This window comes from Paenibacillus jilunlii, assembly GCF_900102965.1.
Lineage (GTDB): Bacteria > Bacillota > Bacilli > Paenibacillales > Paenibacillaceae > Paenibacillus_AQ > Paenibacillus_AQ jilunlii.
Genome location: NZ_FNGM01000011.1, coordinates 1 through 46,704, shown reverse-complemented (window position 1 = coordinate 46,704; position 46,704 = coordinate 1). Strand labels below are relative to the sequence as shown.

41 protein-coding genes, 1 rRNA gene and 1 other annotated feature are annotated in these 46,704 nt (G+C 52.9%); of the genes, 40 read left to right on the top strand and 2 right to left on the bottom strand.

What is annotated here, in order from left to right:
* Positions 1–89: 89 nt before the first annotated feature.
* The 5 genes from hemC (at position 90) to BLQ82_RS18620 (ending at position 6,208) form a co-directional block, all read left to right on the top strand.
* Positions 90–1,040 carry a hydroxymethylbilane synthase gene (hemC, locus tag BLQ82_RS18640; protein WP_062521335.1) on the top strand — a complete coding sequence of 317 codons (951 nt, stop codon included), beginning with the start codon at positions 90–92 and terminating at the stop codon, positions 1,038–1,040.
* A 5-nt stretch (positions 1,041–1,045) separates the two neighbouring features.
* Positions 1,046–2,593 (top strand): uroporphyrinogen-III C-methyltransferase, encoded by a 1,548-nt coding sequence (cobA, locus tag BLQ82_RS18635; RefSeq protein ID WP_062521333.1) that lies wholly within the window; start codon positions 1,046–1,048, stop codon positions 2,591–2,593.
* A 92-nt stretch (positions 2,594–2,685) separates the two neighbouring features.
* Complete coding sequence (gene hemB / locus BLQ82_RS18630; protein WP_062521331.1) at positions 2,686–3,684, top strand: porphobilinogen synthase; 999 nt, start codon at positions 2,686–2,688, stop codon at positions 3,682–3,684.
* A gap of 146 nt (positions 3,685–3,830) precedes the next feature.
* Positions 3,831–5,132 carry a glutamate-1-semialdehyde 2,1-aminomutase gene (gene hemL / locus BLQ82_RS18625; protein ID WP_062521407.1) on the top strand — a complete coding sequence of 434 codons (1,302 nt, stop codon included), beginning with the start codon at positions 3,831–3,833 and terminating at the stop codon, positions 5,130–5,132.
* A gap of 71 nt (positions 5,133–5,203) precedes the next feature.
* Positions 5,204–6,208 (top strand): RluA family pseudouridine synthase, encoded by a 1,005-nt coding sequence (locus BLQ82_RS18620; protein WP_062521412.1) that lies wholly within the window; start codon positions 5,204–5,206, stop codon positions 6,206–6,208.
* Positions 6,209–6,383: 175 nt separating this feature from the next.
* Here BLQ82_RS18620 and BLQ82_RS18615 read toward each other — a convergent pair whose 3' ends face one another.
* The gene (locus BLQ82_RS18615) at positions 6,384–6,617 is read right to left on the bottom strand and encodes a hypothetical protein (RefSeq protein ID WP_062521329.1); all 234 of its coding nucleotides are present in this window, start codon (positions 6,615–6,617) and stop codon (positions 6,384–6,386) included.
* A 519-nt stretch (positions 6,618–7,136) separates the two neighbouring features.
* Here BLQ82_RS18615 and ypfJ point away from each other — a divergent pair.
* Positions 7,137–7,985 (top strand): KPN_02809 family neutral zinc metallopeptidase, encoded by an 849-nt coding sequence (gene ypfJ, locus BLQ82_RS18610; protein ID WP_062521328.1) that lies wholly within the window; start codon positions 7,137–7,139, stop codon positions 7,983–7,985.
* Between the two features lie 645 nt (positions 7,986–8,630).
* Here ypfJ and BLQ82_RS18605 read toward each other — a convergent pair.
* A complete protein-coding gene (locus tag BLQ82_RS18605) occupies positions 8,631–9,872 on the bottom strand; it encodes a GGDEF domain-containing protein (protein ID WP_062521326.1) in 1,242 nt (413 codons plus the stop codon).
* Between the two features lie 163 nt (positions 9,873–10,035).
* On the opposite strand from BLQ82_RS18605, the gene BLQ82_RS18600 reads away from it, so the two are divergent.
* The 34 genes from BLQ82_RS18600 to BLQ82_RS18435 form a co-directional block, all read left to right on the top strand.
* Positions 10,036–11,451, top strand: a complete 1,416-nt coding sequence (locus tag BLQ82_RS18600) for a glycosyltransferase family 4 protein (RefSeq protein ID WP_062521324.1) — start codon at positions 10,036–10,038, stop codon at positions 11,449–11,451.
* Between the two features lie 142 nt (positions 11,452–11,593).
* Positions 11,594–12,973 (top strand): LysM peptidoglycan-binding domain-containing protein, encoded by a 1,380-nt coding sequence (locus BLQ82_RS18595; RefSeq protein WP_062521322.1) that lies wholly within the window; start codon positions 11,594–11,596, stop codon positions 12,971–12,973.
* A 546-nt stretch (positions 12,974–13,519) separates the two neighbouring features.
* Positions 13,520–16,204: a valine--tRNA ligase gene (locus BLQ82_RS18590; protein ID WP_062521406.1), complete on the top strand. Its 2,685-nt coding sequence runs from the start codon at positions 13,520–13,522 to the stop codon at positions 16,202–16,204.
* A gap of 6 nt (positions 16,205–16,210) precedes the next feature.
* Positions 16,211–17,587, top strand: coding sequence for a bifunctional folylpolyglutamate synthase/dihydrofolate synthase (locus tag BLQ82_RS18585; protein ID WP_062521320.1), 1,377 nt, complete (start codon positions 16,211–16,213; stop codon positions 17,585–17,587).
* Positions 17,588–17,594: 7 nt separating this feature from the next.
* Positions 17,595–18,971 carry a UDP-N-acetylmuramate--L-alanine ligase gene (gene murC, locus BLQ82_RS18580; RefSeq protein ID WP_062521318.1) on the top strand — a complete coding sequence of 459 codons (1,377 nt, stop codon included), beginning with the start codon at positions 17,595–17,597 and terminating at the stop codon, positions 18,969–18,971.
* Positions 18,972–19,234: 263 nt separating this feature from the next.
* A complete protein-coding gene (locus BLQ82_RS18575; RefSeq protein WP_062521316.1) occupies positions 19,235–20,416 on the top strand; it encodes a glycosyltransferase family 4 protein in 1,182 nt (393 codons plus the stop codon).
* 191 nt (positions 20,417–20,607) lie between these two features.
* Positions 20,608–21,783: a glycosyltransferase gene (locus BLQ82_RS18570; protein WP_062521314.1), complete on the top strand. Its 1,176-nt coding sequence runs from the start codon at positions 20,608–20,610 to the stop codon at positions 21,781–21,783.
* A 77-nt stretch (positions 21,784–21,860) separates the two neighbouring features.
* On the top strand, positions 21,861–23,156 hold the full coding sequence (locus tag BLQ82_RS18565; RefSeq protein WP_074648382.1) for an SPOR domain-containing protein: 1,296 nt from the start codon (positions 21,861–21,863) through the stop codon (positions 23,154–23,156).
* A 288-nt stretch (positions 23,157–23,444) separates the two neighbouring features.
* Complete coding sequence (locus BLQ82_RS18560) at positions 23,445–23,690, top strand: DUF4321 domain-containing protein (RefSeq protein ID WP_020429308.1); 246 nt, start codon at positions 23,445–23,447, stop codon at positions 23,688–23,690.
* A gap of 54 nt (positions 23,691–23,744) precedes the next feature.
* Positions 23,745–24,338: a Maf family protein gene (locus BLQ82_RS18555; RefSeq protein ID WP_062521310.1), complete on the top strand. Its 594-nt coding sequence runs from the start codon at positions 23,745–23,747 to the stop codon at positions 24,336–24,338.
* A gap of 15 nt (positions 24,339–24,353) precedes the next feature.
* A complete protein-coding gene (gene radC / locus BLQ82_RS18550; RefSeq protein ID WP_020429304.1) occupies positions 24,354–25,043 on the top strand; it encodes a RadC family protein in 690 nt (229 codons plus the stop codon).
* 40 nt (positions 25,044–25,083) lie between these two features.
* Complete coding sequence (locus BLQ82_RS18545; protein ID WP_042267339.1) at positions 25,084–26,118, top strand: rod shape-determining protein; 1,035 nt, start codon at positions 25,084–25,086, stop codon at positions 26,116–26,118.
* Between the two features lie 58 nt (positions 26,119–26,176).
* Positions 26,177–27,055 carry a rod shape-determining protein MreC gene (gene mreC, locus BLQ82_RS18540; protein ID WP_062521307.1) on the top strand — a complete coding sequence of 293 codons (879 nt, stop codon included), beginning with the start codon at positions 26,177–26,179 and terminating at the stop codon, positions 27,053–27,055.
* Entirely contained in the window at positions 27,055–27,585 is a 531-nt protein-coding gene (mreD, locus tag BLQ82_RS18535; protein WP_074648380.1) for a rod shape-determining protein MreD, read from the top strand. Before mreC ends, mreD begins: the two co-directional genes overlap by 1 nt.
* An 81-nt stretch (positions 27,586–27,666) precedes the next feature.
* On the top strand, positions 27,667–28,326 hold the full coding sequence (gene minC, locus BLQ82_RS18530; protein ID WP_062521305.1) for a septum site-determining protein MinC: 660 nt from the start codon (positions 27,667–27,669) through the stop codon (positions 28,324–28,326).
* A 5-nt stretch (positions 28,327–28,331) separates the two neighbouring features.
* On the top strand, positions 28,332–29,126 hold the full coding sequence (gene minD / locus BLQ82_RS18525) for a septum site-determining protein MinD (RefSeq protein ID WP_062521302.1): 795 nt from the start codon (positions 28,332–28,334) through the stop codon (positions 29,124–29,126).
* 673 nt (positions 29,127–29,799) lie between these two features.
* A complete protein-coding gene (locus tag BLQ82_RS18520) occupies positions 29,800–30,663 on the top strand; it encodes a M23 family metallopeptidase (RefSeq protein ID WP_062521301.1) in 864 nt (287 codons plus the stop codon).
* A complete protein-coding gene (locus BLQ82_RS18515) occupies positions 30,656–31,498 on the top strand; it encodes a M50 family metallopeptidase (RefSeq protein ID WP_062521299.1) in 843 nt (280 codons plus the stop codon). Before BLQ82_RS18520 ends, BLQ82_RS18515 begins: the two co-directional genes overlap by 8 nt.
* A gap of 68 nt (positions 31,499–31,566) precedes the next feature.
* Positions 31,567–32,808 (top strand): Rne/Rng family ribonuclease, encoded by a 1,242-nt coding sequence (locus BLQ82_RS18510; protein WP_062521297.1) that lies wholly within the window; start codon positions 31,567–31,569, stop codon positions 32,806–32,808.
* A 104-nt stretch (positions 32,809–32,912) separates the two neighbouring features.
* Positions 32,913–32,998 (top strand) — a sequence feature (ribosomal protein L21 leader region).
* Positions 32,999–33,012: 14 nt separating this feature from the next.
* Positions 33,013–33,324 carry a 50S ribosomal protein L21 gene (rplU, locus tag BLQ82_RS18505; RefSeq protein WP_020429286.1) on the top strand — a complete coding sequence of 104 codons (312 nt, stop codon included), beginning with the start codon at positions 33,013–33,015 and terminating at the stop codon, positions 33,322–33,324.
* 12 nt (positions 33,325–33,336) lie between these two features.
* Entirely contained in the window at positions 33,337–33,672 is a 336-nt protein-coding gene (locus BLQ82_RS18500; RefSeq protein ID WP_062521295.1) for a ribosomal-processing cysteine protease Prp, read from the top strand.
* A gap of 18 nt (positions 33,673–33,690) precedes the next feature.
* On the top strand, positions 33,691–34,002 hold the full coding sequence (gene rpmA / locus BLQ82_RS18495) for a 50S ribosomal protein L27 (protein ID WP_020429282.1): 312 nt from the start codon (positions 33,691–33,693) through the stop codon (positions 34,000–34,002).
* Positions 34,003–34,255: 253 nt separating this feature from the next.
* Positions 34,256–34,996 (top strand): Spo0B domain-containing protein, encoded by a 741-nt coding sequence (locus BLQ82_RS18490; protein WP_062521293.1) that lies wholly within the window; start codon positions 34,256–34,258, stop codon positions 34,994–34,996.
* 15 nt (positions 34,997–35,011) lie between these two features.
* Entirely contained in the window at positions 35,012–36,322 is a 1,311-nt protein-coding gene (gene obgE / locus BLQ82_RS18485) for a GTPase ObgE (RefSeq protein WP_062521291.1), read from the top strand.
* A gap of 186 nt (positions 36,323–36,508) precedes the next feature.
* A complete protein-coding gene (locus tag BLQ82_RS18480) occupies positions 36,509–37,684 on the top strand; it encodes an SPFH domain-containing protein (protein ID WP_062521289.1) in 1,176 nt (391 codons plus the stop codon).
* A gap of 12 nt (positions 37,685–37,696) precedes the next feature.
* Complete coding sequence (locus BLQ82_RS18475) at positions 37,697–38,443, top strand: hypothetical protein (RefSeq protein WP_062521288.1); 747 nt, start codon at positions 37,697–37,699, stop codon at positions 38,441–38,443.
* A gap of 14 nt (positions 38,444–38,457) precedes the next feature.
* Positions 38,458–39,207, top strand: coding sequence for a zinc ribbon domain-containing protein (locus BLQ82_RS18470; protein ID WP_062521286.1), 750 nt, complete (start codon positions 38,458–38,460; stop codon positions 39,205–39,207).
* Between the two features lie 152 nt (positions 39,208–39,359).
* On the top strand, positions 39,360–39,797 hold the full coding sequence (locus tag BLQ82_RS18465) for an ACT domain-containing protein (protein ID WP_020429271.1): 438 nt from the start codon (positions 39,360–39,362) through the stop codon (positions 39,795–39,797).
* A 161-nt stretch (positions 39,798–39,958) separates the two neighbouring features.
* Positions 39,959–41,245: a homoserine dehydrogenase gene (locus BLQ82_RS18460; RefSeq protein ID WP_062521284.1), complete on the top strand. Its 1,287-nt coding sequence runs from the start codon at positions 39,959–39,961 to the stop codon at positions 41,243–41,245.
* Positions 41,246–41,302: 57 nt separating this feature from the next.
* Positions 41,303–42,283 carry a homoserine kinase gene (thrB, locus tag BLQ82_RS18455; RefSeq protein WP_062521282.1) on the top strand — a complete coding sequence of 327 codons (981 nt, stop codon included), beginning with the start codon at positions 41,303–41,305 and terminating at the stop codon, positions 42,281–42,283.
* Complete coding sequence (gene pheA, locus BLQ82_RS18450; RefSeq protein WP_062521281.1) at positions 42,280–43,167, top strand: prephenate dehydratase; 888 nt, start codon at positions 42,280–42,282, stop codon at positions 43,165–43,167. Before thrB ends, pheA begins: the two co-directional genes overlap by 4 nt.
* 4 nt (positions 43,168–43,171) lie before the next feature.
* A complete protein-coding gene (ilvE, locus tag BLQ82_RS18445; protein WP_062521278.1) occupies positions 43,172–44,053 on the top strand; it encodes a branched-chain-amino-acid transaminase in 882 nt (293 codons plus the stop codon).
* Between the two features lie 358 nt (positions 44,054–44,411).
* Positions 44,412–46,013 (top strand): LysM peptidoglycan-binding domain-containing protein, encoded by a 1,602-nt coding sequence (locus tag BLQ82_RS18440; RefSeq protein WP_143013490.1) that lies wholly within the window; start codon positions 44,412–44,414, stop codon positions 46,011–46,013.
* 519 nt (positions 46,014–46,532) lie between these two features.
* Positions 46,533–46,704: ribosomal RNA gene (locus tag BLQ82_RS18435) — 16S ribosomal RNA — on the top strand; the annotation flags it as partial.

Genomic DNA, 46,704 nt, shown 5'->3' with positions numbered 1-46,704 from the left:
GCAAACGGCCAGCGCGCGTGAAACAACGGCAGAACTGCCGTTATTTCAGCTGCAGGGGGCCAGGGAAGGTTACCAAGGAGGGGTGAAGGATGAGGAAGATTATTGTAGGCAGCAGACAAAGTGCGTTGGCGCTCACGCAGACGGGGCAGGTGATTGCGGATCTGGAGCGGCTGAGTGGGGAGCATGGGTTTGGGTTTACTTTTGAGGTGCACAAGATTGTTACCAAGGGTGACCGGATTCTCGATGTAACGCTGTCCAAGGTGGGCGGCAAGGGATTGTTTGTGAAGGAAATCGAGCAGGCGATGCTGGCCCATGAAATTGACATGGCTGTACATAGTATGAAGGATATGCCCTCCGAATTGCCGGAGGGCTTGATGAACGGTGCGGTTCCAAAACGAGTGGACCCCCGGGATTGTCTGATTTCGGGCGGCGGACTTCCGCTCGAAGAGCTGCCGCAAGGGGCGCGCGTTGGCACAAGCAGCCTGCGCCGCTCGAGTCAGCTTGCTGCGCTGCGGCCTGATCTGAAGATCGAGCCGGTGCGCGGCAATATCGACTCGCGGCTGCGCAAGCTGGAGAGCGGTGAATTCGACGCGATCCTCCTGGCGGCAGCAGGATTATCGCGGATGGGCTGGGAGGACCGGGTGACGGCATATTTGCCGCCGGAGGTCTGTCTGCCCGCTGTTGGGCAAGGGGCACTCGGGATTGAGTGCCGGGCCGATGACGACGAGCTGCGAAAGCTGCTGGCGTTATATAATGACGAACAGACGGCGCTGACGGTGGCGGCGGAGCGGACTTTTCTCGGGGCGCTGAACGGGGGCTGCCAGGTGCCGATTGGTGCTTTTGCGGTATTGGATGCGGAAGCTGCGGAATCTGCCTCCCCCAAGCGGATTACCTTGACAGGAATGGTAGGAACTCCGGACGGCTCGGTCGTACTGAAGGAAACCTGCAGCGGGCATGATCCGGTGCGGCTGGGTGAAGAGGTTGCGCGGAAGCTTATTGCCAGAGGTGCAGAACAGATTTTGGCGGATGCAAGGGGATGAGGGAAATGACGGGGAAGGTTTATCTGGTAGGTGCCGGGCCTGGGGATGCGAAGCTGATTACGGTCAAAGGGCAGGAATGTGTCCAAAAAGCGGATGTGCTGGTCTACGACCGGCTGGCCAGTCCGCGGCTGCTGAAATGGATGAAGCCCGGCGGGCAAAAAATATACGTGGGCAAGCTTCCGGACCGCCACACGATGAAGCAGGAGGAAATCAACCAGCTGCTTGTAGATTTAGCGCTGGAGGGAAAGACGGTAGTGCGGCTGAAGGGCGGGGACCCGACGATTTTTGGCCGTGTGGGTGAAGAAGCAGAGCTGCTGCGCAGACATGGCATTTTATATGAGATTGTGCCGGGTGTTACCTCGGCGATCAGTGTCCCGGCGTATGCCGGTATTCCGGTGACGCACCGGGATATGGCCTCGTCGCTATCAATCATTACAGGACATGAAAGTCCTGATAAGCTCGATCATTCCATTCACTGGGATAAAGTGACGAATGCAACCGGGACGCTGATATTCCTTATGGGCGTCGCCAAGATCGGCTACATCAGCGCCCAGTTGATCAAGCATGGGCGTCCGCCGGAGACGCCGGTGGCACTGGTCCGCTGGGGGACCCGCGCGGATCAGGAGACGCTGACGGGCACGCTGGCCGACATTGAGGCGAAGGTGAAAGCGGCGGATTTCCAGTCGCCGGCGGTCATCGTCGTCGGCGAGGTCGTGCTGCAGCGCGAGCAGCTCATGTGGGCAGAGGCGCTGCCGCTGTTCGGCAAGCGCATTGTGGTTACACGGGCCCGCAGCCAGGCGAGCGAGCTGGTGAACCGGATTGAGGAGCTCGGCGGCGAGCCTTACGAGTTCCCGGTCATTGAGACGAGGATGCCCGAAGGCGCCGGGCAGAGGGCAGGCATTTCCGCCGCACTGGCGGCGCTGGAAGAATACGATTACGTATTCTTCACGAGCGTGAACGGCGTGGAGTTTTTTTGGCGCCACCTGGCGGAGCTGAAGGTGGACATCCGGGGGCTGCACCGCGCCTGTATCGGCGCGGTAGGTCCGGCCACAGCCGCGGCGCTGGCGCAGCGCGGGCTGATGGCCGAGGAGCTGCCTGGACACTTCCAGGCAGAAGGGTTGCTTGAAGCCTTCGGGCCAAGGCTGCAGCCGGGGCAGAAGGTGCTGCTCCCGCGCGGCGACCTGGCGCGCGAGTGGCTGGCGGACAAGCTGCGGGAGCTTGGCCTTGAAGTGACTGAGGTCGATACCTATGAGACTGTGGTGACCGGTGAGGACGATATAGAGCTGCTGAAGCTGCTGGAAGAGAAGCGGATTCATGCGGTGACTTTTACCAGTTCTTCGACGGTGCGCAATTTCATCAGCATTCTGCAGCGCATGGGGCTGGAAGATCCGCTTCCGCTGCTGGCGGGCGTCAAGATTGCCTGTATCGGTCCGGTGACCGAACAAACCGCTGTAGAGGCGGGGCTGACACCGGGTCTTCTTCCCGGGGAAGCAACGATAGAAGGGTTGGTACAGGAACTGTGCCGCTGGAACGAAAGCACGAGGCTGAAATAGATTGGGTTTTGTCATGACGGATTGAGATAGATTGTTATTTTGTGCATCACCCGGTTTGTGTTTATATATTTACTGTACAGGAGGAAGAATTGATGGGTTTTCCAATTACAAGACACCGCCGCCTGCGCGGGACAGCCGGAATCCGCGGTATGGTGCGGGAGACAATTCTGAATACGCTGGATTTCATCCAGCCGATATTTGTGACCTATGGAGCAGGGGTGAAAAATGAGATCAGCTCGATGCCGGGCGTGTACCATTTTTCGCTGGATACGCTGAAGGCGGAAGTGGACGAGATCGCAGCGCTGGGCATTCCGGCCGTGCTGTTGTTCGGAATTCCCGAAACCAAGGATGCGGTCGGCTCCTCTGCATTCGCTGAGGATGGCATCGTGCAGGAAGCCACACGGTTGATCAAAAAATGGTACCCCGAGCTGCTCGTCGTTGCGGATACCTGTCTGTGTGAATTTACGGATCACGGCCATTGCGGCATGGTTCATACCCATACGGTGGACGGTGTAGTGCACGGCGATGTGATCAATGATGCTTCGCTTGACCTCTTGACTCGTACGGCGGTATCGCAGGCCCGGGCGGGAGCCGATATTATCGCCCCATCGAATATGATGGACGGATTCGTGCATGCGATCCGCGCCGGATTGGATGAGAACGGATTTGAGCATGTGCCGATCATGTCGTATTCGGTAAAATATGCATCGGCCTTCTACGGCCCGTTCCGTGAAGCCGCCGACTCCGCACCACAGTTCGGAAACCGCAAAACCTACCAGATGGACCCGGCCAACCTGCGCGAAGCCATCCGTGAAGCGGATTCCGATGTGCTGGAAGGTGCGGATATGCTGATGGTAAAACCGGCGCTGGCCTATCTGGATGTCATCCGTACGATCCGTGACCAATTTGATCTGCCGCTGGTTGCCTATAATGTGAGCGGCGAATATTCGATGGTCAAAGCGGCAGCGCTGCAGGGCTGGATCGACGAAAAGGCTGTCGTGCTGGAGATGCTGACCGGGATGAAGCGCGCCGGAGCGGACATTATTATTACCTATTTTGCCAAGGATGCAGCCCGCTGGCTGCGCGGATAAACGGCTGAATGCCGACAAGGCAGAAGTTGGAGCATGTTTCTGAACTGGTGAGCATCAGCTATGATAGAGCCGGAGAAGGCTTTGCCAGCTCCGGTTTAACATTGCAGGCACAAGCCGACCATACGAATAGAACAGGAGTGTTGACCATGAGCAATTTGCCTTTGGCACGGCGGGAAGAGGCTTCCCGGAAGGCTTTTGAAGAAGCAAAGCAGTATATCCCCGGCGGGGTGAACAGTCCGGTCCGGGCGTTCAAATCCGTGGGTTTGACACCAGTCTACGTGGATCATGGCGCGGGTTCGCGCATTTACGATATTGACGGCAACAGCTTTATCGACTATGTCTGCTCGTGGGGTCCGCTGATTATGGGCCATGCCCACCCCGAGGTGGTTAAGGCACTGCAGGAGACGGCCGTCAAAGGGACAAGCTTCGGCGCACCGACACTGCTGGAATCCGAAATGGCCAAAACCGTCGTCGGCCGCGTTCATTCGGTGGATATCGTGCGCATGGTTAATTCCGGTACAGAAGCTACGATGAGTGCAATCCGCCTGGCCCGGGGGTATACCGGACGCAGCAGAATCCTCAAGTTCGAAGGCTCCTACCACGGCCATGCCGACAGTCTGCTGATCAAAGCGGGGTCGGGCGTGGCAACTCTCGGACTGCCGGATAGTCCCGGCGTGCCTGAGGGTGTGGCCGTAAATACGATTACTGTGCCTTACAATGATCTGGAAGGGGTTAAAATCGCCTTCGAACGCTACGGCAACGAGATCGCCGCTGTGATTGTTGAGCCGATTGCCGGGAATATGGGCGTTGTACCGCCGCTGCCGGGATTTCTGGAGGGTCTGCGCAAGGTGACTACAGGCTATGGCGCACTGCTCATTTTTGACGAGGTGATGACCGGGTTCCGGGTGAACCGGGGCTGTGCCCAAGGGCTATTCGGCATGGAGCCGGACCTGACCTGCTTCGGCAAAGTGATCGGCGGCGGTCTTCCGGTAGGTGCCTATGGCGGCAAAAGAGAGATTATGGAGCAGATTGCCCCAACTGGGCCGATCTATCAGGCCGGAACACTCAGCGGCAATCCGCTGGCGATGGCCGCGGGGCTGACCACGCTGAATCTCCTGACCCCTGAAGTGTACGACCGTCTGGAAACCCTCGGGGCGCGCCTGGAGGCAGGACTTCAGCGCAATGCGGCTGATACGGGTATTCCGCTGACCATCAACCGGGTGGGCTCTATGGTCTGCCCATTCTTCACCGAAGGTCCGGTGACCAATTACGATACGGCCAAAGCCAGCAACCTGAACCACTTCCGCGCGTACTTCGGTAAAATGCTTGACCAAGGCATCAGCGTCCCGCCTTCCCAGTTTGAAGGCATGTTCGTTTCTGCCGCACACAGCGAGCAGGATATAGATGATACGCTGGAGGCCCATTACCAGGCGTTGAAATCCCTGTGACGGCTGCGAAGGAGCCGTTGTCCGCGACAGGAGGCGGGGCCTGGACCCGCCGTGGGGAGTGGCTGGAGGTTATGCCCGGCCGGGTGATTACCTCCGCCGCAGAGCCGGAAGCGGCCATTGACAAGTGGCTGTTGGACACCGCAGGCATGCCTGCTAAGCTCCATGCGCGTCTGCGCCGGGAGGGCGGTATCCAGTGGAAGGGAGACCGGCTGCGGCTGGCGCTGTTTCCTTACCGTGAGGCTGGCATCGAGCCGGCATGGCAGGAGCTTGAAGTGCTGTTCGAGGATGATTTCTGTCTCGTTGTCCATAAGCCTGCGGGCATGGCGGTGCATCCGGATGGCAGCGGGACGGAGGTTACGCTGGATCATGTAGTTGCTGCCCATTTTGCAGCATCCGGCGGTGGAATCGCTGTTCGCCATATCCACCGCCTGGACAAGGATACGACAGGTCCGGTACTGTACGCGAAGAATGAGTATGCCCAGCTCGCACTCGACGAGGATATGCGAGCCAAAGCCGTCTCACGGCTGTATGCCGCGGTCGTGGAAGGCATTGTGCCGCCCGAGCTGAAGGTGATCGATGCGCCCATTGGCCGCGACCGCCATCATGCGGCACGCCGGCGGGTCTCGCCGGGCGGGCAGGCTGCGGTAACGCGGATTATGGGCCGCGAGGTTCTGCGAGGCGGCACCGTGCTGAAGGTGCAGCTGGAGACCGGGCGGACGCACCAGATCCGCGTCCATCTCAGCCATCTGGGCCATCCGTTGTACGGGGACGCCCTATACGGCGGTCCGCCGTGGAGTGCTGCGTTCCAGCGTTCTCTTTCCAGCGGCCCTACGATTAGTGAGTCCGCCTGGAGTACGGGCTTAGGACGCTTGGATCAGGAGAGCCCCGGCGGGATCAGGTCCTTACCTGCCAGGTCCGGTTCGGCCGGTTCCAGTGGTCCGGACCGCCAGGCATTGCATGGCGTGCTGCTGGCGTTCAGCCATCCATGGACCAGGGAACCGCTTGAAGTGGCAGACCCGTGGCCGGAGGATCTGCTGCGTTTGCGTAAGCAACTGGGAGGAGAGCCGCAGGCGTGATGAGTTTTATATGTAAATAAGGGCCCCGCAAGGCTGTGCCGCAGCGCATCCTTGTGGGGCTCTTGTTGTTATGGAATGTGCAAGGACAGTAAACAAAGGAAACGTGCGTTGAAGCCCAGCCCCTGCTTAAAAAAAGCTGTCGCCAGGAGTTATTGAATCCTCCTTAGGCGCCGGATTATGCCAGATCCCGCCGGGTCACGCGCGGAGTGGGCCGAAGCCTGCGTTCATAGGCTTGGATATACTCTTGGCCCGCTGGGGTCAGCCCGCTAGCGTCCGCATAACCTGCCTCATGAATATGCTTAAGCACCGTCCTGAAATCTCTGGGGTCCATACCTATTTGCCGGAACTCTGGTTTTTGCTCTTGTTCCATCATTTTCAGAGTGTGGTACACCGGATCATTGCTGGTCATGTTATCGCATCCTTTCTCATAGGGAGTTCAATTCCTTCAATAACGCAATGAAACAGTATATTCCCGCCAGCTCGTAAAGGTGACACTATAAAGTATAGGAACACATAGGCAGTTGTGCCGGACGGCAGGCTTAACCAAGAGCTTGTAAGAAACTGGATGCTGTGGTGACAAGCAAGCTGAGGAATTTTGGGTATAAGACTAATAGATTGTTTAAATTGTTTTGCTGCGGATCACCTGAGTCATTGCGCTTTGTGCAATAGATTGCTCATTGCAAGCGGTAGACGGCATTTGCTCCCTTTGGTGTACTTGATCATTGGTATTTAGCTCCAAATAAGCTGTTCCACGGGTTCTGCTGTCCTAAGTACACCAGATTGTTTTTCGGCTAATTTGGGACAATCTGCTGGCGGCAATGGCAGTAATAGAATAGGGCTGCGGTTGCCTGGAATGATAATTGGCGGCTTGGGATTATTAGCATTAGTACATGATAATTAAGTTGTAAATATGACTGGGGGGTTGCACATGAAGTGGCAGGGAAGAAGAGGCAGCTCGAATGTGGAGGACCGCCGGGGCATGGGCGGCGGCGGGAAGCTAATCGGCGGCGGAATAAGCGGAATTATTATTGTGGTAATTGTCACGCTGCTGAGCGGCGGGAATATTGGAGATGTTCTTGGAGGCATCACGTCCGGCGGCACCAATTCCTCGGCGCCTTACGAGCAGACAGCACAGGAGAAGGAACTGGCCGACTTTGTATCCGTTGTGCTTGCGGATACGGAGGAGGTGTGGTCTGAGGTTTTTCAGGAAGAAGGGATGACCTATCAAGACCCGGCGCTTGTGCTCTACACCGGCAGTGTGGATTCGGCCTGCGGGACGGCAACGTCGGCGGTGGGACCGTTTTATTGTCCGGGTGATGCCAAGCTGTACATCGATCTCAGCTTTTATGACGAGCTGCAGCAGCGGTTCCAGGCTCCGGGTGATTTCGCCATGGCCTATGTCGTTGCCCACGAGGTGGGGCATCACGTGCAGACACTGCTCGGCACCACTAAGAAACTGGATTCGCTCCGCCAGAGCCTGAGCGAAACTGAATACAACAAATACCAGGTACGCTTTGAGCTTCAGGCCGATTATCTGGCCGGTGTCTGGGCCAAACACGCCCAGGGGATGAATCTGCTGGAGGAGGGCGATCTGGAAGAGGCACTGACGGCCGCAAGTGCGGTCGGCGATGATACGATCCAGAAGCAGGCGCAAGGATATGCGGTGCCGGACAGCTTCACCCACGGCACTTCGGAGCAGCGCAAGCGCTGGTTCTACAAAGGCTTCAATTCCGGCACTATTGAAGGCGGAGATACCTTTAACGCAGCTGAGCTTTAGACGTAGGAGCGGATACAAAGGCGGCAATGTCAAACGGCGACGACGATAACAACGACCGCAACGGCTACAGCCTTGGGGGCTCAGCGAACGCTCATTCTACACGGCGCATAGCCGTCGCTACTGCTGGCATTCCGGAACACGGCGCAAAGCTGTCGCTTATACTGGGCATTCCGAGACATCGGCGCAAAGCTGTCGCTCATTCAGGTACGCCTCGCCGCTTATGCTCCTTTCTTCTACTCTATGTAGGAAGTGAAGTGGAAATAGCGGGAATTAGGACACTTAATTTAAGCGAATCCCGCTGTAAGCGGGCGAATCGGCCAGATTAGTTATATTTTTTCAACTAGCACCTATCGGAGTGCGGGAGTGGTACAATTTAAGTTTACTTTTTCCACTTGGACACTTGTGCTACGCTGTCCCGCCGTAATTTCACCGCACTCCCAACGTAATCCGCCGCACACCCCACTCCCCCCGCACTCCCGCTTCATACGCATTCGACCGACCCAAAAGGACGGGGGAAGCACGGGATCACACCGGCGGGCGGAACTACAGTATTCCTGCCCCCCCTCTTAAACTTCAAAACGGCTGCGCTGCCCAGTGAAGGACAGCGCAGCCGTTTCTGCTTGGCCGCAGATACACCCCTGCCCGCTATACCTCCAGCTCATTTGTATACGTAAGCCGGTTGCGGCCAAGCTTTTTGGATTCCAGCAGCAGCTGGTCGGCGTAGACATATGCTTTTTCCATAGAGGTCTTCTGTCCGGGGGCTGCTTGGTAATAATAGAGTCCAAAAGAAGCCGTATACACAACATCGATCCACTGATCCTCATACTCGGCGGTGATGCTGTGGCCGGCAATGGCGGGCAGAATTCCCTGAATCTGCGTGCAGCAGTCTTCGAAGGATTTATGTCTCAGGAACATGGTGAATTCCTCGCCGCCGCTGCGGAACAGAATATCCTCATCCTGCATGTGGGCCTGCAGCGTATGGGCAAAGTGGGTGATCACCCGGTCGCCGACGGCGTGGTTATAGGTATCGTTGATTTTTTTGAAGCGGTCGATGTCTGCCACGACGATGCCGATATGTTCCCCGCTGTGGTTCAGCTCCTTCATCATTTTGTCCATGTGGGCGCGGTTGAAGGTGCCGGTCAAAAAGTCACGGTAGGCCATCTGCTCGAACTTGTCCCGTTCAAATTTATGCCGGGCACTTTGCGATTTGGAATAAAAAGAGATACTGACGATGTAGTTCAGCAGGAAGAGCGCGATTAGCATTTCCCATTTCCCCATCTGCAGCAGGCGCAGGAGCAGGGCATTAGACAGGGCCACCTTACTGAAATCCAGCAGATTTCTGCTGCGCAGCATCAGGTTCATGGCCTCCTTGCGGGTGGTAATATCACCGGACAGGGCACAGGTAATCGCCAGGAAACCCGACGACAGGAGCGTCGTCACACAGACTACAAGGAGAAACAGCAGCCAGTAGCCCAGCGGAAGTTGTGCGGCATAAGGATAGAGCAGAGTGTACAGGTAATACCCGGCAGAACCGCCTAGCGTAAAGGAACCGATATTGTAAAAGGTATCCAGGAATTCTCCGGGGTCTGCGGTTTTCGCTTTCTTTTTATAGAAAAACACAGTGAACCGGTAGAGCACCTCGAACAAAAAAGTGCCCAGAGGTCCTGCGAATATACCAAAAGATGAAGTGTAGCTGATCGCATAATCTATAGTGGAGTTGCCGCTTCGGGTGACAATGCGCAATTGAAAATAAAAACTGGAGAAAGCCCAGTAGAGAATCAGAGCTTTGAGGTAAGCGGGGTCCAGCACCACAGCGTGCCTCGCGCCGAAGGCTATGCCCAGGGAGGCAGCAAACAGAAAAAGGTCAAATAACCTTGCTTTGGACATCACAGGTGACTTCCTTTCAGGAGTTATACCGATTATACCTGAAAAATTCGGGTCGTGATAAAAAGATATTTTGGAAAGTTTATCATTTATCCATGTCTGGACACGGCTTCTGTTCATATAATACTTTGTTCACTTTATTTTTCAGAGCCGGGGTGAGAGGTTGATGAAGATACTGCTGGTCACCTACTGGGGACTTACGAATATGGGCGGGATCTGGACGTATATGAAGCAGTTGGCTGACAAGCTGAGTGAGCAAGGTCATGAAGTGACGCTGATGGGTTCCCGGGCGGAAGATCATACGCTTTACCTGCTGGATCAGGGAATTTCCTTTGATAAAAAAGTCCTATACAACTCGCTGCTGCCTCAGTTCGATATGAGCCGGTTTCCTCATTTGTACCTGGAGCATGGGATTTTCAGCTTTGAGCTTGGCCGTTATGTCTTTGAAGGTGGGGCCGCAGTTCTCGGCCTGGAGAAGTATGATGTGATCCATGCGCAGGATCCGGTCTCGGCCTACGCCATCCGGCGGATTATGAAGGTGCGGAAGCCGCTGGTGGCAAGCTTTCACGGGGCGTTGGCATACGAATCCTACTTTGAATATAAGGGGATTGAACCGGAGCTTACCCGAAAAGAATATGAGAAACGGGCCATCTGGCAGTATTTCCGCCGCCTGGAGGGGCTGGGCGTTCAAGCCTCCGACCTGATTCTGGTCTCTTCGAACTGGATTGGGCAGCTGGTGAACCGGGAGGATGCAGGCAGAGCGGAGATTCGTACACTGCCGTATGGAATGGATGTGAAGCAGTACGATGCCAAGGCGGCCATGCCTGCCCCGCTGAAGTTCGGAGACGGGCTCAAAGTGATTATGTACGCCGGACGTCTTGAATATATCAAAGGGGTGCATGTGCTGATAGGCGCTCTGGGGATTCTGCAGCACAGCCGCAGCGACTGGGTATGTGCGATTGCCGGAATTGGCAGTCTTACGGAAGAATTGCAGGAGCAGGCGCGGGTGCTGGGCATTGAGGATCGGGTATTTTTTACCGGCAAAATAGACAATATTCCGGCGGCGCTTACCGCTGCCGACATTTATGTGCAGCCCAGCCTGCAGGATACACAGCCTTTTTCGGTGACGGAGGCCCAGCTTGCCGGAATCGCGCCGATTGTGGCCGGAACGGCAGGAATGCCGGAAATGGTGGAGCAGGGTGTGACGGGATTTGTCGTTCCGCCGGAGGATTGCGCAGCTTTGGCGAAGCAGCTTGAACAGCTGCTCGGAGACGATGAGCTGCGCGTGCGCACCGGGAAGCAGGCGCGAAGCTGGGCTGTGCAGAACCGTTCGCTGGATGGAATGGCAGCGGGTACACTGATGGCGTATCACGAAGCGGTTACTATGCATCAGGGATGGCGCAGCTATATCTCAGACAGAAGCTGCCGCAAGAGCGCAGTGTTTCCAAGGCTGCCTGATGCCTTTCATCCTGCCGATGTGCTTGAGCACATGATACCGGGAAATCCGCTGGCCCTTGCCTTGCGGGAGGGACTTCCACAGAATTACAGCATTCCCGACGCCCAGATGGTTATTGGTGAATAAGCGCCCAATCCCCTCATTTAAGCTGCGTCCAAAGTTGTCATGCCTTAGGGATTCAAGCATATACATGAGGGGAGTAACATTTTGGGCTTATGCTCTGGGCTTGTCTCAGGGTTAGATTATGCCAAGAAGGAGGACATTTCCCGTGTTTGACCAGTCCCACGGCTTGCGGTTTGATATTTATGAACGCATTCATCTGCCTGCAGAACTTCCGGGAATCGCTGAGCTGGAAGAGGTTGAGCTGATCCCGGACATTCAGGTAATCCAGCGGGAGGATCGTGCCGAGCTGTACGGCCAACTGCTGCTTACCGGGCTCTACCGCGGAGAAGATGACCGGACCCAGCGTCTGGAGCATGCGATTCCCGTTGAAATCACAGTTCCGCTGACACGGGTCAGCTCGCTTGATGACATAGGGGTGGAGATCGAGAATTTCGATATTGACCTGCTTACGATGCGCACTGTCAATATCACCGGCGTGCTTTCGCTGCGCGGAATCGGCAGCGGTGAAACCCAGCCGGCCTGGCAGCAGGAGGAATACACGGTAGCTTATTCTGCTGAAGAGGCAGAGCAGAGACAGGAAGCTCCGGCTGCCAAGCATGAGCATGAGAATGAGGCGCTCTATGAGAATTCACTGTGGACCTACGGTGAAGGAGCAACAGATATCACTGCCCATGAGCAGGCGGATGCCCATTCTGAGGAAACTACGGCTTCTGCAGTGAATCCGCTGTTTCCGGATGAAGCGGTTTACACCGGGCCTGCTGCAGTTGCCCAGCCGCCGCAAAAGGACAAGGAACCCAAGGTGCGGACCCACAGTCTCGATTCTCCATTTGGCTACGCTCCTGCTGAATCAACCGCACACTCGCAGAAGGCGGATAAGGCGGTCCAGGAACCGGTGGCCAGCCACTTTCTCACAGCAAACGACTTGAATCCTGCGGAAACCGCCCGGATTTCAGGCAGCGCGGAAGCGCTGGGGGCGGAGTCCAGTGAGCCCGAAGCGGAAATTCATGCCGTGCATAAGGAAGAGCCGCAAGCTATTGAGGAGGCTGTGGAGAACGCGGCAAATCCGCCTGTTGAAGCAGCTGCGGAAACCCTGCCAGCCAGTGAGAATGAGCTTTTTGCGGCGCCTGATGTCCAGCCGCCGCCCGAAGAGAAGCCCGATCTGAAGATTGCGCTCGGCAGCAAAAAAGAAGAGAAGGCTGAGGAACGGGAGCCCCTCACTTACTCTACTCTGCTCAGCTCCAGCAGGGCCCACAGGGAACAAGAGAATCAGCATGCCCATGAGCAGGAGCCTGCGGTCCCGGCGGCAGCGCCGGATGCCGGCAATGATACGGAATGGAAAAGCCGGTTCATCGGAGGCCGTGGCGGTGCGGAGATGTTCCGCAAAGTCCGGCTCTGCATTGTCCAACGCGAAGAAACGCTGGATACGATTGCTGAGAAATACCAGCTAAGCGCAAGAGAATTAGTCATGTACAACCGCCTCTCCGGACAGAACGTGGAGGAAGGCCAGGTCCTGTACATTCCCTGACTGATGGTATAAGAAGTCCGGCCGGATGCGGCCGGTCTTTTTTTTTGTTTTGTACCGGAATAAAGCATGGAGAAGCAGTGTCCGCTTGAAGGATGGTATAAATACGGCTCCTTGTGCGTATGCTGGTTGACTAGCAATAGTACTAAATGTATTATGGGAATAAGTAAAAGCAAAAGACTGGGAACGGGAAGAGTAGGCGGTGAGCCCTTCAGAGAGCGGAATTTGTAATTGCTGTGAACTTCCGCAGGATGCAGCCCCCGAAGTCGCCCCGGAGTCGCCCCTCTAAGCCTGTATTCATCATATGAAAACCAGGGTAGGATGTGGCCGGACGCAGCCGTTATCTGCATGAGTGTCGCGCTAAGCTTTTGGAACCGTATGGATCTGAGGCGGAGGTTTATTTTGTATAGCGCGAAACAAAGGTGGTACCGCGAAAGAATGACCTTTCGTCCTTTGAGACGAAGGGTCTTTTTGTGTTTATAACATGCTATTCAATTGGAGGGTTCAACAATGGCTGATCACAAGAACAAAACGGCTGAACTGCCTGATATGCAGGATAAGGTACAGGCTGATACGCCGGGCAGCAAACAGAACGACATGCCGACCACCTATGATCCGAAGGCGGCAGAACAGAAATGGTACGCTTACTGGATGGAGCATGGATTCTTTGAAGCCGGCAAACGTCCGGAAGCAGAACCTTATAGTATTGTCATCCCCCCGCCGAATGTAACGGGGATGCTGCACATTGGGCATGCGCTCGATTTCACGCTGCAGGATATTCTGATCCGCACAAAGCGGATGCAGGGTTTCGATACCCTTTGGCTGCCGGGAACCGACCACGCGGGCATTGCCACCCAGACGAAGGTGGAGCAGAAGCTGCGCCAGCAGGGGATTTCCCGGCATGATCTGGGGCGCGAGAAATTCCTGGAGCAGGTATGGGCCTGGAAGGACCAGTATGCCGAGACTATTCATGAGCAGTGGGCCAAGATGGGCCTGTCCCTTGACTATTCACGCGAGCGGTTTACCTTTGATGAGGGGATGGCAGCGGCAGTACGCAAGGTATTTGTGGAATTGTACCAGAAGGGCCTGATCTACCGCGGCAAGCGGATCATCAACTGGGACCCGGCTGCGCGTACAGCTTTGTCGGACATTGAGGTTGAATACAAAGAGGTTAACGGCCATCTGTATCATCTGCGCTATCCGCTGAAGGACGGCAGCGGCTTCCTTACGGTAGCCACGACGCGTCCGGAAACGATGCTGGGGGATACGGCGGTTGCGGTGCATCCTGAGGACGAGCGTTATCAGGATCTGATCGGCAAAACCCTGATCCTGCCGATCATCGGCCGCGAGATTCCGGTTATTGCCGATGAATATGTCGAGAAGGATTTCGGCAGCGGTGCGGTTAAGATCACCCCGGCCCATGATCCGAACGACTTTGAAGTAGGCCTGCGCCACAATCTTCCGCAGATTAATGTCATGGACGAGAGCGGAACCATGAACGGGGAGGCCGGTCCGTATCAGGGCCAGGACCGCAGTGAATGCCGCAAGAATATCATCGCCGATCTTCAGGAACAGGGTGTTCTGATCTCAATTGAAGACCATGTGCACCAGGTGGGACACAGCGAGCGTTCCGGCGCTGTAGTCGAGCCTTATCTGTCCACCCAATGGTTCGTAAAGATGCAGCCTCTGGCGGAGAAGGCAATTGCCGCCCAAAAAGACGGCAGCGGCGTCAACTTCGTCCCGGAACGCTTTGAGAAAACCTATCTGAACTGGATTGAGAACATCCGTGACTGGTGTATCTCCCGCCAGCTGTGGTGGGGCCACCGCATTCCGGCCTGGTACTCCGAATCTACAGGGGAAGTATTTGTTGCAGACAGTGAAGAGGAAGCGCGCAGAATCAGCGGCCTTGACGACCTGAGACAGGATGAGGACGTACTGGACACCTGGTTCAGCTCCAACCTGTGGCCGTTTGCAACGTTGGGCTGGCCGGATGAGAACAGCAGCGATTATCAGCGGTATTACCCGAACAATGTTCTGGTTACCGGATACGATATTATCTACTTCTGGGTAGCGCGGATGATCTTCAGCGCACTTGAATTTACGGAGAAGAAGCCGTTCTCCGATGTGCTGATCCATGGTCTGGTCCGCGACGCCGAAGGACGCAAAATGTCCAAGTCGCTCGGCAACGGGATTGATCCGCTGGATGTTATCGAGCAGTATGGCGCGGATGCTATGCGCTATATGATTTCAACAGGTATCACGGCCGGGCAGGACCTGCGGTTCCGCATCGAGAAGGTAGAGCAGGCGCGTAATTTTGCCAACAAAATATGGAATGCCTCACGCTTTGCCCTGATGAATCTGGAGGATGTAAGCTTTGCAGATATTGACATTACCGGTGAGCTTTCGACAGCAGACCGCTGGATTTTACACCGCCTGAACGAAACTTCTCGCGATATTACGCGTCTAATTGACGCGTACGAGTATGGTGAGACAGGCCGCCTCCTGTACAACTTCATTTGGGATGATCTGTGCGACTGGTACATCGAGTTCTCCAAGCTTACACTGTATGGAGAGGACGCTGCTGCCAAAGCCAAGACGCAATCGGTGCTGGCCTATGTGCTTGACCGTACGCTGCGCCTGATTCATCCGTTCATGCCGTTTATAACGGAGGAAATCTGGCAGCATCTGCCGCATGAGGGAGACACCATTACGCTGGCCGAGTGGCCGAAGTATGAAGCCGCGCTGGAGCAGCCGCAGGCTGTGGCGGAAATGAATCTGCTGATGGATGTGATCCGTGCGGTCCGCAATGTCCGCGCTGAAGTCAATGTTCCAATGAGCAAAAAGGTGGAGCTGATTATCAAAGCCGCCAGTGAAGAAACCCTGAACATCATTGCCAAGAACGATAATTATATCGGGCGCTTCTGCAACACCTCCTCCTTCGAAGCCGGACTTGAGCCGAACACGCCGGATAAGGTGATGTCCGCTGTGATTACCGGAGCAGAGCTGCTGCTGCCGCTGGCAGGGCTGATTGATATCGAGCAGGAAATTATCCGTCTGGAAAAAGAAGTGCAGACACTGAATAGCGAAGTAGAGCGTGTTGAAAAGAAGCTTGGCAATCAGGGCTTTGTTGCCAAAGCGCCGGCTAAAGTCATCGAAGAGGAACGGGCGAAGCAGGCGGATTATTCCGCCAAACGTGAAAAAGTGCTGGCCCGCATCGCAGAGCTGAGGGGATAAGGGACTATGGACGAGTGGACCGGGAGCGGCGGAACCGCTCCCTTAACTTCTTATACAGAAGCAGTAGATTGGATTAACGGCCTCATTCCTTTTGGTATCCGCCCGGGGCTAGAACGGATTGAACGGCTGATGGAGAAGCTGGGCCAGCCCCAGCGCAAGCTCAAGTTCATTCATGTGGCGGGTACGAACGGCAAAGGCTCGACCTGCGCTTTTTTGACCAGTGTGCTGATCAGAAGCGGGTACAGCGTGGGGACTTTTACGTCTCCTTACATCACCAAATTCACGAACCGTTTTCAGTACAATGGAGAGGACATCCCTGAGAATGTCCTCACTGAACTTGCGAACAAGCTGCATCCGCGGGTTGAAGAGATGGCACAAACTGAGCTTGGCTCCCCTACAATGTTCGAGGTTGCTACTGCTCTGGCTATTCTCTATTATGCGGAAGTCTGCTATCCCGATGTTGTCGTATGGGAGACTGGTCTTGGGGGAAGGCTGGATGTAACCAACATTGTAACCCCGATTGTGTCTATCATTACAAATGTCGGCCACGATCATACTGATGTTCTGGGCGATACGCTGGAGAAGATTGCAGGGGAGAAGGCCGGGATCATCAAGCCCGGTGTTCCGGCGGTCAGCTGTGTAAGCCAGCCGGAGGCCATAGCGGTGCTTAAGGCTAAAGCGGCTGCCAGCAAATCCACACTCTATCTTGCCGGAGAAGATTTCAGCTACAGCAGCGCAGTGGTACGCGATGGTCTTCAGACCTTCACCTTCAAGGGCCCTTTCCGTTCCCTTGAGCTTGGCATTGCCATGAAAGGCGAACATCAGCTCAGTAATAGCGCCGCGGCGATGATGGCGCTGGAGGTCCTGCGCCAGTATATGGCTTTTATACTGGAGGACGAGGATGTGCTGGAAGGCTTCCGCAGCACTTTTTGGGCGGGACGTCTGGAGGAAGTGAGCACATCTCCGCGGATTGTGCTGGACGGGGCGCATAATCCCGAAGGTGCCGAGAGTCTGGCCAAAAGCCTGCCTCAGTTTTACAAGTACGATAAATTAAATTTGCTCATGGGGATGCTGGCAAATAAGCATCATGAGTCATACTTCAAGCATATACTGCCTATAGTGGATACGCTCATCCTGACCGAACCGGATTTCCGGAAGAAAATGGACGCGGAAGATCTGCAGGCCATCGCAGAACGTCTGCGGGAGAAATATGCCAAAGAGAATTTGGTAATCAAAGTAGAACATGATTGGGGCCAAGCGCTGCAGCTTCTGCAGTCGATCACAGCGGAGCAGGACCTTGCGGTCGTCTCCGGAACGCTGTATCTGATTTCTGATGTGCGCAGTACGCTTTTGCGGCAACCCAATTCTGAAAAAGGCTGGTGACGAACTGTTGGATACTACTGAACGTGTGCATTTTATAGGGATCGGCGGCTATGGCATGAGCGCGATTGCCCGGGTAATGCTGGAAATGGGATATACGGTAACGGGCTCCGATGTGGCGGCTCAGGAATTGACCGAGAAATTAATAGCCAAAGGAGCCAAGGTGTATATCGGACATACGGCTGAGCAGGTCAAAGGCGCAGACCTTGTCGTATACTCTACGGCTCTGGCAAGTGATAATGTGGAATGGGTAGAAGCGGAGCGGCTCAACATCCCGGTCTTGCACCGCTCTCAGATGCTTGCCCGGCTGCTCAATGAGCGCAAAGGTGTAGCGATTGCAGGTGCTCACGGCAAAACCACTACCTCCTCCATGATTGCGCTGATTATGGAGGATTGCGGAGTTGACCCCACGTATATTATCGGCGGGGAAATTATGAATGTCGGCACGAATGCCAAGGCGGGACAAGGGGAGTTCGTTGTGGCCGAAGCGGATGAAAGCGACGGCTCCTTCCTGCAGTACCATCCTTGGCTGGGGATTGTGACGAATATAGAAGCGGATCACCTGGAGAATTACGGAGGCGATTTTGGACGCCTGAAGGCCGCCTACGTGCAGTTCATGAATCAGATGCGTGAGGACGGCACCGCAATTGTATGTGCGGATGATGAGACGGCAGCCTCGCTTCTGCCTGAAGTCAAAGGCAACGTAATCACCTACGGCATTCATTCGCCTTCTGCGGATTACACAGCAACTGATATTGTGCTTGGCGACCGGCAGGTTGCCTACACCATGAACTTCGGCAGTGCAGTATTGGGACGTATCGAGCTGTCCATCCCTGGCAAATACAATCTCTATAACTCAATGGCGGCAGTCATTGCCTGTCTGAAGGCCGGCATTCCCTTCCAGGCGATTGCGGAGTCCATCGTGAAATTCCACGGTGCAAAACGGCGGTTTCAAGTGCTTGGGGAGGCTAATGATATTCTGGTCATTGATGATTATGCACATCATCCTACAGAAATCCAGGCTACGATCAGCGCAGCCAAGGCCACAGGCAAACGGATTATTGCCGTGTTCCAGCCGCAGCGCTATACGCGGACCTTTTTCCTGCTGGATGCCTTCAGCCGTGCTTTCAGTGAAGCCGATGAGGTGATTCTGACTGACATTTATTCCCCTGCCGGCGAGAAGCAGATTGAGGGTGTCAGCTCTGCCAAGCTGGTGGAATTAATCGTGCAGAACAGCAATGCCAACGCAAGGCATCTGCCCACCAAAGAGGCCGTACTAGCTGATTTGCAGGGCCGGATTGCTCCGGGTGATCTTGTGATTACAATGGGCGCGGGAGACATTTGGAAGGTTGGGTATGCACTGGCAGAGGGACTGAAGAAGCACTGAGCCGGGGCCTGCAAACTAACAGTATTCACATAGTAATGGCACAGCACTCTTTGCATTAAAGAGTACTGTGCCATTTCTTCTTTTTATGTGATATGCGTTCTATTATTTTAGAACAAGAACACGGTGTAGAATTACATTTTATGAAAATTATTTTTGGAAAATACATGAAACGACAAAACCTTAATGAAGTTTGGGGTAATATATGCTATGCACTTTACGATGCAGCATAGATATAGACCATTTGAGATTAGGAGACGAAGACAATGAGGGAGAAATTGCTATTCATATCTGCGGAGAATCCTTTTCCACAGGATAGCGGAGGCAAGCTGAGAACTGGCAATATCCTGAATATTTTGCTGGACAAATATGATGTGGATTTGCTTACTTACCGTAATTCAAGACCTGGAGATGACAAAAGTGAGGTGCAGGGACTTGCAGTGCATGAGGTCGAGCGAACGGTGAATTACCGCAAAGCCATGCTCCGCTCCTTATATAAAAGGCGCAACAGCTCCTACATGAGCCATGCGGATGTAGATATGCGCGGCAAGATCGGGGAGCTGTGCCGCCAGAACAGCTACGGCCATGTTTTTATTTCTCATAGCCTGCTGGGAAGCTGCATTGACATTGTGCGCGGGGTATTGCCGGATACCATGATCATCACGGATGCCCACAATTTCGAGAGCGGCTTGTCCGCACAGCTGGCAGCCAAGAAAAAGGGACTTGCCAAGCTGTTCTATTCCCTCAATGCGGGTTGGACGAAGAGGGACGAGCTCAAGCTGATGGACAAGACGAATCTGCTGCTGACCACCTCGGAGCAGGACGGCCTGGCGTTCAAATCGCTATCCAGCCAAAATTCGCATAAAGTCCATGTGATCCCCAACTTTATCCGTATCGAAGATTATCCGGCAAATACGGGCATCTCCAAAGAGAATTGGATCATTTTACCGGGTAATATGAACTACTTTCCGAATATTAACGCAGCCTCCTACTTCAACCGCGAGATCTATCCGCTCATTAAGGCCAAGGTGCCGGAGATCAAGTGGTATATTGTGGGCCGGGATGTACACCCGGAGGTCGCCGCGCTGGCAGAAAAGGACCCCTCGATAGTGATCACCGGTTATGTGGACAGTGTTGCAGATTATGTGCGCAAAGCGAAGGTTGTCATTGCTCCCTTGCGGGAAGGAAGCGGAACCCGGCTGAAAATCCTGGAGGCCTGGGCGCTGAAAACACCTGTAGTCTCAAGCACGAAAGGAGCGGAGGGCCTGCTCTATGAGCATTCGCGGAACATACTGATCGCTGATGATCCTCTAACCTTTGCGGACAGTGTGATTCAGCTTCTTCATGATCACGAACGCGGAATAGTACTGGCGGACCGTGCTTATGAGACGCTGCTGGACAATTATGAGGCAGGAAGTGTGCGGGAGAAGCTGCTTAGTTTGGTCTAAATGGTTGCATATTTCAAAAAAAGATTTTTTTCTTCCACAAATCGACAATCTTTTGGATAGGAATAAGGTACTATTGATCTACATCTAAAGTTTCATAAAAAGCGGCGGGATGTGATCCGCTTGCTTTTTTTCTGCGCATATGTCTGGACATCCCGTTTGATTTTTTCATAGATAACCAAGGAGACAGAGCCATGAGAGAAAGAATGCTGTTCCTATCAGCCCGGAAAGAATGCAGTAAGGAAGAAGAACACCGGACAGAAAGTTTTCTTGACATCCTATTGGAGAGATTTGATATCGACCTCATCGAGTTTTGTGAGTGTGAGCGGGAGCGGGTTGCGGATTCCGGTCACGCGCTTACCGTCCACCGGGTGGAGCAGGCAGCGGCTCCCCGCAGTGCGTTGCTGCGGCCGCTGGACAAGCTGCGCTCCATAGCTGCCTTTGAAGACATTAGTAAAGATCTGCGGACGGAGATCAGGCAGCTCTGCAGCCGGGATACCTACAGTCATGTATTCATTTCCCGCAGATTTCTCAACAACTGTATTGACATGATCTCTTCCCTGCTTCCTGAGGCGGTCATTATTACGGATGCCCACCGGACCTGGAGAAAGGCCGCGGAGAAGGGCGGAACTGTCCGGCGTAAGATCAAGTATCCCTACCACAAACTGAATGAGATCAAGGCCAGGCGGGATGAGCGGAAGCTGATGAATAAGACCGGCTTGCTGCTGACGGCTAACGAGCGGGATGCCCTGTCATTTAAAGCGCTCTCCTTTGCCGATGCAAGCAAGGTACATGTCGTCCCGCCTTTTGTGGATCTTCAGCAATATCAGCACTACGAGCCGGTCTGCAAAGAGAACGGGATCATGCTCCACTGGGATATGCATAAGGTACAGGGCCGGAATGCCGCCTTATTATTCCATGAGAAGGTTTACCCGCTGATCCGGGCTGAGGTCCCCGATGTTCAATGCTACATTGTGGGCAGCGCTGTTGATTCTACAATTATGGCCCTCTCCAAGACGGACTCCTCCGTGAAGATTATTGAGGATACCAGCCTTGCCGGGGAATACATACGCCGGGCAAAAGCGGTGATTGCGTGTCCGGATGAAGGCTGCGGAGGCCAGAAAAAGATTCTGGAAGCGTGGGCGCTCCGGACTCCAGTGGTAACCAGCCCGCGGGGCGCAGAGGCATTAATCTGCGAGAACGGAAGGAATATATTGCTGGCCGGGACCGCCAGGGGTATTGCCGAGCAGACAGTCATGCTGCTGCAGACCCCTGAGCTTGCCTCCCTTATCTCTGACCGTGCTTACCGTACGCTGCTTAATCATTATGAGGTGAAGAACGTGAAAGCCAAAGTGCTTAGTCTCGTGTAATTATATTAAAATAGCATATCTTTCTCTCGTCTATCATATATTGCTTGTAGAATAGACGACAGTGAGGTGTGAAAGCGTTGAGTAACGGAAGAATGACGTTCAAGTTTGACGCGGATACCGGGAATACAAGGACTGAGCCATTTAACCGCAGGTCAGGGTCCGGGCTGGGCACTGCCAGGGACTACGCGGAAGCAGGGCAGCGGCGGGAGGTGGAGCTGCTTCAGCAGCGCTACCCGGGTGACACCGGCATAGAGAGCCCGCGCAAAGAGGTCTCTAAGGAACCGGAGGAGTATGATCCCGCTCTGCTATACCGGGAGGATCAGGAGGACCGGATCAGTACACGCGAGGATACAAGACCATTTTTCTTTCACTCTGATCATCCGCCTGATCTATGGGACCAGCCCCCGCGTTATCCTCATGCTCCGGCAGAGGACTATAAAGATTGGCCAGAAGAACGCAGCCATGGTCCGGAGTGGTCCACTGAGTACGGGCAGTATGAAGATAATCCGCTTCGTGGAGGCAGTTATGGCGGCTCCTACCATGCCCGGCGTCCTTCCTATTGGTGGAAGCTCGCACTTTCCATCGCCGGCGCTCTCGGAACCGGCATCCTGCTTGGATATGCGGCGCTGTCCTTGTTTGGTGGTGGAAGCCTCACGGGAGGCAATAACACTCCAAGTGTGACTTCGCCAGCCGTACAGAGCGGGACGGATACTGGTGCTGTCCTGCCCCCGGACGCAGGCGGGAATGCGGGGATGAACCGTATTCCAGTGAAGGTTGCAGCACAGACCTACTACCTGCTGCAGTACGGTGTGTTCAGCACTCCTGCGGGAGCGGAGCAGGCCAGGCAGGAACTGCTTGCCGCCGGACTTGCCGCCGGACTGGATCCGGCGGACGGCAACCGGGTGTACGCCGGCATGTCGCCTGACCGCGAACAGGCCAAGCTGCTCAGCAGCGGTCTCAAGAATCAGGGGATTGAGCTGTACGTCAGGGAGGTCTCGCTCCCTGCTGTGGAGCAGACCGCCTTTGCAGGATCGGCAGAGACTGTAGACAGCTACTTCGCCGCCAGCGGGAAGCTGCTTAGCGGGCTCAGCAGCCTGTCCGCTTCGCAGTTAAGCGGGCAAGGAGGAACGGCGGACAGCGCTGCGGTCAGCGATCTTCATATGCAGTGGACTGAAGCTGTCCGGGCACTGGAGCCTGGCCTACCGGCAGCGGCGCAGAAGCTCTGCGCCGGGCTGGAGAAATCTGTGAGCCGGGGGATCTCCGCGCTGAATGAATATAATAAGAACCAGGCCCAGGCCTTGCTGTGGGAGGTACAGGAAGCGATGATGAGTTTTCTCACCACCCAGAAAAGCCTGCTTTCCGCCTTGTCCTGAACGCCTCTATTCATATAAAGACTAGACACAGCAATCCCACGTTTTGGCTGTCTGCCGGGCAGGGGATTGCTGTTATTTTTGAGAGGTGAAATATTCATAAATGATCTGTTTCCAATGCCTCCAGGCTCAGATGGTGTAAAGGGTCTGCAATTGCAGCCGGCTGGCTTTACATCAGTCTATGCTTGCCGGAGAGTGGTAATCATTTCCGTACCCGATTTTGCGTTTGTGTTGAACCCCGTTTCACCGTATAATAATTAGGGTGTCAAAAAATGGCGAGGGAAGACTTAGATGAAGAAGAAAAATGTGGGAATACTGCTGTTATTTCTTATTCTGGGCTGGCTGGCCGGGGCGTGGATCGCCAAACTGCTGGAACCTGTAAAAGGTCTGTCTTTTCTTACAGCCTCGACTGTACTCAAATGGTCGCCGCAAGCCGATTTGGACATCATAACCTATGACATCACTATTCATTTGAAACTGTGCTTGCTCAGTCTTGCCGGGATTATAACGGCCCTTTGGCTCTACCGGAGGCTGTAGCTTCGATGTTTACTGAGAAGGGACGTTTATTCAGTGGAGCATGACAACTCACGAATGATTATTCTTGCATCGGGTTCACCGCGCCGCCGGGAGCTGTTAACTCTGCTGGGCTTGCCCTTTGAAGTCATCTCAAGCGATGCTGACGAGAGCACGCCGCCAGGCTTAACGCCCGCAGAAATTGTGCGCAGCCTTGCGCTCCGCAAAGCGGAGGCTGTACTGCCTTCTGCCGGAGAACGTGCTGCCGTTATCGTCGGCAGCGATACGATCGTGGTGCTGGGGAACCAAGTGCTCGGCAAGCCGGCGGACAAGCAGGACAGCAGAGACATGCTGCAGCTGCTGCAGGGCCGGACACATCAGGTATACACCGGAGTAGCTTGCATAGGGCTGCCAGAAGGGAAGACCGTGGTAGAGCACCGGGTAACCTCTGTAACCATGAGAGCGATGAGCATGGATGAAATCTCCGCTTACATAGCGACCGGAGAACCTGCCGACAAGGCTGGTTCCTATGCGATCCAAGGGCTGGGCGCCACCCTGGTGGAACGGATTGAGGGCTGTTATTTCAACGTGGTCGGATTGCCGTTGTCGCTGCTTGGGGAGATGCTGTCGGGTTTTGGCATCTCGGTGCTGGGCCGGCAGCGGAGCTATTAGGAAAGAGGGATAGGGATGGAGTCGCAAACATTTATGCTGCGGGACCTCCCCCATGAAGAACGACCACGAGAGCGCATGATGCATTATGGGGCGGAATCATTAAGCCAAGCGGAGCTGCTGGCCATTCTGCTGCGTACAGGTACGCGGGCGGAATCGGCTATTCATATTGCCCAGCGGATGCTGGGGGTAGCAGGCAGTCTTCGCGGGCTGGCGGACCTAAGCATTGAAGAACTGACGAATATCAAAGGCATCGGCCCTGCCAAGGCCGTGCAACTCAAAGCTGGCATAGAGCTGGGAAGACGAATGGCAAACTCCCGGCTGACCGAGCCGGTCATCATCCGCAGTCCCCAGGACGCGGCGGAGATATTGACTGAGCAGCTGCGTTACTTGCAGAAAGAGCATTTTGTCTGCCTTTTTCTGAATACGAAGAATCATGTTATTGCGCAGGAGACATTATCCATGGGCAGCCTCAACGCCTCCATCGTGCATCCCCGCGAGGTGTTCAGGGCAGCTATGAAATGCAGCAGCGCAGCAATCATATGCGCACATAATCATCCGAGCGGCGATCCTACGCCCAGTCCGGAAGACATCTCCTTAACCTCAAGACTGCTTCAGGCCGGGGAGATTGTCGGAATCGATGTGCTGGATCACCTGATCATTGGAGACAGCAGATTTATAAGTTTGAAGGAAAAAGGATTCATGTAATACAATTGGGTAGATATACAAGGAAAAGGAGAATACAAGCATGTTAGGTGGTTTTACGAAAGATTTAGGAATTGACCTGGGGACAGCGAATACGCTCGTCTATGTACGCGGCAAGGGGATCGTTGTCAGAGAACCTTCCGTTGTGGCCATTAATACAGATACCAAGACGATTGAAGCGGTAGGCGAATCTGCCAAAAAAATGATCGGCCGCACGCCGGGAAATATCCGTGCCATTCGTCCAATGAAGGACGGGGTTATTGCCGATTTTGATACAACGGCAACTATGATTAAATATTTCATCCGCCAGGCGCAGAAACAGCGTTCGATGTTCCAGCGCCATCCGAATGTGATGGTGTGTGTGCCATCCGGCATCACTGCTGTGGAACAGCGTGCTGTGGAGGATGCTACCAAGCAGGCCGGCGCACGTGAGGCTTATATAATCGAGGAGCCTTTTGCGGCTGCCATTGGTGCGGACCTGCCGGTATGGGAACCGACTGGCAGTATGGTCGTCGATATCGGCGGCGGTACGACTGAAGTAGCTGTTATCTCTCTTGGCGGTATCGTAACCAGCCGTTCGGTGCGGGTTGCCGGAGACGAGGCGGATGAGTCCATCATCCAGTACATCAAACGGCAGTATAATCTCATGATCGGGGAACGCACCTCGGAGCAGCTCAAGATGGATGTGGGTTCCGCCCTGCCGCTTGAGAAGACAGAAACGATGGAGATCCGCGGACGTGATCTCGTGACCGGACTGCCCAAGACCCTGACTATTACCTCTGATGAGATTTGTGAAGCGTTATCGGATACTGTTAATGCTATTGTGGAAGCTGTGAAGGTCACGCTGGAGAAATGCCCTCCGGAGCTGGCAGCCGACATTATGGACCGGGGCATTGTTCTTACCGGCGGCGGCGCCCTTCTGCGCAATTTGGATAAGCTGCTGGCCCGCGAGACCGGGATGCCTGTGATCGTCGCTGAGAATCCGCTGGATTGTGTTGCCATTGGAACAGGCAAAGCGCTGGAGAATATTCATCTCTTCAAAAGCCGCACCGGCTCCAGTCTTCGCTCCAAGCGTTAGAACCTGGCTTGTCTGTGAACGTCAACCCCTGATATGGGAGAAATACGTTTGTTAGAGGGTGTTGAAACTGTTTAAGCTGTTTAATAATAAACGTTTGTTCATATTATTGATTGCCTTGGTCATGTTTATCGTTGTCATGGGTTTCAGCCTGGGGACCAGAAAATCCTTGTCCTGGCCGGAGAATTTCCTGAGAGATACGACCGGTTTCGTGCAGAACCTGTTCTACAAGCCCGCTGGATATGTAGCGGGCTTGTTCCAAGATATCGGGAATTTGCATGAGCTGGCCGAGGAGAATGAGGAGCTCAAAATCCTCGCTGCCCAGTTTGCGCGCGAAAAAGCTCAGTATAATTTCATCAAGGCGGAGAATGAATGGTACAAAAAAGAACTAAAATTTACTACGGCGCAGAAAAATCTGTACAATTATGATTACCGAATCGCTAACGTCGTCAGCTTGACGACCGAGCCGAGCAACAACACACTGGTTATTGACCTTGGAGCCAAGGACGGAATTAAACTGAATATGTCCGTGACCTCCGTAGAGGGATTGGTTGGGGTAATCAGCCAGGTAAGCAATTTCACCTCCACCGTGAAGCTGATGACCATGATGGATGTGAATGATCCGAACTCCCAGCCGCCCATTGCAGCGACCGTCTTCAATAAGGAAGGGAAGACCTTCGGAATGATTGAATCCTATGACCAGCAATCCGGTATGCTGATGATGAACAAAATACCGGTAGGAGATCCGATAGCCGTGAAGGATAAGATTATATCCTCGGGTATTGGGGGAGTCTACCCGCGCGGGATGATCATCGGAACGGTTGAAAGTGTTAAGGTAGGGGAATACGGGTTGACCTCAACGGCAATCATCAAACCGGCGGCGGGTTTTCAGGACTGGAAGGAACTGTTCGTTGTCTTTACGCAGGAGCGTGCCGAATAGTGAAGATGCGCAGATCCGTCCTAATTCTATTGTTAATTGTCTTGTTTATGCTAGAAGGCACGATTATGCCCTGGTTGCTCCCGAATGCCTGGGAGATGCGGATTATTCCGAATCTAGTTTTTATTGTGATTCTGTTTGTAACGATATACCATCACCGCCATACCGCACTTATCCTGGGCTTATCCTTTGGGATGCTGCATGATGTGGTGTTTTATGGCCGGATTCTTGGTGCCCATTCCTTTGCAATGGGAGTGTCAGCTTATTTGATCGGCTTGATATTCCAGCTGCCGCGTGCGCCGCTGCCGCTGATGATGACGGTGGTGCTGCTGGGCAGTCTGCTTGAAGACAGTGTGCTTTTTGCCATTTACAGCGTATTTAATTTAAGCCAGGTTCCTTATAACTGGGCATTGCTGCATCACATGCTGCCTACCATGTTATTTCATTTTGCTGTTGCCCTGCTCCTCTACGTGCCTCTCCGCAAGCAGATTGAACGGCTGAAGAAAGAGACACACAAGGAAGAGGCTGTGTAAAGCCGGACTGCATTTTCTTACATGGGAAAGAAGGAATTTGCCTGGCCCGGCACGAATGAATGAGAATGGGGGGACAGGCAAATGACAGTACAATCCAAGCATGTAAGGATCAAGGGCATCAAGGATGGCCTGGTATTCCTGCTAGACGACAAGTGCCCCTTTGAAGATCTCTTAAGCGAGCTTCGGTATAAGCTGGAGCACAGCCATCAGAATATATTGACCGGACCTATTGTGCATGTGGACATTAAGCTGGGCAGCCGTTCGGTGTCCGAAGAAGAGAAGGAAGCTGTGCTGGACATTCTGAAGAGCCAGGGCAATCTGCTGATCCGTTCCGTTGAAGCTTTGGAAGAACCAGGCGACAAGGACACTGATGCCCTGTTTATGGTCAGCGGAATGATTCGTTCCGGACAGGTCCTGCACCATGAAGGGAATCTTTTGTTCCTGGGTGATGTGAATCCCGGAGGGTCGATTACCTGTACGGGTGATATTTATATTCTTGGAGCACTGCGCGGAATGGCTCATGCCGGGGTGGGCGGCAATGAGGAATCCATTATTGCCGCATCCTTGCTGTCGCCTACACAATTGCGGATTGCTGACGTTATCAGCCGCCCACCGGATGAATGGGGAACCCGGGAAAGCAGCATGGAATTTGCCTATCTATCGAGCGGTGCTATGCAAATTGACAAAATTCATAATATAGTCAAATTACGTCAGGGTTTAAATGTTTTTAAAGGGGTGTAGCCTCCATGGGAGAAGCGATTGTCGTAACCTCGGGCAAAGGCGGAGTGGGCAAAACAACCACAACGGCCAATATTGGCACCGCGCTTGCATTGCAGGGCAAAAAAGTATGTCTGGTCGATACCGACATTGGACTGCGGAATCTGGATGTGGTTATGGGGCTGGAGAACCGCATCATCTATGATCTGGTCGATGTTGCGGAAGGACGCTGCCGTCTGAATCAGGCGCTGGTCAAGGACAAGCGTTTTGATGAGCTGTACATGCTCCCTGCGGCCCAGACCAAAGACAAGACCTCCGTTACACCGGAGCAGGTGAAGGATATTATTCTTGAACTCAAAAAGGAGTATGAATACATCCTGATCGATTGTCCGGCCGGGATCGAGCATGGCTTCCGCAATGCTATTGCCGGAGCAGACAAGGCGATTGTTGTGACTACGCCGGAGCATGCTGCCGTGCGGGATGCGGACCGGATTATTGGCCTTTTGGAGCAGTCGCATGTAGAATCGCCGAAGCTGGTTGTTAACCGGATCCGGCCCGGGCTTATCAAAACAGGTGATATGCTGGATATTGAGGATATCCTGCAGGTGCTGAATATTGATTTGATTGGTATTGTTCCGGATGACGAACTGGTGATCAAGGCAGCTAACAGCGGGGAGCCTACCGTCATGAATCCCGACTCGGCAGCGGCAATCGCTTACCGCAATATCGCCCGGCGGATACTGGGGGATGCGGTGCCATTGATGCAGCTGGACAAGAAACCGGGGGCCTTCAAGAAGTTGAAGAAGTTCTTCGGTATGGGTTGAACGGACTCAAGGTTCCGGCCAGCCTAGCAAGCTTCAGAGAAAGAGCCTGCCTGCAGATAGTCTGCAGCGGGCTCTTTGTGCTTATATTAGGATCACTTGAATGTTGCCGGAGGTGCGTGCAGGAGCAATCGGGTCCATCTGCAGCATGAAGCGGACAGAGAAGACGCTATTTTGCAAAAAGCTCACCTTTTCCAGACGATCCGGACTCAGGAGCCGGTGAACAAGCGATAGCTGGAAAAAAGGAACTTATTTTTCCCGAAAATCAACAATCGTGAGATTTAAGTGGAAAAAAGGAACTTATTTGGGTTATTATACCTCGCCATGGGCGAAATGAGCTGAATTAGTGTACCTTTTCCACTTCATCTGCGGGGAACAGAACGCTGGGGCAGATTAGTTAACCTTTTTCCACTTAGAGTTGCCGCAGGATTCATGGAGAGCGTTGATTTAAGTATATTCACCTGTAGGAGCGCCAGTTGCTAGATAGCGGAAGAGGAATTTATGTTCACTGCTCCACCTGAGTTTGTTACGATTCAAGCAGGAAGTTCCTCACAAAGTGTATCTGAACCGTTCAGTTTTGTTTTTTGTTTCTGTTCCCGTCCCGGCGGGGCTTGTTCTAAATCAGCCCAGGTCTTTCATAAAATAAAAGTAAAACAAGCCCGCCGGAGGGATCAATATGGAACAGAAATCAGGTATTAAAGGCCGCCGCAAGGAACGCATCCGCAGCCTGCTGGAGGTGGACGATTCTCCGCAAACGACAACTGTGCCGCCGCTGTATGCGCTCCCTGACCAGACAACAACCTTCAAGGAATGGGGAGAGGGCGCTGCCCATGATTTTAACACAGACCGCGAGCCTGACCCTGAGGTCCTATGGAAGCAGCGGCGCGGGGGCTGGGTGGATGAAGGGGGAGGGGACAAGCCGCGTTTTGCTTCGGGTTTTATGCGGAGAACCATCGCGAGCATTGTTGTTTTTGGTGCGGTGTGGGGAATCTTTGCCATCCAGCAGCCCTGGGCGCTCAAAGCACAGTCATTCATTACCGATGCGCTCAGCAGGGATATGGATTTTGCCGCTGCGCAGGTCTGGTATGAGGAGCATTTCAGCGGAGCGCCGGCATTCATTCCGATCTTCGGCGGCGAAGATCAGCCTGCAGAGAAGGTAACCGCCGCCCATGATCTGAGCACCCCGCTTGCAGGCAGTATTGTCCGGCCTTTTGCTGCTACTATGAATGGTGTGGAGATTATGCCTGCAGAAGATTCAAACGATACGCTGACAGTGAAAAGTGTAGATACGGGAAGGGTACTGTCCGTTGCCAAAGAAGCGGAGGGCGGGATTCGGGTCACGGTACGCCATACCGGGGATATAACGGCGGAATACGGGCATCTGAGCGGGACAAAACTGGCAGCGGATGACTGGGTGCAAAGCGGGGATGCTGTGGGCTGGCTGGAGGAAACGGAGAATGCTTCAGTGCCGCTGCTTTTTTTTGCAATTATGAAAGACAAGACTTATATTGATCCCGCTGAAGTGGTATCGTTTGATTAGGATCAGGGGAATCCAGCTGTCGCTGCACCCGCTGTTTGTTCTGATCATGCTGCTCTCTGTGGTCACAGGCCAGTTTCTGGAACTGCTGACGTTGTTCACAATTGTGTTCATTCATGAAATGGGACATGTCTGTGCAGCGCTGCTCTGCGGGGTTCAGGTGAAATCGGTGCAGCTGCTGCCATTCGGGGGGGTAGCCGTGATGGAGGATCATGGGCGTCTGACCGCTATCCGGGAGATGGGCATCGCTATAGCCGGGCCGCTGCAGAATGTGCTGCTGATCGTCATGGCCTACGGACTCCAGCAGACCGGATATGGCACTAGTAGGTTCCTGGATTATTTTATACAGGCCAATGCGATTATTGCGTTATTTAATCTTCTGCCTGTCCTCCCTCTGGATGGCGGCAAAATCTTTCAGGCGATGCTTAGTCTGCTGCTTCCCTACTATGCCACTTTGCTATGGTGCGGCAGAGTGAGCATCGCGGCGAGTGTGCTGGTGGTCGGGTATGCAATGCTGCCGCTTGGCACTGGTGGAGGGCTCCGGCTGAACCTGCTGATGATCGGGGCTTTTTTGCTCTATTCGAACCTTACGGACCAGCGTAATCTGCCTTACCGCTTCGTTTCCTTTTTAATGAACAGAGAAGCTGTATATGAACGGTACCAGCAATCGGGAAGTGCCGCCCGTCCAATTGTTGCCTTTTCCGCGAAACCTTTAGATGATATATTGCGTCTATTTAAACGGAACCAATATCATTTTATCTATGTGATGAATGAGGAGAAGAGCATCGTGGCCGTTGTGCCGGAGCAGAAGCTGATCTCTTCTTATTTTGGAATGTAAAATATGGATTTGAACCATCCCGCTGTTAAGATGTCAGAGAAAGATCGATTGAAACCAGAGGTGAAGCCATGAAGCAAATGATCGTTCATTGCACGCAGCATGTTACCCGGATGGCTCTTCTGGACAACGGGAGTCTGGTCGAATATGCAGCCGAACGTGATCAGCAGCAAGGGCTGGTCGGCAGTTATTACAAGGGACGGGTCATGAATGTGTTGCCAGGCATGCAGGCCGCTTTTGTTGATATCGGACAGAAGAAGAATGCTTTTTTATATGTAGATGATGTGCTGCATCCCCATCTGGAAAGGCAGCCGGAGGTGAAGCCCTCCATTGAAACGCTGCTGCAGCCCGGCCAGGAAATAGTGGTCCAGGTGAGAAAAGAGCCGCGGGGCGGCAAGGGTGCGCGTGTAACAACCCACTATACGCTTCCGGGACGCTGGATGGTGTACATGCCCTATGCGGATTATGTCGGTGTATCCAAAAAAATCAGCCGGGAATCCGAACGTGCCCGGCTGAAGGCCATCGGTGAGCGGCTGCGGCGGCAGGAAGAAGGAATTATTATGCGGACCGTCTCGGAGGATGAACCGGCGGAGGCCGTGGAAGGCGACCTTTCCTTTCTCCGGTCCCAATGGGAGATGATTACCCGCCGGGCGCAGGAGAGTGCGGCACCGGCTCTGCTTCATTCGGATCTCAGCATTGTCCAGCGGTTCATCAGGGATGCCTTCAATCCGCAGCAGGATGAGCTGATGATTGACTCGGCGAAGGCGGTCCGGGAAGCGGAGGCTTTTCTGAACGATATGGCTCCGGGGAAGCACAAGCCCGTCCGCTTCTACCATGGACAGGAGTCGATCTTTACCGCATACGGGGTGCAGGAGCAGCTTCATCGAAGCTTCGGACGTAAAATCACCCTGGAAGGCGGGGCAACACTGATCTGGGATGAGACGGAGGCACTCACCGTCATTGATGTCAACACTGCGCAATACACGGGCGGAACTTCACTGGAGGAGACGGTAACGCGCACGAATCTGCTGGCGGCGGAGGAAATCGGACGTCTGATCCGCTTGCGGGATACGGGAGGCATTATTATCATTGATTTTATTGATATGCAGCGTGAAGAGCACCGGAAGATGGTTACGGAACGTCTGGAGCGGGTCATCAGCCGTGACCGCACACAGACGCATATTCTTGGCTGGACCCATCTGGGACTGCTGGAGATGACCCGCAAGAAGGCGAGACATGACTCTGCGGGCTTTGCCCCGGTGATTTGCCAATGCTGCGGAGGCACAGGCAAAGTTGGCGCGTGGCTGGAATAGCTCCCAGTTTTACAGTAGCCTGGGTTATAGTTTTTTTCTGCCATTGACTGAACGAAATATGTGTGATATTATCTTCAAGTATGTGTTTGGTTGTTCTAATCCTGCACATGCTGCAACCGCTCCGATCGGGTACTTAAGCGCGGTTCCTCCGGGAATTTGCCACCTAGACTAGGCGAGTCTGAGACATGAGGAGGTGCAAGTACAATGTATGCAATTATCGAAACTGGCGGTAAACAATACAAAGTCCAAGAAGGCGACGTATTGTTCATTGAGAAGCTGGATGCTGAAGACGGCGCAAGCGTAACGTTTGACCGTGTATTGGCTGTTTCCAACGACGGCGGTCTGACTGCAGGAACTCCGCTGGTAAGCGGCGCGTCTGTAACAGCTAAAGTCGAGAAGCATGGTAAAGGTCAGAAGGTTGTAGTTTTCAAATACAAACCGAAGAAGAACTACCACAAGAAACAAGGTCATCGTCAACCGTACACCAAAGTAACAATCGAGAAGATTCAAGCGTAAGAAGGTGCGTTAATGATTAACGTGCGGATTACACGGGCTTCTGCTCAAGGTGCGATTGTCGGTTTTGCTGTTAAAGGGCATGCGGAATACGCGAAGAACGGCAGGGATATCGTCTGCGCCGGTGTTTCTACCGTCACGGTTGGAACGGTGAATTCGATTGAAAGTCTGACAGGCGTTGTTCTGGATACTTCGATGAAGGATGGCTTTCTAAGCGGAACCCTGGTTCCGGTGGACGATCCTGAAGTTTCCGCCAAGGTTCAGCTATTGCTGGAATCCATGGTGCTTATGCTCGGTGATATCGCAGATTCATACGGGAAGTATATTAAGATACAGGAAGTTATTATTTAAAGAAGGAGGTTGACCAACATGTTGAAATTGGATCTTCAATTGTTCGCATCGAAAAAGGGTGTAGGTTCCACTAAGAACGGACGTGATTCCCACTCCAAACGTCTTGGCGTGAAACGTGCTGACGGTCAAGCAGTTACCGGCGGCAACATCCTGGTTCGTCAACGCGGAACCAAAATCCACCCGGGCACAAACGTAGGCATCGGTAAAGATGATACCTTGTTTGCTCTGGTTGATGGCGTAGTGAAGTTCGAACGTTGGGGACGCGATCGCAAAAAAGTGAGCGTGTACCCGGTTGATGTCGCTCCGGTAGCAGCGGCACTGGAAGCGTAAGCTTTCAAAATCAAATTGCAAGCAGAAGCCTCCGGCATGAGTGCCGGGGGCTTTTTTTCAAGATATAAGGATTTATATGTTCACGCCACAAATCATTCTTATATTTCCCGTTTCTGCTTGAGAGTAGAGACCTGGATTTGAAATGCTGGTGATTGCCGAGAAAGCCTGTGTTATACTGGGAAATGGTAAATATCAGTGGAGAGTAACAGTTAAATTGGCATGAATTTTGCGAACTGAGGGACGGGGAGAAAGAATGAAATCCTGGAAATGGTTGATCTGGGCAGTCATGTTATCCGTAATGCTTCCTTTAGGCCTCGTGTATTGGCACACTTCCCTTTTGACATGCCTGCTGCTTGCCGTATGGGTAGCTGCGGTGCTTGCTTACAGCTTTTTTTACAACCGGCGTCATTTTGAAGAGGAGCTGCGCCTACAGGAGAAGACTTTACAGCTGGCGGCGAACCGGACACTTAATCATCACCGGCATGACTGGATGAATGATCTGCAGGTGCTTTACGGATATATCCAGCTCGGCAAGCCTGATAAATCCTTGGAGTGTGTGGGAAGAATAAAGGAGCGGATTGCCTTGGACAGCCGTATCGCTAAGCTCGGCATTCCTTCGCTTGTGTTCTATTTGCAGTCTTTCCGCACCTTCAGAAGCAGCCTGGAGCTGGAAGTGCAGGTAGAAGAAGGACTGCAGCTGGAGAACAAGCTCAGCCCGGATACGGGAGAAGAGCTGACACAGGTGATCATGCAGACGGTGAGGGCTTACCAGTACAGTGGACTCGCCCCGGAAGGCGATACACGGAAGCTTCTGCTCGGTTTTGCACAGGATGGAGGAGACATTCTGGTCTCTTTCGAAAGCGAGGGGGATCATGGCGATCCCGAGCTGCTGCAGGGGCAAATTTATAATATAGTACAAGGAAAAATTATCAAAGCAGAGCAGCCTAAACGGGGTAATTCCAATGTAAAGCTTCGGCTGCCTCTGGGAATGTAAGGAAGGTGAACATGAATGTTCGTAGATAAGGCTAAGATTTATGTAAAAGGCGGCGATGGCGGCGATGGTCTGGTGGCCTTTCGCCGGGAGAAATATGTGCCGGAAGGCGGGCCGGCCGGTGGTGACGGCGGACGCGGGGGAGATGTCATCTTCCGGGTAGATGAAGGCTTGCGCACATTGATGGATTTCCGTTATCAACGCCATTTCAAGGCGGACCGCGGAGTAAAAGGGCGTAACAAAAGCCAGCACGGAGCGAACGCCGAGCATATGATCGTACGCATTCCTCCGGGAACGGTATTGATCGACGATGATACCCAGGAAGTCATTGCCGACATGACCCGCCACGGCCAGCAGGTAGTGGTTGCGCGCGGCGGCCGTGGCGGCCGGGGGAATATCCGGTTCGCCACAGCGGCCAATCCAGCTCCTGAATTAGCGGAGAATGGGGAAGAAGGCCAGGAACGCTATATCGTGATGGAACTGAAGGTGATGGCGGATGTAGGGCTTGTGGGCTTTCCAAGCGTGGGCAAATCCACCCTGCTCTCCGTCGTTTCCGCTGCACAGCCGAAGATCGGTGCGTATCACTTCACAACCATTACTCCGAATTTAGGTGTGGTGGATGTAGGAGACGGCCGCAGCTTTGTTATGGCCGATCTGCCGGGACTTATTGAAGGAGCAAGCGAAGGGGTAGGTCTCGGACATGAATTCCTGAGGCATGTGGAACGCACCCGGATCATCATCCATGTTGTGGATATGTCCGGCTCCGAAGGGCGCGATCCCTTTGAGGATTGGGTGAAGATTAATGACGAGCTAAGGCAATACAATGCCGGTCTTATTGAACGTCCGCAGATCGTAGCCGCCAACAAGATGGATATGCCTGAATCGGAGGCGAATCTGGCTGCTTTCCGCGAGAAGGTATCGGAGCTTCGGCCGGATCTGGAGATTATGCCGATTTCTTCACTTACCCGTCAGGGGGTGCAGGAGTTGCTCTACCGGGCAACAGATCTTCTCGACAGCATCCCGGTGGCTCCGGTTGTGGAAGAAGTAGCAGAGACCAAAGAACGCAAGGTATACAAGCTCGAGGCGGAAGAGGACAATTCCTTCACCATTACGCGGGATAACGATGCCTTTGTGGTCAGCAGCCCGCGGATTGAGCGGATGCTGAAGCGGATGCAGCTCAGCACACATGATGCTATACTTAAGCTCGCGCGCACACTGCGCCACATGGGTGTGGATGCCGAACTGCGCAAACGTGGTGCTGTGGAAGGGACTATTGTCCGAATCGCTGATTTTGAGTTCGAGTTCGTGGAGAACAGCAGTTATTATTAAGAGGCTGCCGATTTAATGTGAAACCAAACGCTGACTGTGCTTTCCCGGATAGGGGGCATGGCCGGCGTTTTTTTGCAAAAGGAACCCAAATTATACCTAAGTCGTATACAATTAAGTAGGGAAATTTACAAGTCAACAACCGATATATATACTACATACCTATGGTCAGGAAAGAAGGACAGGCAGATGGCAATCATCGAAGTTGTAAAATATGACGGGCCTCCGGGCGTATTTGCCTGGAAGTATCCGAACCAGGAACTGGGAACGTGGACGCAGCTGATCGTCAATGAATCCCAAGAAGCGATTTTGTTTAAAGGCGGTCAGGCATTGGACTCCTTTACCGCAGGGAGACACACGCTAAGTACAGCGAACATTCCGCTTCTCTCTAATCTGGTGAACCTTCCCTTCGGCGGCAAATCGCCGTTTACTGCGGAAGTTTGGTACGTGAACAAGCTGAACTCTATGAACGTGAAGTGGGGGACCAGCGCACCGCTGCAGCTTCAGGACCCGAAATATAAAATAATGATTGCTGTCCGCGCCTTTGGGCAGTTCGGTGTCAGAATCGAAGAACCTCGCAAGTTCCTGCTAAAGCTGGTGGGAACGTTGCCACAGTTTGATCAGGGTACGCTGGTCAGTTATTTCCGCGGGCTGCTGATGTCCAATATCAACGAGCTGATCTCTACCTATCTGGTCCACAAAAAAATCAGCATACTGGAGATTAATGCCTACGTAGCGGAAATTTCCAAGCACATTCAAGGCCGGCTGGCTGCAACCTTTCTGGAGAGCGGAATTGAGCTGAATAACTTTTATATTGATTCCATTAGTATTCCCGATGATGATCCGGCAACGGTCAGACTGAAGGAAGCTTTGGCCAAAAAAGCGGAAATGGACATTATCGGCTTCACCTACCAGCAGGAGCGCAGCTTCAATACTATGGAGGAGGCTGCCGGGAATCCGGGGAGTATTGGTGCCGGTATGATGAATACAGGCCTGGGTCTTGGGATGGGGCTTGGTTTTGCCGGCCCGGCCTCCGAGATGATGAACCGGATGACCAGAGGCATCATCATGGAAGGCGGGACTTCCGCAGCGGGCAACACAGTCAAGACATGTCCAAGCTGCGGTACTGGCAATTTTGCTGAGGCCCGTTTCTGCAGCGGCTGCGGCCGCAGCTTTCAGCAACCGGAGGCAGAAGGCACTCCCGGTGACAGCACGTCTTGCCGGAGCTGCGGGGAGCAGGTCGTGCCCGGTGCCAAGTTCTGTCCGCACTGCGGAACCAGCGTGGTTATATCATGTGCTGGTTGTGGACATGTGCTGCAGCCGGGTCAGAAGTTTTGTCCGGAGTGTGGAACAAGGGCCGGATAAAAGGAGAGTCTCATGAAGAGAAATAGAAAATATGTTAGTTGGTTTACAGGGATTTACGCCGCAGTTGTCATTCTCACGTTAGGGTCTCTGGTTATGCTGGGTTTTGCGGATTCTGTATTCCGTACAGTGGTATCCATGATTGCCCTGCTTACTGCAGAAACTGCAGTTTATGCCTACAGCCTGTTCTGGCTGCGGACTGTCGGGAACGCCAAGCGGACTCCTCCAGTCCTCTTGAGCGGGGCTTTAATTATGGCTGTGTACACGGCGGTAGTTTTCTTTTCGGCAATTGTGCTGGACTGGATGCTGGCGCTTCAGCCTTACTGGTATGCCGGAGAGCAGTTGACCGTGCTGATCCTGAGTACCATAGCGCTGGGGGCGATTGGGCTATATGGGTGGAATGCCGGGGTCCAGGAGCAGAGAACGGCTGATGCCGGCCGAAATCTTCGTCTTCATCTGATGGAGATAACGGAAATTGGGACTATTGCCCGAACCTGGAATAATCCGGGAGCGGAAGAATTGAAACAGCTGCTCATGAATCTGGAAGAACAATTCAAGTACAGCGATCCCATATCAGACCCGGCGATATATGAGACGGAGGATATCATCCGCCAGCAGATTTCTCTGCTGCATGATCATGTAGTATTGCTGCTTGTATTGCAGGAACCCCCGGCAGATTGGAGGCAGCAGACAGAAAGCTTGGCCGAGAGTATTGCCAGCACGCTTCGGCGGCGTAACCGGGAGCTTGCGGCACTGAAATAGGAGGATTGCACTACATGAATATGTTGACTGGGCAAGAGGGGCAGAACATGCTCCGCTTGCCAAAATATGACCGGACGATATTTGATTATGCAATTATCATCATAGGTTATCTTTTCATGCCGCTTGGTCTGGTACTTGCCTTGATACGCTTTATGGGCAGCCACTTCAAAAATTACCGTAAACCCGCCAACATCAGTCTGCTGTACCACGTTTTTGTGGGCGGTTTTGTGCAGATGATGGTGCTTGTGATCTATATGACGTCTTCGGATGCCGTCGATACAGCTACCTTGATTACAATGCTGATATTGTTTACGGTGCTTCTGCTGCTGCCTGCTTCCGGCTTCGCTGCCAGTGCAGCAAAGGCCAGATTCAAATTTTCACAGCTGGCCCAAGCCTATGTGCAGCTGATCAACGCTAACGGCGTACGCTACCTCGGGAATCTGTCCGAACAGACCGGACAAAGTGAAAGCGATGTGCGGCGGGATATCTTGTATCTCCAGAGTCACGGGGTTTTGGCTGCGGAACTGGTAATTAATGAAGGGCGTACCACAGCAGCACCCCAGGAGCATTTTCGGGAAGGCTTATCTTCGCTTCCGGGTTCAGCCGGCGGACAGGCACAGCCTGTTCCGCAGCCGGCAGCAGCACCGGTACCGCCGCAATTGCCTAAATCTGTCCGCTGCCCGGGCTGCGGAGCGCAAAATACCGTTTCGCCTGGCCAGTCAAAGAATTGTGATTACTGCGGAACGACAATCGCCTATAGCTGAGAAGGCAATAATGCATTAAAAGGATTGCCCCTGGATATCCGGGGGTTTTGCTGCATTTAGACTCAGTAAGTGAAAAGTTATTGCAATATACAGCGGTCATCCCGTATAATGTCCACTATGTAAACACAAAAGTCTTTGGGGTGAGGACGTTCGTGAAAGAACGCTATTATTTGGTCCGCGAGGACATATTGCCTGATGCTGTGCTGAAGACCATGCAGGTCAAACAGCTGCTTGAGGCAGGTGATGCCAAGACGGTACATGAGGGTGTGGAACAGGTTGGGCTTAGCCGCAGTGCATTTTATAAATATAAGGATGGCATTCATTTAATCCATCAGCTGGAACGGGAGCGTATTGTCACGATCTCCATTGATCTGGAGCATGAATCGGGTATGCTGTCCAAGGTGTTGGGATCAGTTGCTGTTCATGGCGCCAATGTGCTGACAATTCATCAGAGTATTCCTTTACAGGGGCGGGCCAATGTGGTTATCTCCGTGGAAATTTCGCATTTGAACGAAGAGCTGGGCGACATGCTGGACAGCCTGAAGGCGATACCCGGAGTGAAGCGGGCCCTGATTATCGGGCAAGGGTAATGCCGCTTCACGAAACTTAGGTAAATGCTCACGAAGCAAGTTTTATTACGTAGAATGTTTAAGTAGTATAGCTTCATAAATTTAAGCTTATGCTTTCGATGTAGTTTTGTTCAAAGCAAATTCAGGGAAATCATGCTCACCAAACTTTTAGGAGGATTCAAATGAAGCCGGTCAAAGTGGGGTTGCTGGGTCTGGGAACAGTAGGTACGGGTGTAGTCCGTATCGTGGAAGGAAATCAGGAGGATCTGAGCAGCCAGGTGGGCTCTCCGATTCTCATTGAACGCATTGCCGTTAAGAATACTGAGAAACCCCGGGATATCGAAGTGGATGCGGCTGCAATCACCGATGATCCCTGGGACGTTATCCGCGACCCGGAGATTGACGTCATCGTAGAAGTGATGGGTGGAATCGCGGGAACGAAGGAATACATTCTGGAGGCGCTGGAACGCGGCAAGCATATCGTGACGGCGAACAAGGATTTGATGGCACTGCATGGCTCGGAGATCCTTGCGAAGGCGCAGGAGAAGCAATGCGATGTGTTTTATGAGGCCAGTGTGGCCGGAGGCATTCCGATTATCCGCACGCTTATCGAAGGCTTTTCCTCTGACAAAATCGTGAAGATTATGGGCATCGTAAACGGGACCACCAATTACATATTGAGCAAAATGAGCCAGGAAGGCGCATCCTATCATGATGTCCTGAAGGAAGCACAAGAACTCGGATATGCCGAATCTGACCCGACCTCCGACGTCGAAGGCCTGGATGCAGCACGCAAAATGGCTATTCTCGGCACACTTGGCTTCCGGACCAATGTGGAGCTTAGTGATGTCAGTGTCAGCGGCATTTCCGGAGTGAGCAAGGAGGATATTGCTTTTGCCAAAAGACTGGGGTACGAAATGAAGCTGCTGGGCATTGCCGAAAGTCATGAGGATGAATTCAGCATCAGCGTGCAGCCGACAATGATCCGGACCGGTCACCCGATCGCTTCCGTCAACGGTGTGTATAATGCGGTATATGTGTACGGTCAGGCTGTAGGAGAAACGATGTTCTATGGTGCAGGAGCAGGTGCTATGCCCACAGCTACATCGATCGTAGCGGATCTGGTCGCCGTTATTAAGAACCTGAAGCTGGGCGTTAACGGGCTGAAGCAGATTGTGCCTTACAAACAGAAGAAGCTCAAGAGTGACGAAGACATCTTCTATAAGAACTTTCTGCTGCTGCATGTAGATGATAAGGCCGGTGTACTGGCCAAAATTACGCAGGTATTCGCGGAGTATGATGTCAGCCTTGATTCCGTGGTGCAGCAAGCCAATCCGAATAATCCGGATGCGGAGATTATTATCGTGACGCACAATGCCAGCAAGGCGAGTATGAATAAAGTAATGCGGCATCTGGAGCAGCTTAAAGTCATTCACCGGATTAAGAGCCACTATCGGGTAGAAGGCTAAACCTTGAATTCCTGCTGACAGCTCCACGCAAAAATAATGAAGGAGATTTTACCAGCTATGAGTATGTACGGAAGGTCTAGAGTAAAAGTACCCGCCAGCACCGCTAATCTGGGACCGGGATTTGATACGCTGGGCATGGCGCTTTCACTATATGCCTGGATTGAAATGGAGGAGGCTGCGGAGACCGAATTTCATCTTTACGGAGATGAGATGGCAGGTGTGGCTAAGGATAAAAGCAATTTGCTTTACCAGGTAGCGCAAATGGTTTTTTCGGAGGCCGGTGTAGCCATTCCGGAGCTTTCCATCACCATGTACTCCGATATCCCGCTTACCCGCGGACTGGGGAGCAGCGCTTCTGCAATAGTCGGCGGAATGGCGGCGGCCAATGCCATGATTGGTTCTCCCCTGAGTAATGCACAGTTGTTCAGTATGGCCACAGCTTTGGAAAAGCATCCCGATAATGTGGGGGCCTCGCTTTTCGGCGGCATCATCACAGCCGTTTGGGACGGTGAGCATGCGGATTACATCCGGATTGAGCCTCCTGAGGAGCTTGAGATTCTTGTAGTCATTCCTGAATTCGAGCTGTCGACTACCAAAGCGCGCGGGGTGCTTCCATCTCAGATTACGGTAAGTGATGCTGTTCATAATATCAGCCGGACCTCGCTGTTAACGGCTGCCCTGGCCGCAGGCCGGCTCGATCTCATCGGCCGCGCCATGCAGGACCGCTTGCATCAGCCTTACCGGGCGCCACTGGTGCCCGGAATGGAGAAGCTGCTGGCCGAGGCGGCAGGGCATGGGGCACTGGGAATTGCGCTGAGCGGTGCAGGGCCCACACTGCTATGCATGGTTGACCGGCAGGAGAGCCGCAAGCCGGAGCTGGAGCTTTTTCTGAAACAAACGATGGAGGAGCATGGGATTCCCGCGCGGACCTGCTGGCTGCCGCCCAGTTCATCCGGTGTGGTCGCAGAACAGATTGAAACAAACCAGATGCAAAGCAGATCATTTTTGGATATGATAAAAGGAGAAAAACAGTTATGAAATCAATAGCAGTGTTGCCGCAGGGCTCGGTGTCGCATGAAGCGCTGCTGCATTTATTCGGTGATGAGCCTGTAAATATTGAGCATCATAAGCTAATCTCCAATGTTTTTCTGGCTACGGCCAATGGAGTGACGGACTATAGCGTGATTCCGATTGAGAATACTATCGAAGGTTCGGTTAGTCTGCATATTGACTGGCTCATTAATGAAGTGAACCTGCCAATGCAGGCGGAGTGGATTTTCCCTTCCATACAGAATCTAATCGGTAATCCCAAGGAATTCACGGACGCTGAAGGCCATAAGGATTACACGAAAGTGGTCAAAATCCTTTCTCATCCCGTTGCCATGGCGCAATGCCTGCAATTTATCCGCGATCACGCTCCCTGGGCCGAACTGGAGTCCGTCGGAAGCACATCTGAAGCAGTGGAGATTGTTTCGAATAATCCCGGCAAAGGCTGGGCTGCGATCGGCACAGCGCTTGGGGCGGCTACGCATGGGCTTGAGGTTGTAGAGCGGCAGGTGACAGACCATAATAACAATTTCACGCGGTTTGTGCTTGTTGGACATCAGAAGCTGGAGCTTCCCCGGAAGAGCAGCGGTGACAAGACCAGTATCCTGGTGACCCTGCCGGAGGATTTTCCCGGAGCACTCCATCAGGTGCTGGCTGCATTTGCCTGGCGGCGGCTGAATTTATCACGTATAGAGTCACGGCCGACCAAGAAGAAATTGGGTACTTATTATTTTTATATTGATGTGATGGAACCGATTGAATCGGTCCTGCTGCCTGGGGCGATTGAAGAGATCAAAGCCTTGGGCTGCCAGGTGCGGATTCTGGGATCGTATCCCACATACACCTATGAGGAAGAGAAAGCGGAGGTGCAGTAAATTCATGGCTGAGCAATGGATCTATTTGGATGGACAACATGTAACGAAGGAAAATGCAAAGGTGTCCGTGTTTGATCACGGATTTCTATACGGAGACGGTATATTTGAAGGCATCCGTATCTACAACGGCAATATTTTTAAATGCAAGGAGCATCTGGACAGACTGTATGATTCGGCCAAATCCATTATGCTGGATATTCCGCTGACTTATGACGAAATGCTGGAAGCTATGGCTGAAACGATACGTCTGAATGACATGCGCAATGGATATATCCGCCTGATCGTTTCCCGCGGCCCCGGCAATCTGGGCTTGGACCCCCGCCGCTGTCCCAAAGCCAGTGTCATCATTATTGTTGAACAGCTGGCCATTTATCCGGAGCAGGCCTATCTGAACGGACTTCGTGCGGTTTCCGTCTCCCAGCGCCGCAATATCCCGGATGCGCTCAATCCTAAGATCAAATCGCTGAACTATCTCAATAACATCCTCGTCAAAATCCAGTCCAATCTGGCGGAAGCCGACGAAGCGATCATGATGAATGCCCAAGGGTATGTAACCGAGGGTTCAGGAGATAATATTTTTATTGTCAAAAGAGGCATAGTCTACACGCCGCCGTGCTACCTGGGCGCACTTGAAGGCATTACCCGCCTGGCAATCATTGAGCTATGCGCCAAGCTGGGACTGACTCTGAAAGAAGAGCCGTTCACTATGCATGACGTATATATTGCCGATGAGGTTTTCTTCACCGGCACAGCTGCCGAAGTGATTGCAGCACGTGAAATCGACGGCCGCATTATCGGCTCAGGGCAGGCAGGCCCCATTACGCTGCAGCTGCTTGAAGAGTTCCGCAATGTTGTAGATAAGGACGGCTATAAGGTTTGGGAGTAATCCTCGACTGCAGTACAAGCTCAGATTTATAAGCAAAAATCCTTTCATGCCATGCATGAGAGGATTTTTTTTGCTTGAGGGATGTCAATCGCCCATAGCCTGCATAAGATGTAGTAACGAAGGAGGCGGCTGTACCGTATATCAGGATCCTGGAAGCAGAATAACCTGAGGAAGGCTTTCGGCACCGGAGTTTGCAGCATAGCTGTACAGGATGCAGGGCTTCAGGGAATTTAAGCATATGCTTCTAAGCTATTTTAGTACAACGCCGTTTACAAAAGTATAAGCCCACACAGCTGGCGTATGCTTTACAAGCAAGCTTTGATGCTCACTAACAAAAATTTTAGGAGGTTATTGCTGCGTGAAAATACACATGGTCAAATCAGGTGAAACGCTGTATGCACTATCGCAAAAGTACGGAGTGCCGCTGCAAAAAATCATCGAGGCTAATCCGCAGATTAGCAATCCTGATGTGCTTGCCGTTGGGGATAAGGTGAAAATTCCTGCGGCTACGGTACCCGTTCCGGAAAATAATGAGGTCTATTACAAACATACTGTCAAGCAAGGCGATACCTTGTGGAAACTGTCCAAAGCATGGGGAATTACACTGAAGGATATGATTGATGCCAATACACAGTTGAAGAATCCAAATGCCCTCTTGGTTGGTGAAATTGTCAATATCCCTAAAAAGGGAAATTCCGCTGTTGTAGAGCCCCAGTCCGCGGCCACTGCTATAATTGACAAAACAAAACTGGGTGCTAAAGATTACACCGGAGTCAAAGAGCAGCCGCCTGCGGAAGTATCGCCTGTCTCAACAACGCCGCCGCCTGCTCCTGCTCCTGTTCCTGAACCGGCTCCTGCGCCAACAAAAGAGCCTGAAGTAGCTCCTGTGATAAACAAAGCTCCAGAAGTGTCACCTATCATGAACAAAGCTCCAGAGGTGTTGCCTGCAGTGAACAAAGCTCCCGAACTGTCACCTGCAATGAATAAGGCTCCAGAAGTGTCGCCTGTCGTGAGCAAGGCAGCAGAAGTGCTGCCAGTTCACGAAATGATTCATGAATCCCAGAGTTTATTTGTCCAAATTTCAGTTCCGGCCCAGGAGGCGATGACTTATGAGATGCCTCAGGGAAAATCCAAATCAGAGGTCGAGCCGGCTTCCTGGCAGGAGAATAAAACATCGCCCTGCGACAATTCATTTGGCTACCCGGGCTTAAGCGCAAATCCATATGTCCTGGATTCCCAACCGGCATATCCGTACTATCAGCCTATGGCTGTAATGGGAATGAACCCGGCCCCGGACTTTGTCCATCCGGCGAACTATATGCAGGATTGTCCTTCCCCATATGGCCTGTATTCGGCAACGGAGTTCCCGGGAGCTTGGTATCCGAATACAGCGCCGGTATATGAGAACATCAGCCCTGTCAGTGAAAATTCCTCATTTGGCATGCCTCAGTACAGCGGACCGTCCCTGAATCTGCCTTGGCCATCATGCGGTTGCGGTGCAGGGGTGCCGGTACAATCCGTTCAACCATATTCCTATGAGCAGCCCATGTATAATAATTATCCCGGTTATATGCAGCCGATGCCAGAAATGATCTCTCCGTATGGAATAGATATGAGCCCGCAGGCTTATTCAGCAGCGCCAAGTACGTTTGCAGCACCTATGGTCTCTAGTATTCCGGCGTATCCAATGTACCCAGGAGTGGAGAATCATGCACATAACCGGGTACCTGAAATTCAAGAGCCTGAATTTTTTCAGCAGGAGACAACACCGCCGGTAGAAGCTGAACGTTCTGAACCTGCAGTGATCAGTAAAGGCAGTGACAAATCGTCCACAGCAAAAGTTAAGACATCAAGTCTGCCTGCCAACAGCAGCAGCAAAAGTTCTGCAAAACAGCGCACCAATCAGAATGCCCGTAAAAACACAACGAAGAAAAGCAAAAATCCATGGATTTCGAACTAAATCATTTATAAGCTAAACTCATCAAGCATGTAGTACCTGCATTAACACAATGTGGGTACTACATGCTTCTTGTGATTATTGGCGGGTAAATAGTCCTGCACGGTGAACCTTTAGAGGGCGTGGGGATCAGTGTATAATTGGTAATATTTAAGGTTGTATTTAGCGGGAGATACGTGTTATATTATACATCCAGCCGCAGATATTATATAAAAGTTTGTGGATTGGAATCATGGATATTTGATTAATAAGCTAACTTGTTTGAAAAAAAGAGTTGCAATTAATTGATAAACATGATATATTATAAAAGTTGCTGGTGACGAGATGATCATCGCCTACGACAAGCTTGATCTTTGAAAACTGAACAACGAGTGAGTGGGATTTCACGCAAGTGAGATCCAAAATTAGAGAATATTTTATTCTCGTCAGATGTTTCAAAATGAGCAATCGCTCTTTTCAATATCTTTTTCGGATGGTTATTTCCTCGGAGTGATTCGGGTGAAGTAGCCACCCGGAAAAACCTAATTGGAGAGTTTGATCCTGGCTCAGGACGAACGCTGGCGGCGTGCCTAATACATGCAAGTCGAGCGGAGTCTTGTTGGAAGCTTGCTTCCAACCTGGCTTAGCGGCGGACGGGTGAGTAACACGTAGGCAACCTACCCTCTAGACTGGGATAACTACCGGAAACGGTAGC

Excerpts from the sequence above, each read along its gene's own strand:
- obgE (WP_062521291.1), top strand. The coding sequence starts at position 35,012 with ATGTTCGTAGATAAGGCTAAGATTTATGTAAAAGGCGGCGATGGCGGC.
- BLQ82_RS18500 (WP_062521295.1), top strand. The coding sequence starts at position 33,337 with ATGATTAACGTGCGGATTACACGGGCTTCTGCTCAAGGTGCGATTGTC.
- thrB (WP_062521282.1), top strand. The coding sequence starts at position 41,303 with ATGAGTATGTACGGAAGGTCTAGAGTAAAAGTACCCGCCAGCACCGCT.
- BLQ82_RS18480 (WP_062521289.1), top strand. The coding sequence starts at position 36,509 with ATGGCAATCATCGAAGTTGTAAAATATGACGGGCCTCCGGGCGTATTT.
- rplU (WP_020429286.1), top strand. The coding sequence starts at position 33,013 with ATGTATGCAATTATCGAAACTGGCGGTAAACAATACAAAGTCCAAGAA.
- BLQ82_RS18605 (WP_062521326.1), bottom strand. The coding sequence starts at position 9,872 with ATGTCCAAAGCAAGGTTATTTGACCTTTTTCTGTTTGCTGCCTCCCTG.
- BLQ82_RS18600 (WP_062521324.1), top strand. The coding sequence starts at position 10,036 with ATGAAGATACTGCTGGTCACCTACTGGGGACTTACGAATATGGGCGGG.
- BLQ82_RS18545 (WP_042267339.1), top strand. The coding sequence starts at position 25,084 with ATGTTAGGTGGTTTTACGAAAGATTTAGGAATTGACCTGGGGACAGCG.
- hemC (WP_062521335.1), top strand. The coding sequence starts at position 90 with ATGAGGAAGATTATTGTAGGCAGCAGACAAAGTGCGTTGGCGCTCACG.
- BLQ82_RS18570 (WP_062521314.1), top strand. The coding sequence starts at position 20,608 with ATGAGAGAAAGAATGCTGTTCCTATCAGCCCGGAAAGAATGCAGTAAG.
- BLQ82_RS18470 (WP_062521286.1), top strand. The coding sequence starts at position 38,458 with ATGAATATGTTGACTGGGCAAGAGGGGCAGAACATGCTCCGCTTGCCA.
- cobA (WP_062521333.1), top strand. The coding sequence starts at position 1,046 with ATGACGGGGAAGGTTTATCTGGTAGGTGCCGGGCCTGGGGATGCGAAG.
- rpmA (WP_020429282.1), top strand. The coding sequence starts at position 33,691 with ATGTTGAAATTGGATCTTCAATTGTTCGCATCGAAAAAGGGTGTAGGT.
- pheA (WP_062521281.1), top strand. The coding sequence starts at position 42,280 with ATGAAATCAATAGCAGTGTTGCCGCAGGGCTCGGTGTCGCATGAAGCG.
- BLQ82_RS18490 (WP_062521293.1), top strand. The coding sequence starts at position 34,256 with ATGAAATCCTGGAAATGGTTGATCTGGGCAGTCATGTTATCCGTAATG.
- BLQ82_RS18510 (WP_062521297.1), top strand. The coding sequence starts at position 31,567 with ATGAAGCAAATGATCGTTCATTGCACGCAGCATGTTACCCGGATGGCT.
- BLQ82_RS18520 (WP_062521301.1), top strand. The coding sequence starts at position 29,800 with ATGGAACAGAAATCAGGTATTAAAGGCCGCCGCAAGGAACGCATCCGC.
- BLQ82_RS18560 (WP_020429308.1), top strand. The coding sequence starts at position 23,445 with ATGAAGAAGAAAAATGTGGGAATACTGCTGTTATTTCTTATTCTGGGC.
- ypfJ (WP_062521328.1), top strand. The coding sequence starts at position 7,137 with ATGAAGTGGCAGGGAAGAAGAGGCAGCTCGAATGTGGAGGACCGCCGG.
- BLQ82_RS18585 (WP_062521320.1), top strand. The coding sequence starts at position 16,211 with ATGGACGAGTGGACCGGGAGCGGCGGAACCGCTCCCTTAACTTCTTAT.
- hemB (WP_062521331.1), top strand. The coding sequence starts at position 2,686 with ATGGGTTTTCCAATTACAAGACACCGCCGCCTGCGCGGGACAGCCGGA.
- minC (WP_062521305.1), top strand. The coding sequence starts at position 27,667 with ATGACAGTACAATCCAAGCATGTAAGGATCAAGGGCATCAAGGATGGC.
- BLQ82_RS18620 (WP_062521412.1), top strand. The coding sequence starts at position 5,204 with ATGCCCGGCCGGGTGATTACCTCCGCCGCAGAGCCGGAAGCGGCCATT.
- BLQ82_RS18555 (WP_062521310.1), top strand. The coding sequence starts at position 23,745 with ATGATTATTCTTGCATCGGGTTCACCGCGCCGCCGGGAGCTGTTAACT.
- BLQ82_RS18615 (WP_062521329.1), bottom strand. The coding sequence starts at position 6,617 with ATGACCAGCAATGATCCGGTGTACCACACTCTGAAAATGATGGAACAA.
- ilvE (WP_062521278.1), top strand. The coding sequence starts at position 43,172 with ATGGCTGAGCAATGGATCTATTTGGATGGACAACATGTAACGAAGGAA.
- BLQ82_RS18590 (WP_062521406.1), top strand. The coding sequence starts at position 13,520 with ATGCAGGATAAGGTACAGGCTGATACGCCGGGCAGCAAACAGAACGAC.
- hemL (WP_062521407.1), top strand. The coding sequence starts at position 3,831 with ATGAGCAATTTGCCTTTGGCACGGCGGGAAGAGGCTTCCCGGAAGGCT.
- BLQ82_RS18460 (WP_062521284.1), top strand. The coding sequence starts at position 39,959 with ATGAAGCCGGTCAAAGTGGGGTTGCTGGGTCTGGGAACAGTAGGTACG.
- BLQ82_RS18475 (WP_062521288.1), top strand. The coding sequence starts at position 37,697 with ATGAAGAGAAATAGAAAATATGTTAGTTGGTTTACAGGGATTTACGCC.
- radC (WP_020429304.1), top strand. The coding sequence starts at position 24,354 with ATGGAGTCGCAAACATTTATGCTGCGGGACCTCCCCCATGAAGAACGA.
- minD (WP_062521302.1), top strand. The coding sequence starts at position 28,332 with ATGGGAGAAGCGATTGTCGTAACCTCGGGCAAAGGCGGAGTGGGCAAA.
- BLQ82_RS18575 (WP_062521316.1), top strand. The coding sequence starts at position 19,235 with ATGAGGGAGAAATTGCTATTCATATCTGCGGAGAATCCTTTTCCACAG.